Here is a 53,239-nt window from a genome sequence, read left to right as displayed (position 1 = left end):
CGAGTCGCGCTGAACAACGCCTTCTATCAGCCGAGGTTGCCGGCCCATACCGCCGACGGCCCGGTCCGTGACGCGTCCTATTCCGCATCGAAGGGGGCGCTTCGAATGCTCTCTCGCGAGCTTGCCGTGGCCGGTGCCCCGATGGGTGTGCGCGTGAACACGGTGTCGCCGGGCATGATCAACGTGGGAAAGGTCCCGTTGGCGTCGGACGCCATGAAGGCTCTCGCTGACGCGACCCCGATGGGCCGGATGGGGCAGCCGGAGGAAGTGGCTGCCGCCATCGCGTTCCTGGTGTCGGCCGAGGCAAGCTTCGTCACCGGCACGGAGATCGTCGTCGACGGAGGTTGGACGGCCTGGTGAGCCAAGCGACACGACCTCGCTCGTGTTGTGCCGGCGGTCAGAGCTCGGAGAGCTTGGGTTCGAGGAGTTCCGGTGGGATGTCGCGACGGGGGAAATGTCGCTGGGCCTGGCCCTGGACCGGCGTGCGGACGACGAAGACGTCGCCGGCGAGGGCGGCGGCGCGGCCCGTTTGGGGCGCGGCGAGTGCCGCAGTGGTGATGAAGAGCTGGTCTCGTCGCGGTCCGCCGAACGCACAGCTCGTCACGTTCGGGGTGGCGACGCTGATCGCGCCGAGCGGCCGGGCGTCGGGAGCGTAGCGGCGGATCTCCCCGGCGCCCCAGACCGCCAGCCACAGGCAGCCCTCGGCGTCGACCGTGAGGCCGTCGGGCAACCCGTCGCTCGATGGCACCTCGATGAACGCCACCGGATCGCGTGGCACGCCCGCGTCCGCGTCCCACTTGTACCTCTGCACGGTCTGCGACAGCGTGTCGACGTGGTAGAAGTACTCGCCATCGGGGCTCCAGTCCAGACCGTTGGACATGCCGATGCCGTCGATCAGCTGCTCGGTCGTGCCGTCGTGGTCGACGCGGTACAGGGCGCCGGTGAACCTCGGATCGGTCGCGGCCGTACCGGCCACGAAGCGGCCTTGAGGATCACACTTGCCGTCGTTGAACTGGGTCGCGAGGTCGGGCTCGATCGGTAGCCAGAGACGGGGAAGGTCGGCCCAGCTCGGTTGGATCAGCACACCACGGCGGGTGGCCAGGAGAAAGCCGCCGCCGTCGATAAGAGCGACGCTCCCAAGGGCCTCTCCGATGGACTGGTATGCCATGCTGCGGTCAGACCGGCTCCACCGCCACAGATGGCCCGCAGGGATGTCCACCCAGTACAGCGAGTCGTTCGCCTCGTCGTAGACCGGGCCTTCGCCGACTTCGGCGCGACAATGGATCGCCTGCGTGGCCTGCTGTCCGGCCATCGGTTCACGCCCCCTGCCGTTGTGACGGTCTAGTCGCGTCTCATCGGCTGCAGCCGTGCCGCGATCTCGATGAGTGAGCTGGCGACACCGGCGACGTCCTCGGGCAGGAACCTGCTGGCAGGGCCGCTCACGCTCAGTGCTGCGGGAAGGCGGCTGCCGAGGATCGCGACGGCGACGCACCGGCCGTCGACCTCGTTCTCGCCGTCGTCGACCGCGTAGCCGCGCAGTCGCACCGTGGTGAGCTGCGCGAGGTAGTCGTCGACCGACGTGATGGTGCTCTGCGTGCGCGGCGTCATCTCCTCCTGATCGAGGAGTTCGCGCACGAGATCCTCGGGAAGCTGAGCGGTGATCGCCTTGCCGAGCGCGGTGCAATACAGCGGGTCACGGCTGCCTGGTGCGCTTGCCATGCGCACCGTACGGTGGCTCTCGGCCACCTCGACGTATCGGACCGCGCTGCCGTCGAGCACGCCGAGGTTCGTGGTCTCGCCCGTATCGTCGCGCAGCCGTTCGAGCCACGGTCGTGCGCGCTCCTTCAGGACGTCGAGGTCGCGGGATTGCATGCCGACGAAGCCGAGCCCGAGGCGGTAGCGGCCGTCGGTGTCGCGCTCCACGTACCGGTGCTTCTCGAGCGTCCACAGGTAGCGGAAGGCGGTGGCTTTCGCCATTCGGATGGAGCGGTGGATCTCAACCAGCGACATCGGCTCCGGCGCCTCCTGCAGAGCATTCAGCATCGAGACGACTCGCTCGACAGACCGGTTGTTGTACTTCCTGGCCTGCTCCGGGGTGGCCGTGGCCGGGTCTGGGGCTGCATGGATATCGATGGTCTCGTCGTCGTGCGCGTGCGCGTGCGCGTGCTCGAGGTCGTCGTGGTCGCGGTCTGCGGCCCGCTTGCGTGGCATGGCGCCGCCTCCAAGGGTTTTTTGTTCCGAACCTGTCGTTTCAGAAGCATACTGAACGCAAGATCGTTTACCAGGGGCCAGTTCGGGCCGACCGCGGAAATCCGACTGCCGGGCGGTCGATCGCCGCGCGCAGCTCATGGCTGCCGGCGAACTGGCCCCCTTGACGCGCGGTTTCCACAATCGTAGCGTGATTTGCCAAGTGGAGCGCCTGTTTCGATAAATAAAACGCCCTGGTACCGGTGTCACGGTTCAGCCCGCCCCGGCAGGAGAGACCCTCATGACCGCAGATGCTCGATCTCGTCCCCGTTCCCGGGAGCTCCACCGGCGCGCCAGCCGGCGGACCCCCGGGGGTGTCCATTCCAACATCCGGCTGGCCGGTCCGCGGATCTTCTTCGAGAGCGGCAGCGGACCCTGGCTGCGCAGCGTCGACGGTGACGAATACGTCGACTACCTGCTGGGTCAGGGCCCGAACTTCCTCGGCCACGCGCCGGAACCCGTGGTGCGGGCGGTCAGCGAGGCCAGCCGCACCGGCGTCATCTTCGGTGGCCAGCACGAGCTCGAGATCGAGGCGGCGGAACTGGTCTGTGAGACGCTCGGCTGGCCCGACATGGTGCGCTTCGGCGTGTCCGGGACGGAGGCCGTGCAGGCGGCGTTCCGGCTGGCCCGGGCCGCCACCGGGCGCACGAAGATCGTCCGCTTCGAGGGTCATTACCACGGCTGGCTCGACAACGTGCTGACGGCGCCCGACGGCGACGGCTGGGGGCCGGCGAGTGCTGGACAGCTCGCCAGCCACCTCGACGACTTCGTCGTGCTGCCGTGGAACGACGCGGACCGGCTGGCGGCGTTGCTCGCCGCCGAGGGTGATCTGATCGCCGCCGTCATCATGGAGCCGGTCATGATCAACGCGGGCGTCATCGAGCCGCGGCCCGGTTACCTCGAGCGGGTCCGCGAACTGTGCACCGCGTACGGCATCGTGCTGATCTTCGACGAGGTGCTGTCCGGGTTCCGGCTCGGCCTCGACGGCGCCGCCGGCCGGTACGGCGTCACGCCCGACCTCGCCACTTACGCGAAGGCACTGGCCGCAGGGTGGCCCGTGGCGGCGCTGGCAGGCCGGGCAGATCTGATGGAGCACTTCGGCACCGGCGAGGTCAACCACTCCGGCACGTTCAACGGCTCCGTGGTCGCGACCGCCGCGGTCAAGGCCAGCCTGGAGCTGTTGCGTGACGAGCCGCCGTACGCCGCCATCGATCAGCACGGCACCGCGCTGATGGCCGGCATCCGCGAGTTGGGCCAGACCTACGGCATACCGCTGCGTGCCGCCGGCCTGCCCGCCGCGTTCCACGTCTCCTTCGGCGATGCCGACGTCGTCGACTACCGCACGCTGCAGGAGCTGGACCTGGCCCGGTATGAGGAGCTGGCCGAGGAGCTGGTCGGCCACGGCGTCTGGGTGGCGCCGCGCGGCGTCTGGTACGTCTCAGCCGCCCACGGGCCGGGCGAGCTCGACGCCGCGCTGACCCGGTTCGCCAAGACGCTCACGGAGTGGCTGTGACGGCGGGCTCGGAGGCCGCCGCCGGGCCGGACGAACAGGAGGCGCCGGCCGCGCCGTTCCGGCCGTTCGTGCGTGCGGGCGATTTCGTCTTCGTGTCCGGGCAGGCGGCGGTCGACGAAGCGGGGCGGCTGGTGCCGGGCACGTTCGAGGAGCAGTTCCACGGATCGGTCGACAATGTCCGCCGGGTCCTCGCGCAAGCCGGCCTCGGCCTGCGGCACGTTGTCCGGACCGGCTGCTACGTGCACGAGATCGCCGACGTCCCGGAGTTCAACCGGCTCTACCGCGAGTACTTCCGGTCGCCGCTGCCGGCCCGGACCACGCTCACCGGCTGTCTCACCGACGAGGTCCGGTTCGAGATCGACGTCGTCGCATATGCCGGCGACGGGGAGGGCTGACCGGTGCGGCTCGCGCTGCTGGGACTGTTCCACGAGGCCAACACGTTCTCGCCACTGCAGGCCGACCGCGCCCTGTTCGCGTCGGGCGGGCTCTTCCGCGGTGCCGGTGTCATCGACGAGTACGAGGGCTCGTCGACGACGATCGGCGGCTATCTCGCCGCGGGCGAGCGGCTCGGCGTCGAGATCGTTCCGCTGACCTTCGCGTTCGTCAACCCGGTCGGCGCCGTCACCCAGGACGCGTTCGAGTGGCTGGCCGGCGAGATGCTCGGTGAGTTGGCCCGCGGCGGTCCGTGGGACGGCGTCCTGCTGAACCTGCACGGCGCCGCCGTAGCCGAGCACCTTCCGGACGCCGATGCCGAGCTGGCCCGGCGGGTACGTGCCGTCATCGGGCCCGGCGTGCCGGTCGGTGCCGTCCTCGACCTGCACGGCAACGCGTCGCCGTCGCTGGTCGACGCGCTCACCGTCACACTCGCGTACCAGACCAACCCGCACGTCGACGCCGCCGTGCAGGGTGCGCGGTGCACGGAGCTGGTGGTCCGGGCCGCGCGTGGCGAGATCACGCCGGTGCAGGTGTTGGTGCCGCTGCCGCTGGTGGTGAACATCGCCCGGCAGGACACCGGCGAGGAGCCGATGGCGTCGCTGATCGCGGCCGCCGGGCGGGTCGCGGAGCGCCCGGGCATGCTGTGGGCCGGCGTGCTGGAGGGTTTCCCGTACGCCGACGTGCCGCACGTCGGCATGTCCTGTCTCACCGTGCACGACGGCGACCTGCTCGCCGCCGAGTGGGCGGCATGGGAGCTGGCCGAGGCGGTCTGGTCGTGCCGCGACGATTTGCAGGCCCGCGGGCACACCGTCGAGGAGGCGCTGGACCTCGCCGAACAGGAGCCCGGGCCGGTCGTGCTGCTCGACGTCGGCGACAACATCGGGGCCGGCGCGCCCGGCGACTCCACCGTGATCCTCACTGCTGCGCTGCGCCGCGGGCTGCGTTCCCTGGTCCAGACGCTGTGGGACCCCGAGGCCGCTGCGGCGTGCGTCGCCGCCGGAGTGGGGGCCGAGGTGAGCCTGTCTGTCGGCGCCCGGCATGACCACTCGGCCGGCGCGCCGGTGCCGGTGAAGGGCCGCGTCCGGGTGATCTCCGACGGCCGATTCGAGGAGCCGGCGCCGACGCACGGTGGATTCCGCTGGTTCGACATGGGCCCGACCGCCGTCCTCGAGACCACCGATGGCCCGACGATCGTGCTGATGTCGCGGCAGACGATGAACACCAGCCGCCGCCAGCTGACGGCCCTCGGCCTCGACCCCGCGACGTTCCAGGTGATCGTCGCGAAGGGCGTCAACGGGCCTCGTGCGGCGTACGCGCCGATCGCGTCGCGGCTGGTGGTCGTCGACACCGACGGCGTCACCGCGATGGGCCTGGAGCGCTTCGACTACCGGCGCCGGCGCCGCCCGCTGTATCCGTTCGAGCCCGCCACGTTCCCGTCGGCGGCTGCCCGATGACGTTCTGGACGCCTGTATGAGCCACAGCTGAGGAGTTTCACAGATCGAAAACAAGGTCGGGGTTGACGGGCGGAGGCGCGTGGATGTCTCAGTCCGCCATCCTGTGTTGGTCGTGATCAGCTGGCGAGAGTAAAACACCTGTTCATCGACTGCGGAGCCGGCCAAGCCTCTGCGGCGGTACCTGCCGCCGCCTTCCCAGCTGATACCGAATCGTTTCAAAAACACGGCCAGCAGGGCTTGGGTGTAATTCAAAACTCAAGTATTATCTACCGAAACGCGATCCGCTCGCACGACAGGAGGGCCGACTGATGTCTGTGGGATTCCGGTCATTCCTGGAGGTCGAGGCGGGGCCCTGCGTGGCTACGGTGATCGAGCACATGGAGCGGTGGTCGAAGACGAAGGAGATAGGCATCCATGCCGGTGCACCAGGTCGGTATGTTCTCGATCCCGACGACGTCATCACGATCGCCCGCCACGAGAACGACGGCAGAGCCGTCTATCGGTGGCGGCGCCTGCACCCATTCGCGCAGGGGCGGACCGAGATCTGGCGAACCACGATCACCGCGGTCGAGGATGCTGGTCGCCCGGGCTGGCTCCGGACGGAGATTGAGGTCGCCGACGACGACGGCGACCCACCTGCACGTGTCCCCTTCATGTCCGTGCCGGCCGTGCTGCGATCGATCCTGGCCGACCTCTCGTGCCTCGATGGCGTAGTACCGAGCGCGACGGCTCCGACCTGGGTCGATTCCGCCGACTTGCCGGATCTCATGGACTACCTGGCGGACAGTTCCAGGCTCGGTCCGGTCTATGTGGCGCGGCAGGGCAAGCGTGACACGGAGGCGTTCTACTCCTGGGCGGCCGACGTCATGTGGGAGGTCGTGGGGCTGGGGAACGCATTCCTGCTGGCCGGCGAGGTCGAGCACGAGTTCAACGAGATGGTCGGTGAACTCCACGCCATCCCGGACGGCGCGATCCGCACCTACCTTCCGGGCGTGCAGCTCGACGACCCGCGTGACCCACGTCGGCACCAGATTCTCGGATCGGTGCGCATCGACCGGAGTGGGCCGCGGCGGCTGGCTCACATCTTCGGGCTCTCGCAGCGAGACCGTGGCAGTCTCATCACTCTCCCGCGCGAAGCCGCCGAGGTTGAGCAGATGCTCGAGGCGGGCGAGGCGGCGGACTACTACGGCACCGTCGGGGCCGAGCTTCGCGTGGTCGGGGTCGAGGTGGACGCACGCGACGATGCTGCGGCCGCCGGCTCGCCAGGCTCCACCCTGTCGCGGCGTGCGCAACACCGCCGGCTGGTCGAGCTGCTCGAGGAGAACGAGCGGCTGCGCGGCGAAGTCGAGCGCCTGCAGCGGGCAGCGGGCGCGACGCAGCGTGCTGACCTGACCGTCAAGGCGGCGCTCGAGACGCTCGAGGATGGCGTCAGGGCATTGCGCGGGCGGCTGGCAGGTGCTGACGTCGACGCTACTCACGGGGTGCATCAGCAGCTCAGCGCATCCTGACCCGTCCCCAGATCCGCAACCGGCAGGTCTGCTCCTGGCAGTCGGCTGGACGGCTCACGTCCTCGGCGCCAGGAAAGCTGGAAATCCCCTAGCGACACGCCGATGCGTTGATATGGCGCACTCTGCCTGCGCGGCGGGCGCCGTTGTCCGACGCGCGAATCGCTGTCTTGTGTTGTCCGACTTGCATCTCTGGCTCGCTGGGGGAAAATCTCCGGTACCACCGTCGAGTTGACCGGCCCGCCACAGACGGAGGCAGGCGAGCGATGTTCCATCCGCGACACGACGTCACGGATCTGAGTTCTTGTCGGCATGGCCCTTCGAGGGTGCGAGGTGGCTGGGATGGCTGATCTGCCCGCGAACCCGATGTCCGTCGAACTGACTGTCCGCCACCGCATGCTCTGGTGGCAGACCATGGCCGATGACGATCTGCCGGAGCACTGGGAGGTGTCGGCCGATGTCTGGGACCTCGACGTCTGCGACCCACGCTACCGGCACGTGTCGGACATCAAGCTGGCCGTCGCAGACCTCGACGGCGAGCGGAACCTGCTCGACTCCATCGAGCTGGGAGAGTGGGCCCTCGAGTTCATCGCCGAGACCATCATCGACCTCGCTGACGGTACGTTGGTGCCCGAGCTCGACGCGAGGGTCGGCGAAGGCCCGTCACGCATGGTCATCGTCGGCTGGTTCGAAGTGGCGGAGGCATGGCGCGGTCATGGCCTTGCTGCGCCGCTCATCGCCGCCGCGCTGGAACGTTTCTCCAACAACGCCCGGCTCGCGGTGTGCCGCCTCTCGCCCGCCGACTTCAGAAGCCGCGGCCAGGACCGGGTGGCGGCGGAGTTGACCTGCCTCCGGCTCGGGGCGTTGCTCGAGCGGATCGGATTCTTCCTGTGGAATGGCGTTTACGTCGTCGATCTCAAGAACCAGGACCTGATCGACGCGAGTCTCGGACCCCTCGAGCGTTGGGGCCCGTACAGCGACGGCACCTCGGGGCAAGCGGCGCGACAGGGCGAGTGATCCACCGCCGACGAGACCAGCGCAGCGCGAGGTATGGGAGGCACCGCCGCCGTCACATCGCTGGACGTCGGCCCGACCGATCTCCGCCCTGGCCGGGGCGGGGTCGTCGGTGCGCGTCCTGCTCGGGTCGAACCGCATGAGGTCGCCTTCATCCGCCGGGGCCTCGCGAGCGGGTCACTGAGCGGCTGCAGGGCTGGCTGACACCGATCCTTGAGACGCAAGGGTGTCAGGAAGTCGCCCGAGCGCATCCAGCCGCGATGCGAACGTCAGGTTCGCCGCCAGGGTGCGGAAGCGCGCTCGACGTCAGGGAGCGGGCGGCGGCTGCTGCTGGCTGCCCTTCAGCAGGTCGCGCGGGTCGGCCTCGAGGGCCGCCGCCAGCAGGTAGAGGTTGTCCAGCGTCAGGTTCCGGGTGCCGCGTTCGACGCCGCCGGAGAACTTGCCGCGGTAGCCCATGAGGGCGTCCAGCTGTCGCTGCGTCAGTCCGAGCGCCGCGCGGCGGGCGCGCGCCGACTCGCCGAAGGCCATGAGGAACTCGGCCTTGCGGGACTTGACGTCGTCGTGTGCGGGCATCCCCTCACCGTCGAGGCATGATGATCGTTTCGTCGACAGACTATGGCGAGCACCCGTCGGCGTCAGAGCAGATCGCGGGCGGTGACTCCCAGCGCATGGGCGAGCCGATGGATGTTCAGCAGCGCCACGTTGCGTTCGCCGCGCTCGATCGAGCCGACGTAGGTGCGGTGGAGGTTGGCGCGTTCGGCAAGATCCTCCTGACTGAGGCCCAGCTCACGGCGGAGTTCCCGGATGCGGGTGCCGAACGCGCTGAGGGCGCGGCGCTCGTCGTCGGGAGGCTGGGGCACCCGTCTACGCTGCGGGTCGCCCCCTCCAAGATCTACAGACTATGAGTAGCATGCGCAGGTTGGGTCACTCTGGGTGAGGGTGCTATTCGGGCACAGTGGGCAGAACGGGTGGTGGGTGAGCGGGCAGCAGATCGCTGGCCGACCGTCCCAACGCCCCTGCTAGGAGGTGCACGACGAAGATCGACGGGGTCCGCTCGGCGCGCTCGAGCATCCCGACGTACGAGCGATCCAACCCGGCGGCGATGGCCAGGGCCTCCTGGCTCAGCTCGGGTTTGGCGGCGTCGCGCAGCTCTTGCAGCCGGGCGCCGAACGCCTCGCGCAGGCCGCGGGCGTACTCCTCGGTCGTGGACACTCGTCCACGGTCGGGGGCGTGGGAACTATGGGTCGACAGACTATGGATGGCATTCTGAGGCTGTCGGTGCCGGGTGGCAGGGTGGGCTCATGATCACGCGTGCGCAGGTGCTCGCCTATCGAGCCGCGGCCGGCGGGCTGTCGGGCTCGGGATCGGTGCTGCTCACGGGCGTGCAGGATCATCCAGTGGGTGCCACGGCGCGGCTCGCGCTGGCGCTGCGCGGGGCGTCTGCGGCCGCCTCGGATCGGGGCGTACTGGTGCATTCGGTGCGAGCCGCCATGCATGTGCATCGATCGGACGACCTCGGCCTGCTGGCCGCCGCTCTGCGCGTCGACGATGGGGCGGAGTTGGCGAAGCAGGCGATCGGCCCGTTCGGCGCCGACCTCGGGACCGGCTTCGGCGCTGCCGTCGACGACGTCGCCGCCGTCGTGCGCGACATCATGGCCGACGGGGTGGCGCGCACCAAGGGCGAGCTGTCCGGCGCCGTCTCGCCGCGGGTCGATCGGCGGCTGGCGCCGTGGTGTCAGGGGTGCGGGGTGCACCACGTGCAGGACGCGCTGTTCCGCTACGCCACGCTGCAGGCCGCGCTCGTCATCGAGGTCGAGTCGTCGAAGGTGTTCCGGTTCCGTCTCCTCTCTGCCGAGGTGGACGGCGCGACGGCTGGGGCGTCGGGCCCTGGTGCCGCGGCGTCGGCAGTCTGGGCTGCTCCGGGTGGCGGGACAGACGCGGCCCGAGCCGAGCTCGTCCGCCGGTTCGTCCACGCGGCCGGGCCCGTGCGGCCGGCTCAGCTCGCCGCCTGGCTGTCGCTCACGCCGGCGGCGGCGAAGCGGTGGTGGTCACTGGCCGAGCCCGACCTCACCGACGTCGAGGTCGACGGGCGGCGTGGTTGGGTGCTCGCCGCGGACCTGCCGCTGCTCCAGGCTCCGCCGAAGCCTGGCGAGCTGCGGCTGCTCGGTCCCTACGATCCGCTCACCGAACTGGCCGATCGCGACTTCCTCCTGCCCGACGCCGCCGCGCGCCGGCAGGTCTGGGCAGCGGCGGCCAACCCCGGCATCGTCCTGTGCGACGGCGAGATCGCCGGCACCTGGCGGCGCCGCACCAGTCGCGGCCGACTCACCCTCACGGTGTCGCCGTTCGGCGCGCTGCCGCCCGCCTGGGCCGGCCACCCCGCCGTCGTCGCCGACGCCGAAGTCATCGGGCGGTTCTTCGACGCAGAGGAGGTGCGCATCAACACTGCCAACTGAATATCGAGCCGGCGCAGCGTTCGACGGCGGACGTGTGCCCGGCGGGTGAACACCTGAAGGTGCGGAGCCCCGACGAGCACGGTGTGCTGTTCGGCCAGAGCGGGCGGGGTGCTGAGGCCGCCTCGGGCCGGGATGCACTGGACGGTGCGCGGTCGCGGCAGGGCTGAGGTAGCGGGCCGGGCGGGTCAGGCGGCGCGGGGCCGACGCAGCGGGCCGGGCGGCGCGGGGCCGACGCAGCGGGCCGGGCGGGTCAGGCGGCGCGGGGCCGACGCAGCGGGCCGGGCGGCGCGGGGCCGACGCAGCGGGCCGGGCGGCGCGGGGCCGCATGGTGTTGGGTCGGGCGCCGTGTCGGGTTGGCGCTTCGCGCGGGCGGGTGTCCGCTCGTCGCGCTGGGCTGTGCGAGATCCGCGGGGACACGCCGGGGCGGGTGCGGCGGGGAACGTGGCGGCGGGAGGGTTCGTCGTGCACAATGGAGCCGTCGCAGGTTCACCTGGGCGGGAACGAGGTCGCAGGGGAAGGCGTCCCTCGAACCGCAGGAGGATCCGGTGACGACTCGTGGCGTTCTGTACGTTCACGCTGCTACGTCGGCCTTGTGCCCACACATCGAGTGGGCAGTGGCCGGCGCTCTTGGCGTGCGCGTGAAGCTGGACTGGAGCGCGCAGCCGGCCGCACCCGGTATGTACCGTGCCGAGCTGTCGTGGCAGGGTGCGTCGGGCACCGGCGCCAAGATCGCGTCGGCGCTGCGTGGCTGGATGCATCTGCGCTTCGAGGTGACCGAGGAGCCCAGCCTGGGCTGTGAGGGCGCCCGCTACTCCTACACGCCGGAGCTGGGCGTCTTCCACGCGGTGACCGGCGTCCACGGCGACATCATGATCCCCGAGGACCGCATCAAGGCTGCCGTCGTGAAGGCGTCCCTGGGCGAGGTCGACCTCGAGGAGGAGTTGCGCCGGCTGCTCGGCGCGCCCTGGGACGAGGAGCTCGAGCCGTTCCGGTACGCGGGCGACGGGGCGCCGGTGCGGTGGCTGCACCAGGTCGTCTGAGCAGGCCGGCGGACGGGACGAAATTGATCCCCGGCAGGGCCTTCACAAGACGCCGAGTCCTCGGTATGGTCACGGACTAGTAACACACCTCAAGACGTGGCCGCTCCGGCATCGGTGGTTGTCCCCGGCCCGGTGACCGGGAAATACAGCGGCCTCACCACGTAGCAGCGCCCCGGACCGAACGCGGTCCGGGGCGCTCCGTTTGTGGGGCCGAAAGCGAGCTCCCGTTGCGGGACGAAAGCGAACTCCCGCCCCGCCAGACGGCCCTGGCGAGGCGGGAGTCCGGGCCGGGAAAGCTGGGGTGTGTCTCCCAAGTCCGTGGCCTACTGCGCGACGCCCAGGCGGCGCCTCGCTGCGTTCTCGTCAGTCGTCATAGAACCCCGCTATGACTCCCTCCTCGGCCTTGCGAGGCATCCACCTGGACTCCGCTCGCTACGGCCGAGACTTGGGAGACACACCCTAGAGCGGGATGTTGCCGTGCGCGCCCCGCCGCTCGGGAGCCTCGGCAATGGCGCGGGCCAGCGCGGAGCGGGTCCGGTCCGGCGTGATGATCTCGTCGACGACGCCGAGTTCCTGGGCGCGGTCGAGGCCGCCGGCGATGCGGGCGTGCTCCTCGGCCAGTTCCGCCTCGACCTGGGGGCGCAGCTCGGGCGCCACCTCGGCCAGCTTGCGCCGGTGCAGGACGCGGACGGCGGCGACGGCGCCCATGACGGCGACCTCGGCGGTCGGCCAGGCGAACACGCGCGTGGCGCCGAGGGCGCGCGAGTTCATCGCGATGTACGCGCCGCCGTAGACCTTGCGGGTCACCAGCGTCACCCGCGGCACGGTCGCCTCGGCGAACGCGTGCAGCAGCTTCGCGCCCCGCCGGACGACGCCGTCCCATTCCTGGCCGACGCCGGGCAGGTAGCCGGGAACGTCGACGATGACGAGGAGGGGCACGCCGAGGGCGTCGCACATGCGGACGAACCGGGCGGCCTTCTCCGCGGACGTGGAGTCGAGGCAGCCGCCGAGGCGCAGCGGGTTGTTCGCGATGACGCCGACGGTGCGGCCGCCGAACCGGCCCAGGGTGGTCGTGATGTTCGGCGCCCACCGCGGGTGCAGCTCGACGCCGGTGTCGTCGTCGAGAAGGTCCGTGACGATGGGGTGGACGTCGTACGCGCGCTTCGCCGACTCCGGGAAGTGCACGCCGAGGTCGCGATCGGCAACGGCCGAGACGGACAGGGTGCCCGGCGAGCCGAGCAGCGCCGCCAGCGATCGCGCCCGGTCCAGCGCCTCCCGCTCGGTGCTCGCGACGACGTGGACGACGCCGGAGCGGCGGCCGTGCGGCTCGGGGCCGCCGAGGCGCAGCATGTCGACGTCCTCGCCGGTGACCGAGCGGACCACCTCGGGGCCGGTCACGAAGACCCGGCCCTCGGGGCCCATGATGACGATGTCGGTGAGCGCCGGGCCGTACGCGCCGCCGCCGGCGGCCGGGCCGAGCACGACGGACAGCTGCGGGATCTTGCCCGACGCGCGGGTCATGACGGCGAAGATCCGGCCGACGGCGTGCAGCGAGAGCACGCCCTCGGGCAGCCGGGCGCCGCCGGAGTGCCACAGTCCGATGATCGGGACGCCGTCGGCCAGCGCCCGCTCGTAGGCGTCGACGACGACCTGGCAGCCGTCCGCGCCCATCGCGCCGCCCATGACCGTGGCGTCGGAGCAGAACGCGACGATCGGAGTGCCGTGCACCGTGCCCACGGCGGCGAGCATGCCGCTGAGGTCGTCGGCGCTGATCAGCTCGAGCGAGCCGTCGTCGAAGAGGGCGTCGAGCCGGTGCTTCGGGTGCCGCGGGTCCTGCTCCCGCGGCGGCTTGGCCGTCGGGGTGGCGGTGCTGGACGATGCCGAACGATCCGCCAGAGCCGTCATCAGGTCCTCCTGAAGGCCAGGACGACGTTGTGCCCGCCGAACCCGAACGAGTCGTTCAGCGCGGCCAGCGGACCGTCGTCGAGCTTTCGCGGGGTGCCGCGGACGATGTCGAGGTTGATGTCGTCGTCGACGTCGTCGACGTTCGCCGTGGGTGGCACCAGGCCGTGGTGCAGCGTGAGCACCGTGGCCAGCGACTCGACGGCGCCGGCGCCGCCGAGCAGGTGCCCGATCATCGACTTCGGCGCGGTGACCGGGATCGACGGCGTGCGGTCGCCGAAGACGGCGTTCAGCGCCACGGACTCGGCGGCGTCGCCGGTCGGGGTGGACGTGGCGTGGCAGTTCACGTGCGCGATGTCGTCGGGGGACAGACCGGCGTCGGTCAGGGCCTTGCGGATCGCCGTGATGACGCCGCGGCCGGTCGGCTCGGGCTGGGCGATGTGGTGGGCGTCGGCGCTCATGCCGGAGCCGGCGATCTCGGCGTAGACGCGGGCGCCGCGGGCCGCGGCGTGCTCGGCCGACTCCAGCACCATCAGCGCGCCGCCCTCGCCGAGGACGAAGCCGTCGCGGTTCTTGTCGAACGGGCGGCTGACGGCCGTGGGGTCGTCGGAGCGCTTGGACAGCGCCATCATGTTCGCGAACGCGGCGATCGGCAGCGGAGAGATGACCGCCTCGGTGCCGCCGGCGACGACGACGTCGGCCCGGCCCAGCCGGATCATGTCGACGGCGTAGGCGAGCGCCTCGGCGCCGGACGAGCACGCGCTGACGGGCGTGTGCGCACCGGCCTGTGCCTGCAGTTCGATGCTGACGTTCGCGGACGGGCTGTTCGGCATCAGCATGGGGATGGCCAGCGGCGACACCCGGCGCGGGCCGGACGCGAGCATCTGGTCGTAGTTGGACAGCAGCGTCGTGAGCCCGCCGATGCCGGAGGCGCAGACGACGCCGACGCGGTCGGGGTCGAGTCCCGCCTCGCTGGCCTTGCCGGAGAATCCGGCGTCGGCCCACGCCTGGCGGGCGCAGATGATGGCGAACTGGGCCGAGCGGTCCAGCCGCCGGGCCTCGACGCGGGGGAGGACCTCGGAGGGGTCGACGGCGACCGGCGCACCGATCTGCACCGGCAGGTCCGCGACCCACTCCTGGGTCAGCTTGCGTACGCCGGATCGACCGGCGAGCAGGGACTCCCAGGTCGACGCTACGTCGCCCCCGACGGGCGTGGTGGCGCCGAGCCCGGTGACGACGACTCGTGCCTGGGAATGCGACATCTGTTTAGGACCCTGCCTTCTCGATGAACGTGACGGCGTCGCCGACGGTGGCCAGGTTCTTGACCTCCTCGTCGGGGATCTTCACGTTGAACTTCTCCTCGGCCGCGACGACCACCTCGACCATCGACAGCGAGTCGATGTCGAGGTCGTCGGTGAAGGACTTGTCGATCTGCACGTCCTCGGCGGGAACGCCGGTGATCTCATTGACGATCTCGGCAAGACCCTCGCGGATCTCCTCGGTGCTGGCCATGTCTGTGGTTCTCCTCGTTGGTGTGGGTGATGCCTCGTGACCGATTCGTGGTCGGTGACGATCGTAGGTGCCCGCACGGCGTCGGGCGGGCACGTGGCCTGACGTCAGGGGATGCGGATCACCTGGCCGGCGTAAACCAGCCCTGCGCCGAAGCCGATGATGAGGGCGAGATCGCCGCTCTGGGCTTCGCCGGTCTCGAGCATGCGCTCGATGGCCAGCGGGATCGAGGCCGCCGAGGTGTTGCCCTGGGTGGCGATGTCGCGGGCGATGGCGACCCGCTCGGGCAGTTTGAGCTGGCGCGCCATCGCGTCGGTGATGCGCATGTTGGCCTGATGCGGCACGAACATGTCGAGGTCGTCGACGGTGACGCCGGCGGCGTCGAGCGCTTCCTGGGCCACCTTCGCCATCTCGTACGACGCCCAGCGGAAGACCGGGTTGCCCTGCATGACCAGGTGCGGCATCGCCGGCCCGGTCTCGTTGAACAGGGCGTCGCGCCAGTTCTCCTTCTGCGTGATGTGCTCGAGGTGCTGGCCGTCGGAGCCCCACACGACGGGGCCGATGCCGGCGTCGGCGGCGCCGGCGGCCGGTCCGACGACCGCGGCTCCGGCGCCGTCGGCGAACAGGAACGCCGTCGACCGGTCGGTGCGGTCGGTGAGGTCGGACAGCCGCTCGACGCCGATGACGACGACGTGGCCGGCGGTGCCGACGCGCACCATGTCCGACGCCAGCGACAGGCCGTAGCAGAACCCGGCGCACGCGGCGGAGACGTCGAACGCGGCGGCCCGGTTGGTGCCCAGCTCGTAGGCGATCTGGGCGGCGGCGGACGGGGTCTGGTAGAGGTGCGTGACGGTGGAGACGATGACGCAGTCGACCTGCTCGGGCTGGATGCCGGCGTCGGCCAGCGCCTTGCGGGCGGCGGCGAGGCTCATCGAGATGACGGTCTCGTCGTCGCCGGCCCAGCGGCGGCTCTCGATGCCGGAGCGGGTGCGGATCCACTCGTCGGAGGAGTCGATCTGCTCGACGATCTCGGCGTTGGTGACGACCCGGCTGGGCCGGTAGCCGCCGATGCCGAGGATGCGCGACGCGCGCGGCTGCCGCTCGGACTGGATCGTGAGTGCGCTCATGTTCACGCCACCGCCTCGGGGTGCAGCCGGACCAGTGGCTGGCCGGGGGCGACCGAGTCGCCGTCCTCGACCAGCCATTCGATGATGGTGCCGCCGTGCCCGGCCGTGACCTGGACGGTGTCGCGCAGCGACCCGACGGTGCCGACGGTGTCGCCGGCGGCCAGGAGGTCGCCGGTCTTGGCGCCGCCGGCCGCGAACGTGCCCTTGACCGGCGCGACGACGAGGCGCCACGTCGGGTTGGTGGCCAGCGGGCTGGGCTGGCCGCCGTGCTGCTCGACGAACGCGCGGGCGGCGTCGAGCTGGTCGGGCGTCTTCAGCGCGAACGTCTCGACGCCGGGCAGCGCGCGCTTGGCCAGGCCGGTCAGCGTGCCGGCCGGCGGCACCTCCAGCACGCCGGTGACGCCGAGGTCGGCCATGGCCTGCATGCACAGGTCCCAGCGGACCGGGTTGGACACCTGGTCGACCAGCCGGTCGAGCACCTGGCGGCCGTCGTGGACGACCTGGCCGTCGCGGTTGGACAGCAGCAGCGTGCGGGGGTCGTGGGTACTGATGGACTGAGCGTAGTGCCGCAGCCGCTTCACCGCCGACGCCATGTGCGTGGTGTGGAATGCCCCGGCGACGGGGAGCGCGCGCAGCCGGGCGCCCTGCGGCGGGTCGCCGGCCAGCGCCTCCAGCTGGGCGACGGTGCCGGCGGCGACGACCTGGCCGGCGCCGTTGACGTTGGCGGGGGTGAGGCCGTGCCGTTCCAGCGTCGCGAGGACGTCGTCGGGGTCGCCGCCGAGGACGGCGGTCATGCCGGTGGACTCCTTCGCGGCCGCCGCGGCCATGCCCCGTCCGCGCTCGCGGACGAACACCATGGCCTGCTCTGCGGTGATGACGCGGACGGCGGCGGCCGCGGTGATCTCGCCGACGCTGTGCCCGGCCGCCGCGCCCACCGTCGCGAACCCGTCGGCAGGGTGCGGGAACAGCGCGAGCGCCGTGACCAGACCAGACGCCACCAGCAGCGGCTGGGCGATGGCGGTGTCGCGGATGGTGTCGGCGTCGGCCTCGGTTCCATAGTGGGCGAGGTCCAGCCCGGCGACGGCGGACAGCCAGTCGATGCGGGCCGCGAACGACGGGTCCTCCAGCCACGGCGTGAGGAAACCGGGCGTCTGGGATCCCTGACCGGGAGCGACGATCACAAGCACCCCTCAAGCCTCGCGGCTACCCGGGCGTAGAAGGGGTCGGCCGCGGTCACAAGGTCGTCCCACTAAGTTTGGGGGTTTCCCACAACGACGCCCGCGGCGGTCACTCGATGGCCGGCGGGTTCATCCGTCCGAGTGACAGCGCGAGCCGCAGGGTGTAGGAGTCGCGGGGGTCGGTCGGGGTCAGCCCGACGACGTCGGTGACCCGCCGCAGCCGGTACCGCACGGTGTTCGGGTGGACGAACAGCAGCCGGGCCGCGGCCTCGACGGACGCGCCGGTCTCGAGGTACGCGGCCAGCGTCTCGAGCACGACCGGGCCGGCCTCGGCGATCGGCACGTAGAGCTCGGCGACGAGGTCGTTCAGCGCCTCCAGGTCGCCGGCCAGCGCCCGCTCGGGCAGCAGCGACCCGGCCGAGACGGGACGGGGCGCGTCGGGCCAGCCGGCCGCCGCCAGCAGCCCCGTCACGGCGGGCCGGGCCGACGTCGCCGCCGACACGAGGTCCGGGACCAGCGGGCCGACGACCACCGGACCGGGGCCGAAGTGGGTGACGATCGCGGTCGCCGCCTGCAACGGGTCCTCGACCCGGCCGAGCACCGCCACCAGCCGGTCGCCCTGCCCGCCGGTGAGCACGTCGTACCCGGCGTGCCGGGCCGAGCGGCGGATCTCGTCGGCCGACGTGCCGTCGTCGGGCCGCGGCCGGCCGATGATGACGACGACGCCGCTGGCCGCCGTCCATCCCAGCGCGGACGCCCGCGACCGCACGTCCTCGTCGACCTCGCCGCGCAGCAGGGAGTCGACGACGGTCGCCTCCAGCCGGGCGTCCCACGACCCGCGCGCCTCGGCGTAGCGGGCGTAGACGTGCGCGGCGGAGAACGCGACCTCGCGGGAGTACCGCAGCACCCCCTCGCGGACGTCGCGGACGTCGTCGGGCCCGACGACGTCCTCGACGTTGTCCTCGACCACCTCGATCGCGACCCGGACGACCTCGACGGTCTGCTGCAGGCTGATCGAGCGGATGAGGTCGCGCGGCGCGGTGCCGAACACGTCGGCCGTCGGCGTGGGGCGGGACTCGTCGGCGTTGCGGTACCAGTCGACGAACGCGGCGATGCCGGCCTGGATCACCAGGCCCACCCAGGACCGCTGCTCCGCGGGCATCGCGCGGTACCAGCTGAGGGTGTCTTCCATGCGGGCGATCGCCGCCGTGGCGAGCCGTCCGGTCGCGCGCTCCAGGAGGTGCACGGAGCGCTCGTGCCGGCTGGTGCCGTGGGCGCCGGGGCGCTCGGCGTCGGAGGTGGACCGCATGCTCGGCAGCGTACGCGGCTGGGGCCCCTCGGCGGTGGACCAGGGGCGTGGTCGTTGTGGTGACCGGACAATCGGGGCGGTCCGGCGTCGGGCCCCGCTCGCGCCGGGCATTAGGCTGCGGGCCATGTCGACCCCCACATCGCCCGGTGAGGGCGCACCCACCGACGTCCTGGGCCGCGCGCTGCGGTTGGTGAGTCTCGCCATGCTCGGCGGTGTCGTGGCCATCGCGTTGGTGGCGATCTTCACCGTCGGCGACGAGCCGGGCACGGGCACCGACGCGTTCGGCCAGATCGTGGTGAGCGTGGTGTTCCTGGCCGCGGCGTTCCTCGTCCCGCGCCGCGTCGTCCGGCCATGGCCCGTCGGCGCCGCGCCCGACGCGGTGAAGGCGTCCGGCCAGCTGCGCAGCGCGGCCTTCATCAGCCTGGTCTTCGCCGAGCTGCCGACGCTGATCGGGCTGGTCAACTCGTTCGCCCGCGGGGTGTGGCTGCCGGTGGCGATCGGCGCGCTGTTCAGCGTCGGCGGGCTGCTGCTGACGGCGCCGACGGCCGGCCGCATGGGGGAGTGGCTGGCCCGCATGGAGTCGGCGGGCGCGCGCACCGGGCTGTGAGCGTCGACGTCCGGCGGGCGGGCGACCGGTTCGTCACGCCCGGCGACGGCGTGGTGTCGCGGCACTCGTTCTCGTTCGGGCCGCACTACGACCCGGGCAACGTCGGCTTCGGGCTGCTGGTGGTGGCCAACGACGACGTCGCGCGGCCGCACGGCGGGTACCCGGTGCACCCGCACCGCGACGTCGAGATCGTCACGTGGGTGCTGTCCGGCGCGCTGGCGCACGAGGACACCGCGGGACACGGCGGCTCACTGGCGCCGGGTGTGGTGCAGCGGATGAGCGCCGGTCGCGGCGTCCGCCACTCCGAGCTGGCCACCGGCGCGGGCGCGCGGTTCGTGCAGATGTGGGTGCCGCCGGGCGCGCCGGGCGCCGACCCGTCGTACGGGCAGGCCGACGTGACGGCGGACCTCGCCGGCGGCGGGCTGGTCCCGGTGGTCAGCGGGCTGCGACGGCACGCAGGCGACGTCGCCGTCGGGCTCGGGCAGCCGGCCGCCGCCCTGCACGTCGCGCGGCCCCGACCCGGCGACGTCCTGACGCTGCCGTCGGCGCCGTTCGTGCACGTCTACGTCACGCGCGGCGTCGTCGACGTCGAGACCGCCGGGCACCTGGACGAGGGCGACGCCGTCCGGTTCACCGACGAGGGCGGCCGGACGGTGACCGCCCGCGGCGCCGCCGAGTTCCTCGTCTGGGAGATGCACGCCACCGCGGGCTGAGCGTCAGGACTCGCCGCCCGCCTCCTCGGCGGTGGTGGCCTTGACGTCGTCGAGGTTGTAGCGGTCGTGCGCCTGCTTGACGGTCTCCCACGGGAGTTCGCCGCGCCGGGCCAGCAGCGTCAGCACGCTGACCACGATGGACTGGGCGTCGACCTTGAAGTGGCGGCGCAGCGCCGCCCGGGTGTCGGACAGGCCGAAGCCGTCGGTGCCCAGCGACGAGTAGTCGGTGGGCACGTACGGCGCGATCTGGTCCTGTACCGCGCGCAGGTAGTCGCTGACGCCGACGACCGGGCCGCGGGTCTCGCGCAGACGCGCCGTCACGTACGGGACGCGGGCCTCCTCGCCCGGGTGCATCAGGTTCCACTCGTCGGCGTCGAGGGCCTCGCGGCGCAGTTCGTTCCATGACGTCACCGACCAGACGTCGGCCGCGACCTGCCACTCCTCGGCCAGCCGCTGCTGCGCCTCGAGCGCCCAGTTCATGCCGACGCCGGAGGCGAGGATCTGCGCATACGGGACGTCGTCGCCCGGCGCCGTGCGCATGGGGTGGTAGAGGTACATGCCCTTGAGCAGGCCCTCGACGTCGAGGTTCTCGGGCTCGGCCGGCTGCACGTAGGGCTCGTTGTAGATGGTCAGGTAGTAGTAGATGTTCTCGGACTGCTCGCCGTACATGCGGCGCAGGCCGTCCTTGATGATGTGGCCGATCTCGAACGCGAACGCCGGGTCGTAGTGCACGACCGCCGGGTTCGTCGACGCGAGCAGCACCGAGTGGCCGTCCTCGTGCTGCAGGCCCTCGCCGTTGAGCGTGGTGCGCCCGGCGGTGGCGCCGAGGACGAAGCCGCGGGCCAGCTGGTCGGCCGCGGCCCAGAAGCCGTCGCCGGTGCGCTGGAAACCGAACATCGAGTAGAAGATGTACAGCGGGATCATCGGCTCGCCGTGGGTGGCGTACGACGTGGCCGCCGCCGTCCACGACGCCACCGAGCCGGCCTCGTTGATGCCCTCGTGCAGGATCTGCCCGTCCTTGGCCTCCTTGTAGGACAGGAACAGCTCGCGGTCGACGGGCGTGTAGTTCTGCCCGTGCGGCGAGTAGATCTTCAGCGTCGGGAACAGGGAGTCCATGCCGAACGTGCGGGCCTCGTCGGGGATGACGGGCACCAGCCGCTTGCCGATCTCGGGGTCCTTCAGCAGGTCCTTCAGCAGCCGGACCAGCGCCATCGTGGTGGCCACCGCCTGCTTGCCGGAGCCCCGCCTGGCTACCTCGTAGACCTTGTCGCCGGGCAGCACCAGCGGCTTCGCCGTCGTCCGGCGGTCGGGCAGGAAGCCGCCCAGCTTCTGCCGCCGCTCCATCATGTAGGCGTGCTCGTCGGAGTCCTGGCCCGGGTGGAAGTACGGCGGGTGGTAGACGTCCTCGAGCGCGGAGTCGGGGATCTCCATGAAGAGGCGGTCGCGGAACAGCTTGAGGTCGTCGCCGGTCAGCTTCTTCATCTGGTGGGTGGCGTTGCGGGCCTCGAAGTGCGAGCCCAGCGTCCAGCCCTTGATCGTCTTGGCGAGGATGACGGTCGGCTGGCCGGTGTGCTCGGTGGCCGCCTTGTACGCCGCGTACAGCTTGCGGTAGTCGTGCCCGCCGCGCTTGAGCCCCCAGATCTCGTCGTCGGACATGTCCTCGACCATCTTGCGGGTGCGCGGGTCGCGGCCGAAGAAGTGCTCGCGGACGTACGCGCCGGACTCGGCCTTGTACGTCTGGTAGTCGCCGTCGGGCGTGACGTTCATGAGGTTGACCAGCGCGCCGTCGGTGTCGGCGGCCAGCAGCGGGTCCCACTCGCGGCCCCAGATGACCTTGATGACGTTCCAGCCGGCGCCGCGGAACAGCGCCTCCATCTCCTGGATGATCTTGCCGTTGCCGCGCACCGGGCCGTCGAGGCGCTGCAGGTTGCAGTTGACGACAAACGTGAGGTTGTCGAGCTCTTCGCGGGCGGCGAGGCCGATGGCGCCGACGGTCTCGGGCTCGTCCATCTCGCCGTCGCCGAGGAACGCCCACACGTGCTGCTGGCTGGTGTCCTTGACGCCGCGGTGGTTCAGGTAGCGGTTGAACCGGGCCTGGTAGATGGCGTTCAACGGGCCCAGGCCCATGGACACCGTCGGGAACTCCCAGAACTGCGGCATCAGCCGCGGGTGCGGGTACGACGGCAGCCCGCCGCCCAGGCCCGCGTGCGACAGTTCCTGCCGGAAGCCGTCGAGCTGGCTCTCCGACAGCCTGCCCTCGAGGTAGGCGCGGGCGTACATGCCGGGGGAGGCGTGCCCCTGGAAGTAGATCTGGTCGCCGCCGCCGGCGTGGTCCTTGCCGCGGAAGAAGTGGTTGAACCCGACCTCGTACAGCGCCGCCGACGACGCGTACGTCGAGATGTGCCCGCCGACGCCCACTCCCGGCCGCTGGGCGCGTTGCACCATCATGGCCGCGTTCCACCGGATATAGGCCCGGATGCGGCGTTCGACGAATTCGTCGCCCGGGAACCAGGGCTCCGCCTCGGGTGGGATGGTGTTGATGTAGTCGGTGTTGCGCAGGCTCGGGACGCCGACCTGCCGCTCCTGCGCGCGCTGCAGCAGCGCCAGCATCAGGTACCGCGCGCGGTTGCGTCCGCGCTGGTCGATGGCGGCGTCGAACGACTCCAGCCACTCCCTGGTCTCGTCGGCGTCGATGTCAGGGAGCTGGCTCGGAAGGCCGTTGATGATGATCGGCGAGCGGTCGGCAGCCACGACTGTCCCTTCATGATGGTCACTGGTTCCTATCCTGCTCGCTCGGCGGCCGTACGTCACATTCGGACCCGCGGACGTCTTTCCAAGCGCGCTGAGCAGGGGCACCATAGGCCCGTTCGGGCAAGCGTGTCAGGCTTGGTCTGGCGGGTTCACTTGCGCGACGGCGCGTCCTTGGGTGGACTACAGCAAACGCGGAACGCAGGGGGCGGGCCGCGACGACTGCGAGGAGGACGATCGGTGGGCCAGATCGCGGGCCACTCGGACCAGAACGACGGACCGGCGGCCAAGCTCGGCTTCCGTCCCAACCAGGTGGTCCTGGAGCTCGGCTGGGACGACGACAGCGATGACGATCTGCGTATCGACATCGAGGAAGTCACCGGCACCGAGCTGCTCGACGGCGAGTCCGGTGAGGTCGCCGACGTGGTGCTGCAGTGGTGGCGCGACGACGACGGCGATCTCACCGACGCCCTCATCGGCGCGACCACCGACCTCGCGCCTGGCGGCGTCGTGTGGCTGCTGACCCCGAAAGTGGGCCGCGACGGCTCGGTCGAGGCCAGCGACATCGCCGACGCCGCGCTGACCGCCGGCCTGTCCACCACGTCCACCGTGTCGGCGGCCGACGACTGGTCCGGCACCAAACTGGTCGCACCCAAGGGGTCGGCCCGGAAGTGAGCCTGGTCGGTGCTCCGGCACCGGACTTCGAACTGCCGGACCAGCACGGTTCGGCAGTCCGGCTCTCCTCGCTACGCGGCCGGCCGGTCGTGCTGGCGTTCTTCCCGTTCGCGTTCACCGACGTGTGCACGGGCGAGCTGGCCGCGATCCGCGACTCCCTGATCCCGGCCGTCGGCGCCACCGCGCACGTCGTCGCCGTCTCGTGCGACTCGATGTTCGCGCTGCGGGTCTTCGCCGACGGCGCCGGGCTGGATTTCCCGCTGCTGTCCGACTTCTGGCCACATGGGGCGGTTGCCGCGGCGTACGGTGTCTTCGATCACGACCGCGGCTGCGCGGTTCGGGGTACCTTCGTAGTGGACGCTGGGGGGACCGTCCGCTGGGACGTCGTCAACGCGCTTCCCGATGCCCGGGACGTTGACGACTACCGGCGCGTGCTGCGCTCGCTCGGTGCGGCCTGACGGTCCGGGCGCCTCCGACGTCCGCGATCCAGAACGACAGCAGGAAGGGAGTTCGCTCGTGCCGTGCTACCGCTGTGGCGCCCGTCAGTCGGACCCTGCCCGGGGGACGAACCTGTGGGTGCGCGGCGTCCGGGCCGATGAGCAGGTGCTGATCTGCCCAGACTGCCAGCAGAACAAGGGCTGGTCGACCGACCTCGACCACTGCTCGGTCTGCGGCGCCACCACGCTCGTGCGCCGGCTCGGCCACACCGTGTGCCGCTCCTGCGAGGCGTCGGCCACGGCCGAGTTCCTCGCCGTCGAGACCACCATGGACCGCGGCTTCGCCATCCGCATGCCCGGCCCCGGGCGGCATCGCCGCACCGACAGCCGCGACCTCTCCGCCGACGTCGCCAGCGCCATCGACCGCGTCCTCGGCCGACCCTCGGCCAGACCCACACAGTCGGCCATCGCCGACGCCCTCGCCGCGTCCGAACCACAGAAGGCGCCACCCGAGGGCACCGCCTGACACCGATTCGGCGTCCCGGCGTCGTCCCGATACCCTGACCCTTCCTTCGCACGGCGACGGGGCGCATAGCTCAGCGGTAGAGCACTGGTCTTACAAACCAGGGGTCGTAGGTTCGAACCCTACTGCGCCCACTACACATCGTTGCAGGTGGACGCCACTTTCGACCTGATCTTCCAGGTGGCGCGTCACTATCTCGTCACTCAGGCGGAGTGCCAAGGGCGCCGGACGATCTCGAATTTCCTCGGCAAGACGCATGCGTGCGCGTGTGTTGCGGGCGAGGCACCGTCCGAGGGGAACTCCTCATGGCCCGGACGTCGGCTACGGCCTAACGTCTCCGGGCTTGACCTCGTGAAGCAAAGCTTCCAGGTCCACCCTGGCGATGCGAATCATGCCGCGTTTGCGGATCCGATAGGCACGGAGCTCGCCAGAGTTGATCATGCGGTGAACCGTACGCTCACTGACCTCCAGGTACTCCGCAGCCGTTGCCACGCTGAGCAGCTCTCGGGCAGGCGTTCGATGAGGTGACCGGCGCTTTGCGTTGCGCTCATCCATGGGTCACCTCGAGCCAGCTGGGGTCCTCGTTTCGACAGGTGCGTTCCGCCAACCGTTTCGGGCGCGGACGACCCCGGAGTATGGGCTGCAGGGGTGTAGATCACGTTGCTATCAGCATGCTTAGCCGGGTGGGGCCGCCGAGTGAGTGGGGAGAAAGTTGGTGGCTGCTGGCGAGATCAGGAACTGAGCGGCACGGTCACCGATCGCCCAGTGCTTCACGACGTCAACTGCGGCGAGACGGCCGACCTGTATGACGAGCTGGATCTGAGTCTCGCCTACGACTCCTGCCAGACCCTGCTCCCCGTGGAGCAAGATGCGGCTGGCAAGGCCGAGTAGGCGTGTCCGAGGGGGGACTTGCCCACCTGGACTCACCCTTCAAACCACTCTCGACCTGGAAAGATGAGATCCGCCGCTAGGCGCGGCGACGAGATCGCCCAACGGTATGGCGGTCGCGGCAGGAGGGATCCGAGTTCGTCGGCGTGGGCGACGGCACGCTGTGCCAGGTCGAATATCGGGAGATCCGTGTCGTGCGATGGCGAAGCCGGGTCCATTGGCTGTAACGAGGTACGCGGTGAACGTGGTTCGCGTCTGTCGTGGCGCGCTGGGTCACCTGCGTTGGTCGTGCGCCGGTCGGCGTCGGCGGAGAAGGCTGCGGACGCCAGCTCGGTACCGGACACGCGAGCCATTGGCGATCGTCGATGTGGTCGACTCTCGGCAGACTCACGGCTGTCCCTCTATTCGGGAAGGGGCTGGTGAGCGACGGTAATGCCGACAGGGCAGTGTCATGGGAATCCTTGACCTACGCGGGATGCCCAGCCATCGCCAAGGCAGTACGCGTCTGGATGCTGTACGTCGGCACCCGAGTGTGCGCGGCAACCGTGCGGTCGGCAGAGAGCCCGGTCCGGCGCGCCGCCGCCCCCGCCCGGCGCGTCGTCCCCGCCGCTGTGGGGGAGCGAGGCCCACCTGGACGAGCTCCTCGGCGACCGGGTGACCTTCGCCAGGCGTGAACGGGCGATGTTGGAGATCACGGCGTTCACCCGCGCCCACGACTACGGCGAGCACTTCAAGGCGTTCTACGGACCCACGATCGCGGCGCGCGCCAACGCGGAGAAGAACGACCTGGCGGAGAAGTTCGACGTGGCACTCGAGGCGTTCTGCGACCGGTGGAACCGCGGCACCGACGAGCAGGCGCGGTTCGAGGCGGAGTACCTGCTGGCGGTCGGGACCAAGGGCTAGGGCGACGCGATGGACACCTTGACCGTGGCCGCCGTGCAGGCCGGCTATGTCCTGATGGACCGTGAGGCGACCCTCGACCGCGTCGAGGCGCTCACCGCGGACGCTGCGCGTCAGGGTGCCCAGCTGGTGGTCTTTCCGGAAGCGTTCGTGCCCGGCACCCCGATCTGGATCGACACCCGGCCGATCTGGGACGGCGACGAGGAGTGGTTCCGTCTCCTGGTGGCCAACGCCGTCGTGGTCGGCTCGCCGGGCTGCGACCGCCTGGCGCGGATCGCGGCGACCCACGGCGTCTGGCTCGTCATCGGGGTCCAGGAGCGGGAGCCGGCTGGGGCCACGATCTACAACACGGTGCTGTACTTCTCGCCTGATGGCCAGCTGTCCGGGCGGCACCGCAAGCTGGTGCCCACGGGGTCGGAACGGACGGTCTGGGGACCGGGGGACGGCTCGACCCTTCCGGTCGTCGACACCGGCGTGGCACGCATCGGCGGGCTGATCTGCTGGGAGAACTACATGCCGCTGGCCCGCTTTCACCTGTACGCGCAAGGGATCGACGTCTGGCTGGCGCCGACGCTGGCCGTCGGTGACGCGTGGATCGCCACACTGCGACACCTTGCGCGGGAGAACCGGATGTACGTCGTCGGCGTCAACCCGGTGTTGCACGAGGCCATGGTGCCGGCCGGCTTCCCGCACCGGGACCGGCTCCTGCCGGCGAGCTTCCTCGCCTCGCGCGGGCCCTGGGTCGAGGAGGGCAACAGCGCCATCGTGGGACCCGACGGCAGCATCCTCGCCGGCCCGATCCGGGAACGAGAACAGACCCTCGTCGCCGACCTGGACCTTGGCCGGGTCGCGTCGGCCCGCCGCCTGATGGACCCGACCGGGCACTACAACCGGCCCGACGTCTTCCGGCTCCTCGTGGACACCTCACCCCGACCCCCGTCCAGGCGGCGACCCTGGGCGGAACCGTCCCGGACCCGAGCGGCCGCTCCCCGGGCAGGCCGTGACACGCCCCGACCGGACGATCTGCCCAGCCGTATCCGCCCGCGACGAGGTTCTGGCTGGCCACCGAGCGGGCCGCGGAAGGCCCCGGGGTCGCGTGGACCACTTCCGCCCGTCGCCCGGTGATGGATCTACCTTCGACGCCACCTATCCGGCCAGGAGGGCTCTCGCGGGCCGCATCGTGGTTGGCCCGACAGCGGCATCGACGTGACGCCGTACGCCCTCGAGGAGTGCGCAGGTGTACTTCCGCGGCCACGGCTGGGCGGTGCGCCCGCTCGGCGGGTGCAGGAACTGGCCTCGGCGGTATGTCCGCGGCGACCCAGGAGAGGTCGCAGGTCAACGGCGCCGCCTCCGACGCGGCCGGTCTCGCCGATCGCGTCGGGGCCGGGGTTGGAGGACGTCCTGGAGGCCAGCGCCGCGTTTGAGTGCTTCACGACCACCTCGTTGGGCTACCGCGAGGACGACGGGAACGAGACCTCGCTCGCGGAGACCCTCGGCGCGGACGAGGTCGGCTATTCCCGGGCCGAGGCGCTGGCCCTGGTCTGCCGCGCAGTGAAGGCGCACGACCGGCGGGTCCCACGTGCGCTTCTTCAAAGGATCTGAACCGGCAGGAAATCGGCACCGAGCTCGGCGCCACCCGAATCCTCGGAAGTCCCGCAAGCAGATCGCCGCGCCGTAATCCACGCCCTGGCGCGTGGGGACGTTCGGATCTGGACAACGCCCGCTCGCAGTACTAGGGAGATAGGCGGGTCATCTCGGGACCCGGCCAAGAGATGACCAAGTCCCCGCGTCCGCTGCGCCCCCGTCGCCCGGGCGCGGGGGCGGCGCTCGGGTGCCTCGCGGCGGCCAGGGGTGGCGCTCGTTGCCGAGGCTGCTCGCCTGGCTCAGCTCTTGCGGGCCGTCGCCTTGCCGCCCTTGCGGCCGGCCTCCTTCTTCTGCGCGGTGGTGCCGCCCTGCGAGCTGTCGCCGCCGGAGCCGCTCTGTTTCCCGCCGCGCTTCGACGCGCCCGGGGAGTTGGCGATGCGCGCGGCCCGCTCCTTCGACATGCCCTTGTCCTTGAGGGCTTCGTACTGCTTCTCGTTCTTCACGTTCGCCGACTTGCTGGGCATGGTGACCTCCCCCTTGTTTTCGGCGTGCCGATCCCTTACCCGGTACATGCACATCGATACCTGCGCCGGGTCGCAGCACACACGCTGCGGCAGCTGCTGCGTTCGATGGCGCTGGTCCGTACGGGCGGCAGATCGGGCTGCGCCGCTCGTGAATCGGGCGTGTGACGGTGCTGGCTGCCGCGTCGACGCAGGTCGGCGCGGTTTGATGGCGGGTTCGGGGTCGGGTGGTGCGGGCGCCGAGGGCGCCGCCGTCAGGGGGTAGACAGACCTTTCTGTCCAGAAATGCTTGATAAACGAATTGGTGTCGTGGTTCGGTGGGTGGGCGTGGTCAAGACCTTGCCACGTCCGCTCCTCATCTGGAGAGGGTGCATGTCATGCGCCAGGTACATGCGACGCACGGTAGTGAGCACCAGAACCAGAACCAGAATGATCACGAGCGACTGACGTTGGACCTGTTGCAGCGCTCGGCCGACGCCCGGGGTCGTGAGCGGTTGCGGCTGCTCGACGAGGTCGTGCTGTTGAACCTCGGGTTGGCGGAGTCGATCGCCCGGCGCTACTACTGGCGCGGCATCGAGCGGGACGATCTGCTGCAGGTGGCCAATCTCGGGCTGGTCAACGCGGTGCGGCGGTTCGATCCCCGCCGAGGCGGGGATTTCGTCTCGTTCGCGGTCCCGACGATCAGCGGCGAGGTGAAGCGCTACTTCCGTGACCACGGGTGGACGGTGCGACCGCCGCGGCGGGTGCAGGAGCTGGCGGCCGAGTTGACGGCCGCCAGAGCGGAGCTCACGCAGGACCGGGGCCGGGCGCCCACCGCGCCGGACCTGGCCGAGTACCTCGGCGTCGGGGTCGACGAGATCCGCGAGGCCGACGCTTCGCACGTGTGCTTCACGGCCGCGTCCATCGACCACCGCATGAGTGACGATGACACCCCGCTCGCGGATGCGCTCGGCGAGGACGACGACGGCTTCGCCCGCGCGGATGCGGTGACGGTGCTGGGCCCGGCCTGCCGGGAGCTGCAGCCACGCGACCGGCACATTCTCTACCTGCGCTTCTTCCGGGGCCTGACGCAGCAGGAGATCGGACAGGAGCTGGGCGTGACGCAGATGCAGGTGTCGCGGCTGCTGGCACGCATCCTCGGCCAGCTCCGCGCCCGGATCGATCGCGAGGCCCGACCGGTCTGACGAGCGGCGCGCGCCGACGCCTCCACCAGGTCGAGGCGCTCGTCCAGGCACTGATGCGCCTGGACACCGCGATGGCCGAGCAGCGAGGCCTGTCCATCGTGATCTCGGTCCCGGCCCTTTGGGCACGCTCTTGGGCAACTGAGCGGCGCGGGTCAGGACGACCGGCGGTGCAGGACGCAGAACTCGTTGCCTTCCGGGTCGGCCAGGACGGTGAATCCCTCGCGGCCGGTCTGGCCGACGTCGGCGCGGGTGGCGCCGAGCGTGCGCAACCGCTCGACCTCAGCCTCCGCCGTCCTGGCCGCGGCGACGAGGTCCGGGTGGTTGCGGTTCTTCTCCTGCTTCGGCCCGGCACTGGGCTGCAGCCAGACCGAGAGCGCGCCGGCCGGGGCGCCGGCGGGTGGCCGCAAGTGGGCGCCGTCGCCGTCGTCGGCTCGATCCGGTAGCCCAGCGCCGCGGAGCAGAACCGCGCCACCAGGTCCACCTCCCGGACGTCGAGCGTCCACTGCGCGAACGTGCTCGTCATCGATGCTCCCGGCGTCGTGTCTACGGCGGTCGTACCCAGCTGCGCGGGTGGCGCACGTCCCGGCGCATGCGGCTGCCGGCGCCGGGTACATCCAGGCCAGTCCGGACCGGCGTGACCGAAGGGTGGCAACGATGACCGACAGCCGTGACGTGGTCGACCTGATCGAGAAGGACCACCGGGAGATCGAGCGGCTCTTCGAGCTCCTGCGCACCGACGCCGGTCGGCGCGACCTGGCGGTGACGGAGGTGACGGCGCTGCTGGTCGCGCACAGCCGGGCCGAGGAGGCCGAGGTGTACCCCGTCGCGCGGGACGAGGCCGGCGAGACCGACGAAGTGGCGCACAGCCAGGAGGAGCACGCCGAGGCCGAGGCGATCCTCGAGCGGCTCGCCGGGATGGACGCGCACGACCCGCGGTACGAGGCGGTCCTGCGCGAGCTGGTCGACTCCGTCGGACACCACGTCGAGGAGGAGGAGAACACCGTCCTGCCGGGCATGCGGCAGCGGCTCAGCGACGAGCGCCGGGCCGAGCTGGGCGAGGCGTTCCTCGCGGCCCGGGCCGAGCACCTCGGTGACCGGCCGGGGGAGGCCACCCGGGCGGAGCTGGCCCAGCAGGCGCGCAACCTCGGAGTCGACGGCACGGCCGGCATGTCCAAGGACGAGCTGCGCGACGAGGTCACGCCCGACTGAAGGGGTCATCATGCGGAATCTGCGCCGTTGGGGGCGCGCTGGCCGCGAAGCACCTGCTGTTCCAGGCCGACGCCGAGGACCTGGAGCGGATCGAGCGGAAGATCGACGACATCCACGAGAAGGTGGGCGCCGGGCCGGCCGCCACGGAGAAGGGGGATGAGGCGGCGATCGACCCCGAACCGCGCACGTGACCGGGTGCTCGTGCGCGGGACGTCGGCGGTCAGTCTGGCGGATCGGCGGGCGAGAGTGGGCGGACCGCCGGGCCGGCGAGGACGCGTCCGTCCGTGTCGAAGCGTGAGGCGTGGCACGGGCAGTCCCAGGTGCGTTCGGCGTCGTTGAACACGACCAGGCAGCCGAGGTGGGTGCAGCGGGCGGAGACGCAGTGCAGGGCTCCGTCGTCGTCGCGGTAGGCGGCGATCGCTCGCGGGCCGTCGGTGACGATGCGGCCGCGGCCCGCCGGCACGGATTCTGCGCCGCGACGGGCGGCCAGAGCGTCCACGCGGTCCCCGACGAAACGGGTCGCGACGTAGGCGTTGGCCTTGACGAACTCCGTCGCGGATTGCCGGACGGTGAGCCGCTGCGGGTCGAGCACACCGGCCAGCGGGTTCTCGACCCCGGTGATGAGGTCGCGGAGCAGGGTCCCGGCCAGCGTGCCGTTGGTCATGCCCCAGTGCCCGAACCCGGTGGCGACCCACACGTTCCGGGTCCGACGGTGGAACCCGCCGACGTAGGGGAGCGCGTCGACCGTGGTGAGGTCGTGTGCGAGCCACCGGTACGCCGGCTCATCGAGTGACAACCGCTCGCGAGCCCAGGTGCGCAGCGCGTCGTAGTGGCGGGCGACGCTGGTGCGTGCGCCGACGCGGTGCGGTTCACCGCCGGCGAGGAGCAGGGAGCGGCCGTCGCCCGCAGGGGCGGTGCGGACGGAGTGCCGGTCCTCGGTGCTGATGTACATGCCGTCCGGGCCGGCCGCGGCAGGGTATCCGGCGACGACGAGATCGCGGCGTGGTTCGAGCCGGGCGAAGTAGAGGCCGCGGTCGAAGATCGGGTAGTGGGTCGCGACGACGACGTGGCGGGCACGGACCGGGCCGGCGGTGGTCACGACGACGCATGGGTCGCCCTCAGTGAGCCCGAGCGCGCGGATCCCGGTCACGATGGTGCCGCCGTCGCCGGGAATGCGGGTCGCCAGCTCCAGCAGCCACTTTCGCGGGTGGAACTGTGCCTGATTGGTGAACCGCACCGCACCGGCCACGTCGAACGGCAGGCCGGTCTCCGTGGTGAAGCTCGCCGGCAGGCCGGCGTCGGCGGCGGCGCCGGCCTCGCGGCGCAGCCCTTCCACCGACGACGGCCGCTCGGCATAGGCGTACGAGTCACGCCGCGACCAGTCCGCGTCGGCGCCGATCGCGGCCGCCTCGGTCTCGATCCAGTCGATCGCCAGCTGCTGCCCGGCACCGTACGCGCGGGCCGTGTCCTGGCCGAACCTGCTGGTCAGCGACGAGTAGATGGCGCCGTGCTGGCTGGTGACCTTCGCCGTCGTGTGCCCGGTGACTCCGGCCGCCAGCCGGTCGCCGGCCTCGATCACGGTCACCGTCAGCCCGGCTTGCTTCAGCAGGTACGCCGTCGTGATGCCCGCGATCCCGGCGCCCAGCACCACCACGTCCGCGTTCACCGGCGGCGACGGCGCCAGCGGCGGATCACCGGTGCTGTTCAGCCAGTACGACACGCCGGTCATGACGTCCCCTTCGTCGACTCCTCGCGCCGTACCCGGCGACCGCCCGGCCATGCCGGTATCGGACCACGAGCATTCGGGTACCGAATCCACAACTGCCGAGCAAGGAGGGATCATGGCGGAGACAGTGGCGGCCCGGCTGCTGGAGCGGTTGCGCGAGTGGGGGGTCGGGCAGGTCTTCGGATATCCGGGCGACGGCATCAACGGGATCGTCGCGGCGTTCGAGGCGGCGGATGACGAGCCGAGGTTCGTGCAGTCGCGGCACGAGGAGATGGCGGCGTTCGAGGCCGTCGGATACGCGAAGTTCAGCGGGCGGCCCGGCGTCTGCGTCGCGACGTCCGGACCCGGGGCGATCCACCTGCTCAACGGCCTTTACGACGCCAAGCTGGACCACGTGCCGGTGGTCGCGATCGTCGGGCAGACGGCGCGCGCCGCGATGGGCGGGCACTACCAGCAGGAGGTCGACCTGCAGACGTTGTTCAAGGACGTCGCGAGCGAATACCTGACCGAGGTGAACGTGCCGGAGCAGCTGCCGAACGCCATCGACCGGGCGTTTCGCACGGCCGCGACGCGGCGGGCGCCGACGGCGATCATCATCCCGGCGGACGTACAGGAGCTGGCGTACATCGCGCCCGAGCACGTGTTCCGGCAGGTGCCGTCCGGACCGCCCGACGCGCCGTCGTCGGTCGTGGTGCCGGCGCGGGAGCAGCTCGAGGCCGCGGCCGCCGTGGTGAACGCGGGGGAGCGGGTCGCGGTCCTGGTCGGGCAGGGCGCGCGGGGCGCGGCCGGCGAGGTGATGCAGCTGGCCGAGGCGACCGGCGCCGGGGTGGCGAAGGCGCTGCTCGGCAAGGACGTGCTCTCCGACGACCTGCCGTACGTGACGGGGTCGATCGGGCTGCTCGGCACCCGGGCCAGCTATGAGTTGATGCGCGACTGCGACACGTTGTTGATCGTCGGGTCCAGCTTCCCGTACAGCCAGTTCCTGCCCGCGTTCGGTCAGGCCCGCGCGGTGCAGATCGACCTGGACGGTTCCGTGCTCGGGATGCGGTACCCGACGGAGGTCAACCTCGTCGGCGACTCGGGCGCGACGCTGCGGGCGCTGCTGCCGTTGCTGCGTCCGGCGCCGGATCGGTCGTGGCGTTCACGGGTCGAGGCGAGCGTGGCGGACTGGTGGGAGACGGCCGAGCGGCAGGCGATGGTCGACGCTCGCCCCGTCAATCCGATGCGGGTCGTGCACGAGCTGTCGCTGCGCATCCCCGACGACGCCATCGTCACCGCCGATTCCGGGTCGTCGACATTCTGGTACGCGCGGCTGCTGCGGATGCGCGGGGCGATGCGCGGCTCGTTGTCGGGCACGCTGGCGACGATGGGCGCGGGCGTGCCGTACGCGATCGGCGCGAAGTTCGCCCACCCGGACCGCCCGGTCGTCGCGCTCGTCGGCGACGGCGCGATGCAGATGAACGGGCTGGCCGAGTTGATCACCGTCGCCCGGTACCAGGACCGCTGGTACGACCGGCGGCTCGTGGTGTGCGTGTTCCACAACAACGACCTCAACCAGGTGACGTGGGAGTTGCGGGCGCTGGGCGGCGCGCCGAAGTTCGAGGAGTCGCAGACCCTGCCCGACGTCGACTACGCGGCGCTGGCCCGCGGTCTCGGCCTCGACGCCATCGCCGTCGACGACCCGGACCAGCTGGGCGACGCATGGGACCGCGCGCTGACGGCGGACGGGCCGGTCCTGCTGGACGTCCGCTGCGATCCGGAGGTGCCGCCGATCCCGCCGCACGTGACGTTCGAGCAGCTGAAGGAGACCACGGAGGCCCTGCTCAAGGGCGACCCCAACGCCTGGCGCGTCCTCGTACAAGGGGTGAAGACCAAGGCACAGGAGTTCGTCCCCCGTCGCGGCTAACCGACCTCGTCGAGGAGGTCGAGGACGGCGCGCTCGACCCGTTCCCGGGTGTCCTCGCCGGCCAGGGGCTCGTCGATGCCGAGCCGCCGCAGGGCGGGCCGGATGGTGACCCCCTGCTCGAACGCCTCGATCACCGCGGGGTCGACGTAGGCGGAGCGGGCGACCGCCGGGGTGTTGCCGAGGTACTCCGAGACCTCCCGGATCGCGTGCGCCTCGGCGCGGCGGCGGGCGGTCCGGCTCAGCGCCGCGGGGTCGTCGGACGCCGTCGCCAGCGCCACCGCGGCGAGCACGGTGCCGTGCCAGGTGCGGAAGTCCTTGGCGCTGGTGTCGTCGCCGCAGATCTCGTGCAGGTAGTCGTTGACGTCGGACGAGCGGACCTCGTGCCAGGTCCGGTCCTCGTAGTACGCGAGCAGGGTCTGGTCCGCTGCGCGGCGCCGCATCAGCGCCCGCACCACCGTGACGACCGCGTCGTCGGCGACCGCCTGGACCCGCTCCTGCCCGGACTTCGCCGGGTACTCGAACACGACCGACCCGCCGCGGGCCACGCTGACGTGCGAGCGGAGCACCGTGGCCAGGCCGTGCGAGCCGTTCTCCTGCGCATAGGCCTCGCCGCCGATGCGGAAGAACCCGATGTCGAGCAGCCGCGCAGCGGCGGCGAGGACGCGGGGACGGTTCAGGCCGCGGGTGGCGAGGTCGCCGGCGATGCGGGCACGCGCCTTGGGCAGCGTCCGCCCGAACTCGCGGACGCGGGCGAACTTCTCCCGGTCGCGCTGCTGGCGCCAGGCCTCGTGGTACAGGTACTGCCGCCGCCCGGCGTCGTCGGTGCCGACGGCCTGCAGGTGACCGCGCGGCCACGGGCAGATGCGGACGTCCGCCCAGGCCGGCGGGATCACCAGACCCCTGATGCGCGCCAAGGCCTCCTCGTCGCGCAGCGGCTCGCCGTCGACGTCCACATAGCCGAAGCCGCGGCCCCGGCGGCGGCGCAGGATCGCGGGCCCGGCTGGATCCCATCGTCGCAGTCGCACCGCCACCCCTTTCCGCGCGGATCGTCCGTACCCGGTTCGGGCCGTCCGCACGCGCCGTTACCGGACGGTGGGCCCGGGTACGGGCCGAGGGACCGACCAACGACGACACGAGAGGAGCACCGATGACCACGGCCACGAAGACGGTCGACGTGCACTGCCCGATCACGACCGCCTACAACCAGTGGACCCAATTCGAGGAGTTCCCGAAGTTCATGGACGGCGTCGAGACGGTCCGGCAGCTCGACGACCGGCACCTGCACTGGACGGTGCGGATCGCCGGCGTGCAGCGCGAGTTCGACGCCGAGATCACCGAGCAGCACCCCGACGAGCGGATCGCGTGGCGCTCCACCGGCGGCGTCGACCAGGCCGGCGTCGTGACGTTCCACAAGTTGGACGCCGAGAACACGCGGGTGACGCTGCAGCTGGAGATGGAGCCCGAGGGCATGGCCGAGAAGGCCGGCGAGAAGACCGGGCTGGTCGCGATGGCCGCCGAGCGTGACATGGCGAACTTCAAGGAGTTCATCGAAGCGCGTGGCCTCGCCTCCGGCGCCTGGCGCGGCGACGTCCCCCGCGAGGGATAGCCGCCAGCGCCTTGGCCGTCGCGATCAGGGTGGCCGCCATCGTGCGGTGCCCACCTGCGGCCACCATCTCGTCGCGACGGCGGGGACGGCGGAAGCGGAGGTCGAGCGCCTGCTCGCCCTGAGCGCCACCAGCGTCGACGTGGGTCAGACCGGCCGCGAGGGGTTCGCCATCCTGGCCGATCCGGAGGGCCACGAGTTCTGCGTCCTGCACCGCCCACCGTCCGGTTGACGGATCAGTCGCCCCCGAGGAGGGTGCCGAGGGGGCCGAGGTCGAGGTTCAGGTCACGGAGGGTCAGGCCGTAGCGGCCGCGCAGGTCCGCCATGGCCGTGTCGAGCCGCAGCAGCGCCTGCCCGAGTGCCTCGACTTGCTCGTCGCTGAGGTCGCCCTCGTCGACCCGACGCAGCGCCTGCCGCTCCATCAGCTGCCGGATCAGCTCGACGACGGTGAGGACGAGCTTGAGCAGGTCGCGCTCGACGGAGTCCGCGTCGGTCTCGATCCGGTTCGGCAGGACGTGCATCGGCTCGGTCATCGCTGTTCCTCCGCCCGGATGGAGCGGATCAGCGCGTGCAGCCTGATCTCGACGAGATCGACGCCGGCCAGCGACACGACGATGTCGCCCGACAGCACCACACCCGCGCCGAGCAGCCGGTCGAGCAGGTCGACCAGCGCGATCTGCCCACCCGCGGGCCGCGCCCCTGCCACCGTCACGACTCGTCCACGGTGACGAAGGAGTAGGCCGGCCACGGCCCGGCCAGCTCGATCCGACTGTCCGCGTACCGGTGGCGCAGCGCTCGGACGGTGGCGACGAACGCGTCGGCGCGGTCGCTCGGGACCAGGTAGGCGCCGTTGAGGCTCATCGGGGTGTCGCCGCCTTCCGGCCGGTGGTCGTGCACGGCGAGCCGTCGGGTGTCGACGGCGTGCCGGGCCAGTTCCGCGTGCACGTCGTCGGCGGTCTGCGCGGCCCTGGCGAGCGCGTCGTCGCGGGCGGTCGCGGCGGCCCGGCGGCGGATCAGGTAGGCCGCGCCCGCGCCCGGCGCTCCGGCCGGAGGCACCGGCTCTGCGTCCGGGCCTGACGACGGCGCGTAGACCTTGACGCTCCATTCGGCGCGTCCGGCGAGTTCGTCGAGAGCGCGCCGGAAGCCGTCGTGCCAGCGCTCCAGCCGGTCGCGGACGCCGTCGTCGTCGGCGACGATGGTGGCCAGCCGCAGCGGCGCCGCCGGGACCGCGCGGGCGACGCTGTCGACGACGGCGTGATGGGCGCGTGCCGCCGCCTCCAGCCAGCCGAGGTCGTTGAGGTTGCGGGCCAGCGCCTCCTCGCCGAAGGAGCCGGTTGCGCTGGTATCGACGGTTCCGACCACGGCGACCAGGTCGCGGTGGCGGACGGCGCGCACCGGCTCCTTCGCAACGCCGCGCAGGCGGCCGAGGACGCCGTCGTCGACCGGTTCGGCGATGGCGTACAGGTAGCTGCCGGTCTCACCCATCGCCTGAGTCGTTCCCGGACAGCATCGGGTCGCGACGCCACCAGTCGATGCCCATCTCCTGGGCCTTGTCGACCGACGCCACCAGCAGCCGGATCTTGATGGTCAGCAGCTCGATGTCGAGCAGGTTGATCCGGATGTCGCCGGCGATGACGATGCCCTTGTCGAGCACCCGCTCCAGGATGTCGGCGAGGTTCGCCGGTTGCGGCGGCGCGGCGAGTGCTGACCCGTACGGCCGGGTGAGCGGGGCGCGCTCTCTGCCCTCCGTCATGTGCTCAGTCCTCCTCCCTCGACGAGCCGCGCGTGGACCTGCGCACTCGCTGGTAGCTGGTCAGGTCGCCGTCACCGTCGAGGTCGACGGCGTACTCGGCCAGCACGTCGGTGGAGGGCGGGATCCGCTCCAGCTCGAGCACCTCGACGCGCACGCGCCAGCCGTCCTCGGTGCGCTCGAGACCGGTGACTGCCTCCGCGGCTCGCCCGCTGAGTGTGGCCAGTTGCTCGACCGCGCGCGCGGCCGCGTCCGACGCCTTCACAGCAGCCGTCCGATCAGCTCGTTCTCCATGGCCGCGGCCTCCTCCTCCGACAACAGGCCCGCCTCACGGTCGCGGTCGACCTGCTCCACGGCTCGGCGGACGGCGACAGGGTCGTGGTGCTGCCGCTCGGCCTCGTCGCCGATCAGCCGAGCGAGCGCGACCACACCGCGGGCGGGCGCCAGAGGCAACGTGACCAGCCCGGTCAGGAGACCCATGTGTCGTCTCCCGGTACGAAGTCGTACGGCGCCGTCGGGCCGACCAGCCGGACCCGGCCGCGCCCCGCCAGGCTGTTCGCCGCCTCCTCGGCGGCCCGCTCGAACTCCTCGACCCGCTCGTCGGGCACCAGAAACGCGACGTCGACCAGATGGTCGACCTCGCCGGCGACGCGGATGTTCCAGTCCTCGGCGTGCGGGGTGAGCAGGTCGAGCAGGTCCGCGCTGTCGACGTCGCGCTTGACCTCCAGCGCGCGGGCGACCAGTTCGCCGAGCCTGATCCGCTCGTTCCAGCTCGCCTCGACGGAGCGGTCGCGGGTGCGGTGACGCAGGACGGCGATGTCCGGGTTCTCCTCGACGATCTCGGCCAGCACGGCCTCCTCGTCGTAGCGCGCCCGGACGACGTACTGGCGGAGACCGGCCAGCTCGGCGAGGACCGAGGCGAACAGCTCCGCGTTCGGCGCGAGCAACTCGGCCACGACGTCGCCGGCGTCGGCCAGGACCGCGCCGAAGCGCACCGGGATCACGGCGCAGTCCTGGGCCAGCGTGTCGGTGACCCGGCTGTGCGCGAGCAGATCCTCGCGCCGGCCGAACGGGCGGTCCGTGGCCACCGCGCCGACGACCGCGGCGATGGCGCCGTGCCCGACCAGCTCGACACCGCCGTCGTCGACACCCGTGAGATCGTTCGGCACGACGGTGCCGGCCGGCACGATGGCATACACGTACTGTGCCGTCAGCACAGCCGATCCGGCCGCCGGTTCGTCCATCGTCGCCCCCGGTTTCGTGAGCGTCATTCGCCTTCTCTCCTCCGCCGGCGAACCGTCGCCTTCTTGACTGGCCGGCGCCGTTCCTCGTGCTCGTCCTCGTCGTCGCCGGTGACGGCATCCTTGATGCCCTCGATGGCGCCGGAGGTCTTGCCCTTCGCGGCCTGGTGCACGCCGTCGCCCATCAGCTCGGTGAGGTCCCTGCCGCCGTGCTCGTACAGGTCCAGCCGGTTGGTCGCCTCGGCGAAGCGCAGATAGGTGTCGACGCTGGCGATGACGATGCGGGCGTCAATGGTCAGCAGCTCGATGCCGACCAGCGAGACGCGCACGTAGGCGTCGATCACCAGGCCCTTGTCCAGGATGATGTCGATGACGTCGGCGAGCCCGCTGGACGACGGGCGCTGGAGCTGGCCGCCGCCTCCGGTACGTCGCTGGTTCACCACAGTCATGTGCTCACCTTTCGCTCTACTCGGGTGCCCAAGGCCCTCATCGGGTCCGGGTGCGGCGGCGCCGAGGCGCGGGCTCCTCGTCCTCGTCGGCGGCCGCCTCGTCCTCCTCGGCCGGCTCTTCCTCGTACTCGTCTGCCTCGTCCTCGAGCGGCTCCTCGTCCTCTTCGTCCTCGGCGGGTTCCTCGTCGTACTCGTCTGCCTCGTCCTCGAGTGGCTCCTCGTCTCCGGCATCGGCGGCCTCGCGCTCGCGCGCCTCGTCGTCGGTCTCCTCGACCTCGCTGTCGTGGATCTCGCCGCGCCAGCCCTCGACCTGGTCGGAGTCCTGGAGGAGGTTCATCATCACGTGCCTTCTGAAGTGTTTGAGCTCCAGCCGGGCCCGGCGGCCCGGGGCCCGCCAGATGTTGCCGGTGCGCTCGACCAGCCCTTTCGGGTAGTACTCGAGCACCACGACGACCCTGGTCAGCCGGGGCGCCAGCTCGTGGAACGTCACGGCGCCATCGACGTGGCCCTTCTCCCCAGTGGAGCGCCAGACGATCAACTCGTCCGGAACTTGCTCGATGATCGTCGCCGACCACGTGCGGTGCGACCAGAACACCTGCGCCTTGAAGTCCAGCTTCTCGTCGGCCTTCTGCTCCACACCCTCGACCTTCTTCATGAAGTTCGAGAAGTCCTGGAACTGGGTCCACTGGTTGTAGACCACGTCGATCGGGGCGCCGATGTCGATCTCTTCGATGATGTTCGTCGAGCGGGTCGCCTTGTCGCCGCCCTTCGAGCCGCCGCCCGTGAAGGCGCCGACGACCTTGTCCTTGACACCGCTGATCGCGCCCTTGACCGCGCCGGGCGCGCCGTCCTTGGCGGCTCCGACCAGCGCGCCACCGCCGATGGGCCCGCCGGCCGCGACGTCCTCGAGTTTGCCGGTCGTCTTGCCGATGCGGTCACCGGCGGACTTGACCGCCCACTCGCCGAGCGAGGTCAGGCCGTTCTTCGCCTCGTCCTTGAGCCGGTCCAGCGGCAGCTCGCCGAGCAGGCCGCGGAAGCCCTGGTCCGGACGGGTGTCGATGTCGCCACGCGTCGCCATGTCGGTCACCCCCTCGACCCGGAACGGGACCGGCCGGACGAGGCGGACTTCTTCGCCGTCCGTTTGCGGGCGGGCGCGTCACCGCGCTCCGACACAGCGCGCTTGGCCGGCGTCTTCTTCGCGGCTCGCTTACGCGGCCGAGACCGCTCGCCGGGCTCCTCCGTGCCGCCCCCCTCCGGGCCGGAGTCGTCGCCGTCGTCGCCACGCCGGGGGCGCCGCGAGCCGCGGCTCTCGTCCTGGTCCTCGTCGCGGTCGTCCTGGTCCTCGTCGCTGCGCGAGTCCGAGCGCTCCTCGTCCTCATCGCCACTCCCGCGGTCGAGCGGGACCTTGTCGGTGACCGCGCCAGTCAGCCGGTCGGAGCGGTCGCGGATGGAGTCGCTCAGCCGGTCGATACGCTGGCCCACAACGCCGACCGCTGCGCCACGCGCAGCCATGAACAGCGTCGTGCGCACCTGATCGGACAGCTTCGCCAGCTCCGGGCGACTCTCGACCAACTCGCCGGCCTGCCGCATCATGCCGCGCGGATCGGTGGCCAGCCGCTTGCCGGCCAGCATGCTGCCGACGGCGATCGCCAGCTTCAGTCTCTTCGTGCGGCCAAGGATGTAGCCGCTGGCCGCCGCTGCGGCGACCCGGGTGGCCGTTTCCATCATTCACTCCCTTGTGGTGCTTCCCGATGTGTGGTGTTGGTGCGGCGCACCCGATCGGGTGCGCCGCAGGGCGACGCTGTCATCCGCGCATTGCGGGTCTCAGGTCGTGAGCCGGAGCACCCGCTGGATCATCGGAATGCTCGGATAAAGGTCACCGTCGATGCGATCGACGAGCATCGCGGCGTACTCGGCGATGTCGTCCTCGGTGAGGAGCGACTCGATCTGGTCGAGCATCGTCGACGACGGGTAGAGATCGGCCTCCGCCTTGCGCATCAGCGTGTCGAGAAGGACCCTGCGGACGATCTCGTTGTGGTTCCTCGACATGGATCCTCCAGAACCGCGTCGGGGCCTCGACTCGGGTCGGGTACCACGAGCTGAGGAGGTCGAACAGGATATTGCGGACTTTCCGGATAAATGTCCGGCGGTGATGACTCCGATCAGGGCTGTCCTCGGCAGCGTTCTTGATCTTGTCTTCTGCACCCATGGGACTCCCTTCCTCGGTGCTGCGCGGTCACGGTTACCTATAGCGATGTCGCTGTCCGGCGGGATTGACCGGGCGGGCGAGGGTCTCAACGGACTCTGGTCCCGGCGCGGCGCCGGGCGCCAACAAGGACGACGCGAAGGTGTGCGTCACTGTCATCCCCCAGGTGAGATCGCGCCGCGGTCGCCGCACGATCGGCGGCAGCGGCTGCCTCGGCGAGATCCGTGCTGGGAGCGGCGGATGCTCTCAGATCCACAGTGAGCTCGCCCCGGTCGCGCCAGAGCCGTCCGCCGCGGAACGCCACTCCGGGTGCGGTCTCGAAGGCCGCGCCGGCGGCGTCGACGACGGCGGAGGCATCGGCGGCGAGTCGTCCTTGCCGGCTGGAACCGGCGAGTCGCAACCTGCTGATGGTGTGACGGCGCCCGTGCGCGACCAGCCAGCAGACGCCGATGACGATCAGGACGATGCCCGCGCCGCCAATGGCCCACGGCCACCATGGTTCTCCGGTGTGTTCGGTCAGGGCTGAGGCGTCGATTCGATCGACGGCGTCCGGGATCCAGCCTTGCTGCCACGCGACGGCACTCGCGCCGACGGCCACCAGCAGCAGGCCGACGAGGAGAACCACCGTCCGCTCCAGGCCCGCCGCGAAACCGCTCATCTCCTGCCTCCCGCGCGTCTGGCCGACACTCGGATCCTCGGTGCGCCTTCGAGCCGATCGAGCCGGTCGATGAGAGCGCCGCGGACCTCGCCCGTGGTCGCGGCCTCACCGTCGGTGTGGATGCGGACGGTGACCGTGCGGCGCCGGGCCCGGGCGTGTGCATCGACGACGCCGGGATGTTGGGTCGCGGTGTCCACGGCGATGTGCTCGATGGTTCGGCGCGATGCATACGCGCCGCTCTCGGCCCGCAGCGCCAGCGCCCGGCGCGGGCGCGGCCGGAGCGCCGACAGGACGAGCCACAGCCCGGCCAGCGCCACGATGATGCCCACGGGGACCATCCAGTCCTGCGGTTGCAGTCCGTCGATCCGGTCCAGGGCGCGCTCGACAGGCAGCGGGCCGTCGATCGCGTCCAGGCCGGTCAGCATGTCGTAGACGGCGAGTGCGCCGACGGCGATCAGCAGCAGGGCAAGGACGACACCGGCCCGCCGGGCCGGGCCGGCGGCCGCAGGCGGAGCGGCGGCCGGCAACGCCGGCGTGCCCGGCGGGGGAGAGCCGGTGAGACGCGTCACCCGGACATCTACCTCGTCGACATCGAGGCCCGTGAGCTCGTTCACGTGGATGCCGACCGCCGTCCGTACCGCCCCGGCGATGGCCGGCAGGGTCCGGTCGCTGCCCGCTCCGACCGTCACCGCGACACGGACGTGCCGGCCAACGATCGTGGCCTCCGCGTGTGGCAGTGCCGTGCCGCTGATTCGATGCCAGCCGGACGGCCGGTGCGCCCACCCGGTGGTCTCAGCGGCTATGCGTTCGGCGGTCCGCTCAACGACACGTTCGTGGATCGTCAAGTCACCGCGGCCGCCGGCATCCGGGAGCGTCGCCGGGGGTGTGGCCGGAGGAAGAGTGGTCGTCATTCTCGCTCCCGGCTGCGCCACAGAGCGGCGAGGTCCAGCTCACCCGCCAACTGGCCGGCGACGGCCAGCCCCGCGGCACCGAGAACGACGGCCAGCAAGAAGCCGCCGACGCCGCCCGTCGTAGCCGCGACGGCGAGCAGAATCCCGGCCAGCAGGCCGGTGGTCATCGCGTTCACAGTTCCCTCCCCGTTGTGCCGCCGGCCGGTGCGCCGACCGAGACGTCCTCGACGGTCACCTGGACCTCGCCCTCCGTCACGGTGGCGACGGCACGTCTCACCGCGTCCACGATGCGTGGGATGGGGACACCCCAGCGCGCCACGAGGTGGATCTCGACCCCGTCGCCGGGGCCGAGCCGGATCCCTGGCACCCGCCGGCCGGGCAGGTACGTTCCCACCTCACCGAACAGGCCGCCGTGCAGCTCGATGACACCGTCGACGGACAAGACCGCCTCGGCGATCCGGTCGGCCAGCAGTTGCTCCCTGCGTCCTCCAGCATCGCTGTCGTCCGCGGGGCTCATTCGACCCGGCTCTCCGTGGATGCATCGTCGTCCTCACCCTCGACGTGGACGTCGTTGACGTTGATGTTCACCTCGGTGACGTCGAGGCCGGTCATGCGCTCGACCGCGGCGACGACGTTCCGGCGGATGCCGGTGGACAGGTCGACGATGGAGAGGCCGTACTCGGCCATGATGTCGATGTCGATGGCGGCCTGGCGTTCGCCGACCTCGACCGCGACTCCTTGCTGCAGATTCACTCTCGAGCCGGGGATGCGCTCGCGCAGCGCTCCCACGGCACGCGCCGTGCCTCCGCCGAGGTCGTAGACGCCGGCTACCTCGCGAGCTGCGATGCCGGCGATCTTCGAGACGACACCTTCCGCGATGGTGGTGCGGCCCTGGTCGGTGACCAGCGGACCGGCGGTGCGTGGATCCGCGACGCCGGTCGTGCCCCCCGTAGTCCTCGTGTTCTCCGTATCCCCCATGGACGTGCCCCCCTTTCGACACCTGCCAGGTGCCTGTTTCGCGCCGGGCTGACGATCGTTGGACACTCTCCGTTCGCCAACCGTCACACCGTCTTTGATGTGATGTACGTCACAGTAGATGCCTCGGCTGGTTCCGGACTCTCGTCCGGATTTGGACAGTTAAATTCTGATTGTCGGGTACGTCCGGCAGATGGCAGAGGGTCAGCACTCGCTCGTCGTCGGCGACGACGATCTCGTGCTCGCTCGGCGCGCGGGCCTGGGTGATCGGCAGGCATTCACTGTGATCGCCCATCGGCATGGTCCGGCGATGTTCAGGCTCGCCAGGCGAATTCTGCTCGACGACGGCGATGCGGAGGAAGCCGTCCAGGACGCACTGGTCGCGGCGTGGCAGAGCCTCGATGAGTTCCGCGGCGACGCGGCCTTGCGCACGTGGCTGTTCAGGTTGACCCTGAACAAGGCGCACAATCTTAGGCGTCGTCGTCGTCCGGAACCACGAGAGCCCGAGGACGACCGGCCGGCGACGGTTCACGACGATCCCGCTCGGGGGGCCATCGAGAACGCCCTCGTCGCCGCACTCGACGACGCGCTTGCGACACTGCCTGACAACCAGCGGATCGCCTGGATCCTTCGAGAGGTCGACGAACTGAGCTACGAGGAGATCGCCGGGATCATGCACACCTCGCGAGGTGTTGTCCGTGGTCGGCTGTACCGAGCACGACAGAGTCTGGCCGAGAGGCTGGCGTCATGGCGATGACCCCAGGGCCGGGCTCCGAGCGCGGGACCGACGGCGAGCTCGCCGATCCGGACATCGCTGTCGTGGACCGTGCCGCGGCCGCGCTGCGGTCCTACACGGACCACGCCTGGGCTGGCGCGTCGCAGCGCATCCTCCAGCACGTCCTCGCCGCCACCCGCAGATCGCGCCCGGTTCGTGGTGTGGCATCCAGTGGGCCGTTCCACGTCAGCGACCAGGTGATCACGACCCATCTGCAGGAGGCCGTCGACTCCGTGCCCGGCGTCGACCTGACGCACGTCCGCCTCGACCTCGACGGCGACGTTCTGGTCGCGGTCGTCGCGGGTGTCGCGGTCGACTACCCGGAGCGCATCCACCCCGCGGCCGCAACTGTCCGCCGACTGATCCTGGCCCAGGTTGCCGCCATCCTCGGACCGGTTGTCCCGATGATCGACGCGGCCGCCGTCACCATCGAGGTCCGTGACGTGAATCCGCCGCCATCAGGCTGACGTGGCGGGAGCCCAGAGGCGACGGCGGCCCGCCCTGGGGTCATCAGTGCCGGCTCCCCTCACCGAGGTCGACCCGGGCGCCCGGTGGTTCGACGGCTCCGTCAACGTGGGCGCACCTCGGATCGGTGCGGGTGGGCGTTGTTGTCTCGCGGCCGCTGAAATAGCAGGCAGGTCGCTCCTCGGAAACTCACCACTTCATGAACCCCAGACCGTGAGCTTCCCTCCTGGCGTGGAGACATCGCCCTTGAGGAGGTTGGGCGATGGGTAGGAGTCGCTCGATGACGGTGGCTGCGCCGACACCTGGAGTTCGCGCTCGTGCTCGAGCTGCCAGCTCGGCTTGTGATTGGCGAAACAGCAGCGGTCCGAGCGGTGTCACCACCTCGACGACGGCGCACTGCCCGATCGTGCATCCGACCCCGTCGGTAGTGCGCCGCCCTCTCTGAAATGATGGCGTGCTCCGGACCGAACAGCTCGGCAACCTGGTCCTACGTGTCGGTGAGCACAGTCTCCTGCAGCGTCACCCGGTCGGGAGTGAACCGGGCGAACTCGCCTCGTAACAGGCCCCGGCGTGCGGCCCAGTCGCCGTGGCGTGCCCAGATATTCAGGGTCGCGACGCGGATCCGTGGCCGAGTGCTGGGGGAGACTTCCATCGGCCCGTACCCAGTGCGTCCGGCACCGGTTTGCCCTGGCCAGCACGGGGAACGGGACTGTCGTGAGCGAACCGACGCACAAGGCCGCGGCCGGCCCGGACGTGCACGAAGACCATGCCGGGCAGATCCTGGTGACCCGCAATCACCAGGTGATCCGTTCCTGGGCGTCGACTCGTGGCGCCACACCGGCGACCACCCGACCTGCCGAAGGCGGTCGCCTTCCCGCCGATGCCCTGCGGCTGGCGTGGCCCGGCGGGGACGACGGCAGCGAGTCCGTCACGTGGGACCAGTGGCTGGAGGCGTTCGATACCTACGACCTGCGCTTCTGGTACCGCGAACACGAGCCGGACGGCGCCACGAGCACGTTCTGGAGATTCGACCCCTCCGACCACGACGAGGGCTGAGCGCACCAGTGATGATTGACGAATCTCTTGGCCTGCTCCGCGGCGGCTACCGATGGGCGAGCGCGCTACGGCGGGGTCGACCCGCGGTGGCGGCGCGATTCCTGGGCCGGCCGGCCGCGGTCGTGGGCGGGGCGGAGGGCGTGCGGCGGTTCTACGATCCACGGTTGCGCCGCGACGCGATTCCCCAACCGGTGAGCCGCGTCCTGTTCGGCCAAGAGTCGGTGCATGGCCTCGACGACGCTGAACACCACCGACACAAGTTGCTGTACTTGGACGTTTTGACAGCGGCGGCTACCGCAGACTTGCGAGAACGGGCGCACGACCGATGGGCGGCCGCGGCCCGCACGTGGGAACCGGCCGCCCGGTGATCCTGTTCGACCAGGCCGTCCAGGTCCTGACGGCGACGGCACTACCGTGGGCGGGCATCATGGCGGACCCGCCGGAGACCGTCCGACGGGCCGGTCAGCTGGCGGCCGTTTCTCGATGGGTTCGCCAGCCCTGGTCCGTCCTATCTACGGGCCCTGAGCGCCCGCCGGCAGTTGGACCGCTGGGCGACCGGGCTGGTACGTGAGGTGCGGGCCGACCTGATCCGTCCCAGTCACGACACGGCGCTGGACGCGGTCGCCCGAACAGCAGATCTCCCCGGCCGGGCCGCCGGCGTCGCGCTGCTCAACCTGGTGCGGCCGACGGTCGCGGTCGCCTGGTTCGTCGCGTTCGCCGGCGTCGCCCTGCACCACCAGCCGCATTGGCGAGACCGCATCGCCGCAGGCGACGCCGCCGCGCGTCTTGCGTTCGCGCATGAGGTCCGCCGCCGGTGCCAGTTCGTGCCGATCCACGCCGCCCGCGCCCGAACCGAGCAGGATGTGCTCGGTTTTCGGTTGCCGGCCGGTGGCTACGTGATCCTCGACGTCGACGGAACCGATCACGATCCCGCACATTGGCGCGATCCCTATCGATTCGATCCCGGCCGCTTCCTGGGGCCGGCCAGCAGATCCGGACATCCTCGTCCCACAGGGCGGCGGCGACCTGCGGCATGGGCACCGTTGTCCGGGCGAGGACGCCACCCTCGTTCTGCTGGAGGAGGCGGTGCGGCGGCTGGCACGAACCCCTCTAGACCTCCCGCCGCAGGACCTCACTGTCGACCTCGCCCGGATCCCCACCCGGCCGCGTAGCGGAGTCCTGATCACCCTGCGCGATTGAGCGTTGACAAGACGGATAGAGGGCGGACGATCCGACGGCGCAACGGGCAGCCGCACTCGAGAGCAGACGCAAGAGCCGGGCGACCCCGGGACGAGAAACAGAGGACGCCCAGCTCCGAGGATGCCTACTTGAAAGCGTCCTTGGCCTTCTCGCCCGCTTGCTTGAGGTCTGCCTTGGCCTGTTCGGCCTTTCCTTCCGCCTGGGTGGGCTTGTCGTCCGTCGCGTCCGACCGGCTCGCCCGCCACGGTCAGTCGGCAGAGTCGCGGCCCTTGTCGAATGCACGGCGGTAGTGGTCGAGCGCCTTAGCGAGGGCGTCTGTAGATAGCCAGGCGAGGGGCTCGACGGCGTCGAGTAGCGGCTCGTGATCTGGTCCTTGTCCGATCACCTGCCCGGTGAGGATCCATGGCCGTCGGGACGGATCCTTCTGTGCGAGCTCGGCGTACTTGCAGACGCGGCGAGCCACCCAGTCGAGGGTTGTTCGGGTCCACCACGGCTCCGGGTTCAACGGGGTCACGGACAGGCCGGGCAGTTCGACGTCGGCTTCGTAGTCGAGGCTCGGCGATCCTAGGTCGGCTTCGGGTCCGTGGGAGAAACGCACGAAGAGGCCGGGGCGATCGTCCACCAGGGCGACGAGATCGTCCAAGGTCGCGATGGTCCTCACCGTGGCAGCCTACGGGCGGCATCCGCTGCGGTCATGTTCGAGGGCCGGCGGGGTAGGGACCCCACAGAGCAGGGCGAGCGAGGGGAGAAGGACGATGACGCGGTTCGGGTACTTCCTGGCCAGCGAGGACTGGGGGCCGCGCGGGAACTGGTCCGGCAGGCGGTGCGGGCACAGGATGCGGGGTTCGAGGCGCTGTGGATCTCCGACCATTTTCACCCGTGGACCGATCAGCAGGGTCACAGCCCGTTCGTGTGGTCGGTGATCGATCCGCACCTGCGCGACGGCCGCAGGTCGATTGTGGACGACGGGTGGCCCGCCGCGATGTCGCCAGGCCTCGGCACCGCTGCTGGAACGCGGCCACGCTCTCGGCCCGCACCGACCGCCGCCCGAGCCCGCATCCGCGGAGCGTGAAGGCCACGCCGTGCATGCCGTCCTGTGGGCGGTATGCACCGCCTCATGCGAAGCGGGGCGCGTTCCGACGGTGTGGGCGCCGGTGGCGCTGGCGGATCTGCCGATGGGCTGCGACGATGCCAGCCTACGTTCAGGGGGTGGACATGCCGACGTGGTCGTGGCCGCTGGTTGGCGCGCTCGGTGCCTGACCTGCGTGGGCGTCGGGTGTGGGGCCCGATTCTCGCCCACGCTCTGGCCGAGGGCGTGGAGCCGACGACGAGGCATGCCCTGGCTGCGTGCGTCCAGGCCACGGGGGCGATCGGCGCGGGTCTCTCGGTGAGCCGGGGGCGAGGTCTGCGCGAACCGGTCCTGACCGTCGGCGAGTGGAGCGAGGAATTGGACGAGTTGCAGTTCACCCTCGGCGAAGGGCCGGCCGTGGACGCCGCTGGCGGCGATCGCCCGGTGCTCGCGGCGGATCTGGCCGAGCCCCAGGCGCGTCGACGCTGGCCGGCCTTCGCGGCCGGGGCGGTGGCCCGCGAGGTCCGGGCGGTGTTCGCGTTCCCGGTGGGTGCCGGCGCCGCGCGGCTCGGTGTGCTGAACGTGTATCGACGCGCCGCGGGCCAGTTGAGTCCGGCCGAGCTCGCCGACGTGCTGGCCTACGCCGACGCCGTACTGGTGCTGGCGCTCGACCAGCGCAGCGGCCTCGGCTTCGATGCGGAGAAGGTGACCGGCCGCGATCTTCCGGAACGGCGGGCCGAGGTCCACCAGGCGGCGGGCATGGCGAGTGTCCAGCTCGGCATCGGCGTGGCGGAGGCGCTGTCCCGGCTGCGCGCGTACGCCTACCTCCACGATCTGCGGCTGGCCGATGCCGCAGCCGATCTGGTGGCCCGCCGATTCCGGTTCCTCCCCGACGTAGACACCGGCATGACGACCGACGGCGATGGGAACAAGACCATGGGTACGCCTCCGAGCAGGGACGATCAGGAAACGGAGGGCGAACGATGACCACCACCGACCGACAGGTGCGAGAGGCCTTCGTCGAGCTGGCCGACACACTGGTGGACGACTACGACGTCATCGACTTCCTCGACGTCCTCGCCCAGCGCGTCGTGAAACTGCTGAACGTGACGGCGTGCGGGATCGTCCTGGTCGACCACCACGCGACACTGAACCTCGTCGCCGCCTCCGCCGAGCAGACACGGCTGCTGGAGCTGTTCCAGTTGCAGAACTCCGAGGGTCCGTGTCTGGAGTGCTATCAGACCGGTGTCGCGGTGCACAGCGCTGACCTGCGGGCCGATGACGAGCGGTGGCCGAGGTTCGCTCCGGCCGCTCGCGCGAGCGGCTATGCCGCCGTCCATGCGCTGCCGATGCGCTTGCGAGACAAGGTGGTCGGGGCCATGAACCTGTTCGACGAGACGGGTGGTGCCCTCGATGAGGAGGTTCTGGCGCTGGCGCAGGCCTTGGCCGACGTGGCCACGATCGGGATCCTGCACGAACGCACCGTCCGCCGGCATGAGGCCGTCACCGAGCAGCTCCAGGCGGCGCTGAACAGTCGCATCATGATCGAGCAGGCGAAGGGTGTGCTTGCCGAGCGGCTGGCCGTGTCGATGGACGATGCGTTCGCGATCATGCGTGATCACGCCCGGTCGACCAACCGCAAGCTCCGCGACGTGGCCGCAGCGGTCGTCGACGGGCGTCCCGACCCTGCGTGGAACCATCCCAGCCAGTCAGTTTGACGACTACACCCCGACGGCACCGCAGCGACGACCGTACCCTTGACGGGGTGTGATGGCGGGCGTAACGTCACGGCAACATCACATCGTGACGTGTCGCTCCGGACCTCGGCGGCTGATCAGCCGCGGCGAGGGTGTCGAGCGGGCCACACAAGTGTCGTCTGCACCTCCCTCGTTCGTGGCCGCCGGGCCTCGCGGCCGCGGCGGCGGAGGTCTTGGCCGGCCGTTGAGTCACCGGGGCGGGCGCGGGCATGGCAGGCCCAGGTGGGGGCGCGCTTGGACGGTGGGCGACCGGCCAGGACCTCCGATTTCGTCGGGCGGGGCCGCGCTAGCTCGATTCCGTGCGGGCGGCGGCGTGCGCGGTGATGCCGTCGAACAGGCGGTGCAAGCCCCAGAGATATTGCTCGGTGGAGATGTACTCGGCCATGGTGGTGGTCACCGTGGCAGCCCTCGGGTAGCGGCCGGCAGGCATCCGGGCGAAGGCGTGGTGCCTGATGGCTATCCGTTCTGGTTCTGGTGGCGCCGGGCCGGGTTCGGATACGTCCGCGAGCTGCAGGGCGATCGACCCGAAGGCATAGACGATGAGCAGGTAGGACGCGCGGGCGGCGTCGACCGGGTCGAGGCCGGCGTCGGCGAGGAGTTCGAGGAGCCGTTCGTTCAGGCTCAGCGCGTGCGGCCCGTTCATCGGACCGCCGATCATCAACGGCACGGCTCCGGGGTGTTCGCAGAGTCGTCGCCTGAGTTCCAGGGCGAGGGCTTCCAGCCGTAGCCGCCAGGGTTGGGCGCGGTCGGCGAAGACGTCGTGGTTCACCTCTCCGAGCAGCCGCTCGATGAGCGCTTCGACCACGGCGGCCTTGTCGGGGAAGTAGGTGTAGACGGCGTTCGGGGCGACCCCGACCGCGGCGGCGATCCCACGGATGGAGGCCGCTTTGGGTCCGCCCTCGTCCAGCAGCGCCATCGCCGCGTCGAGGATCTCGTCCTCGCTCAGCGTCCGTCGACGACCACGCCTGGATCCTGTCGACGCCGTAGGTCCGCCCGAGGTCTGCATCCATGACTCCCTTGACTTCTTCTGTACGTCGTACAATATTTGTACCACGTACAGAAATGGCGGGATCCGGAAGTCAACCAAGGCCATGCCTCCCGCTGGCCGAGGAGCTGACCCCATGACCCGACCAGATGCCTCCTCAACATCCGCGCTGCGAACCTCGCTCATCTGGACCGCGGGGTTCTTGGTCTTTCCCGTCGCCGGCCTGGCAGGCACTGCGGTCAGCGGTCGCGTCGACGATGCCGCTGCGGCGATGCTGGGCGGTGGAGTCGCTGGGCTGGTTCTCGGCGCCGGCCAGGTGTTGGTGAGCCGCCGGCGACTCGATCCACTCAGATGGATCCCGGCCACCGCCGTCGGCATGAGCGTGGGGCTGCTCCTCGGCGCCTCGGTCGTCGGCTACGGCACCTCGCTGGCCGACCTCGCTCTGATGGGCGTCCTCACAGGCGCCGTCCTAGGCCCGGCACAGGCCTTCGCGTTACCCCGCCACGTCCACCCGCGTTGGGTGTGGGCCGCCGCGATGCCCGTCATGTGGGCTCTGGGGTGGACCGTCACCACTCTTGGCGGGATCAGTGTGGACGAGCAGTTCACCATCTTCGGCGCCTACGGTGCGCTCGCCTTCTCCGCGCTGTCTGGATTGCTACTTCAGCGTCTCCTGCCCTACGGCGCGGACGGCCCTGTCGTGCCGGCGGGGGCTGAGGAGACGGTGTGACCACCGCCGGGCACGTGATCTTCGGAACGGGCGCGATCGGCATTGCCACGCTCGAGGCCTTACGTCGCCGCGGCGAGACCGTCCGGCTGGTCAACCGGTCCGGCCACGCACGCGTGCCCGACGATGTCGAGGTCGTCGGCGGCGACGCCCGCGACCCCGACTTCACCGTGACCGTCGCCGAAGGCGCTCGGGTCGTCTATCAGACGCTCAACCCTCCCTACCCGGAATGGACCGCCCAGTTCCCCGCTCTGCAGGCCGGCGTGCTCGTCGCTGCCGGAGCCACCGGCGCCCGCCTCGTCAGCATGGAGAACGTCTACATGTACGGACGCCCCGCGGGCCGTGCGCTCACCGAAGACCGCGCCTACGACGCCCACACCAAGAAGGGACAGCTCCGGGGCCGGATGGCTCGCGAACTTCTCGCGGCACACGACGCCGGCCGGGTGCAGGTGGCGATCGGCCGCGCCTCGGACTACTTCGGCCCCCTGGGTGGTGCCCAGTCCAATCTCGGCGACCGCGTCTTTCCCGCCGCGCTGGCCGGAAAGACTGCCACGGTGCTCGGCGACCCCGATCAGCCGCACACCTACACCTACATCCCCGACATCGGCGAGGCCCTCGCCGTCCTCGGCGAACACCCGGACGCACCGGGCGAGGTGTGGCACCTACCCAACGACGCCGAGACTCGCACCACTCGCCAACTCGTCGATGTCGTCTACCAGCAGGCCGGCCAGACTCGCACCAGGCTGCGCGCGATTCCGCCACTCATACTGCGCGCCATGGGCGTGGTGAACCCGACGGTGCGCGAGCTCCTGGAGATGCAGTACCAGTTCGCGGAGCCCTTCATCGTCGACAGCGACAAGATCGCGGCCGAGCTCGGCGTCCATGCCACTTCCATCGACGAAGCCCTCGCCGAGACACTCCACAGCTACCGGCACCAGCAGGCGGCGTTTTCCTAGCTGTTGACTACGCCCGTTTCACCGCATCTTGCGGCCGGCGAGGGCTTGCCTCGTGGCCGCCGGCCGCCACTACGTCAGGAGTTCACCATGACCACAGACGGCACCACGACCAGGAGCCGGGCGGTCGTGCAGGACGCCTATGGCTCGGC

The 53,239-nt window shown here is 70.9% G+C and carries 64 protein-coding genes, 1 tRNA gene and 3 pseudogenes (1 of these 68 cut by a window edge); 31 read left to right on the top strand and 37 right to left on the bottom strand.

Annotated elements, in window-relative coordinates; translation table 11 throughout:
• Positions 1-360, top strand: the 3' portion of a protein-coding gene (locus ACW62_RS18430; RefSeq protein WP_083459900.1) for an SDR family NAD(P)-dependent oxidoreductase. 423 nt of this gene lie to the left of the window's left edge; the window shows 360 of its 783 coding nt (coding positions 424-783); its start codon lies off the left edge, out of view; the stop codon is at positions 358-360.
• A gap of 37 nt (positions 361-397) precedes the next feature.
• On the opposite strand, the gene ACW62_RS18425 is transcribed toward ACW62_RS18430, so the two are convergent.
• Both ACW62_RS18425 and ACW62_RS18420 read right to left on the bottom strand, forming a co-directional pair.
• Positions 398-1,312, bottom strand: coding sequence for an SMP-30/gluconolactonase/LRE family protein (locus ACW62_RS18425; protein WP_083459899.1), 915 nt, complete (start codon positions 1,310-1,312; stop codon positions 398-400).
• A 29-nt stretch (positions 1,313-1,341) separates the two neighbouring features.
• Positions 1,342-2,349, bottom strand: a complete 1,008-nt coding sequence (locus ACW62_RS18420; protein WP_205629449.1) for an IclR family transcriptional regulator — start codon at positions 2,347-2,349, stop codon at positions 1,342-1,344.
• Positions 2,350-2,488: 139 nt separating this feature from the next.
• Between ACW62_RS18420 and ACW62_RS18415 the strand changes: the two genes are divergently transcribed.
• The 5 genes from ACW62_RS18415 to ACW62_RS18395 all read left to right on the top strand — a co-directional run bounded on the left by ACW62_RS18415 (position 2,489) and on the right by ACW62_RS18395 (position 8,171).
• Complete coding sequence (locus ACW62_RS18415) at positions 2,489-3,760, top strand: aspartate aminotransferase family protein (RefSeq protein ID WP_053205580.1); 1,272 nt, start codon at positions 2,489-2,491, stop codon at positions 3,758-3,760.
• Positions 3,757-4,155 carry a RidA family protein gene (locus ACW62_RS18410; RefSeq protein WP_053205579.1) on the top strand — a complete coding sequence of 133 codons (399 nt, stop codon included), beginning with the start codon at positions 3,757-3,759 and terminating at the stop codon, positions 4,153-4,155. Before ACW62_RS18415 ends, ACW62_RS18410 begins: the two co-directional genes overlap by 4 nt.
• A gap of 3 nt (positions 4,156-4,158) precedes the next feature.
• Positions 4,159-5,649 (top strand): M81 family metallopeptidase, encoded by a 1,491-nt coding sequence (locus tag ACW62_RS18405; protein WP_053205578.1) that lies wholly within the window; start codon positions 4,159-4,161, stop codon positions 5,647-5,649.
• A gap of 308 nt (positions 5,650-5,957) precedes the next feature.
• On the top strand, positions 5,958-7,157 hold the full coding sequence (locus tag ACW62_RS18400) for a hypothetical protein (RefSeq protein WP_053205577.1): 1,200 nt from the start codon (positions 5,958-5,960) through the stop codon (positions 7,155-7,157).
• 339 nt (positions 7,158-7,496) lie between these two features.
• Positions 7,497-8,171: a hypothetical protein gene (locus ACW62_RS18395; RefSeq protein WP_157574837.1), complete on the top strand. Its 675-nt coding sequence runs from the start codon at positions 7,497-7,499 to the stop codon at positions 8,169-8,171.
• 303 nt (positions 8,172-8,474) lie between these two features.
• Here ACW62_RS18395 and ACW62_RS18390 read toward each other — a convergent pair whose 3' ends face one another.
• The 3 genes from ACW62_RS18390 to ACW62_RS18380 all read right to left on the bottom strand — a co-directional run bounded on the left by ACW62_RS18390 (position 8,475) and on the right by ACW62_RS18380 (position 9,380).
• Entirely contained in the window at positions 8,475-8,741 is a 267-nt protein-coding gene (locus ACW62_RS18390; RefSeq protein WP_205629448.1) for a helix-turn-helix domain-containing protein, read from the bottom strand.
• Positions 8,742-8,803: 62 nt separating this feature from the next.
• Complete coding sequence (locus tag ACW62_RS33280) at positions 8,804-9,028, bottom strand: helix-turn-helix domain-containing protein (RefSeq protein WP_083459897.1); 225 nt, start codon at positions 9,026-9,028, stop codon at positions 8,804-8,806.
• An 82-nt stretch (positions 9,029-9,110) separates the two neighbouring features.
• The gene (locus ACW62_RS18380) at positions 9,111-9,380 is read right to left on the bottom strand and encodes a helix-turn-helix domain-containing protein (protein ID WP_053205574.1); all 270 of its coding nucleotides are present in this window, start codon (positions 9,378-9,380) and stop codon (positions 9,111-9,113) included.
• Between the two features lie 89 nt (positions 9,381-9,469).
• On the opposite strand from ACW62_RS18380, the gene ACW62_RS18375 reads away from it, so the two are divergent.
• Together ACW62_RS18375 and ACW62_RS18370 are read left to right on the top strand one after the other, a co-directional pair.
• Positions 9,470-10,624, top strand: a complete 1,155-nt coding sequence (locus tag ACW62_RS18375; RefSeq protein WP_053205573.1) for a DNA glycosylase AlkZ-like family protein — start codon at positions 9,470-9,472, stop codon at positions 10,622-10,624.
• Between the two features lie 545 nt (positions 10,625-11,169).
• Positions 11,170-11,664: a DUF3145 domain-containing protein gene (locus tag ACW62_RS18370; protein ID WP_046768129.1), complete on the top strand. Its 495-nt coding sequence runs from the start codon at positions 11,170-11,172 to the stop codon at positions 11,662-11,664.
• Between the two features lie 459 nt (positions 11,665-12,123).
• Here ACW62_RS18370 and ACW62_RS18365 read toward each other — a convergent pair whose 3' ends face one another.
• The 6 genes from ACW62_RS18365 to ACW62_RS18340 all read right to left on the bottom strand — a co-directional run bounded on the left by ACW62_RS18365 (position 12,124) and on the right by ACW62_RS18340 (position 18,689).
• Positions 12,124-13,569, bottom strand: coding sequence for an acyl-CoA carboxylase subunit beta (locus tag ACW62_RS18365; RefSeq protein ID WP_053205572.1), 1,446 nt, complete (start codon positions 13,567-13,569; stop codon positions 12,124-12,126).
• A complete protein-coding gene (fabF, locus tag ACW62_RS18360) occupies positions 13,569-14,828 on the bottom strand; it encodes a beta-ketoacyl-ACP synthase II (protein WP_053205571.1) in 1,260 nt (419 codons plus the stop codon). Before fabF ends, ACW62_RS18365 begins: the two co-directional genes overlap by 1 nt.
• 4 nt (positions 14,829-14,832) lie before the next feature.
• Positions 14,833-15,078: an acyl carrier protein gene (locus ACW62_RS18355; RefSeq protein WP_053205570.1), complete on the bottom strand. Its 246-nt coding sequence runs from the start codon at positions 15,076-15,078 to the stop codon at positions 14,833-14,835.
• A gap of 104 nt (positions 15,079-15,182) precedes the next feature.
• Positions 15,183-16,202, bottom strand: a complete 1,020-nt coding sequence (locus tag ACW62_RS18350) for a beta-ketoacyl-ACP synthase III (protein ID WP_053205569.1) — start codon at positions 16,200-16,202, stop codon at positions 15,183-15,185.
• A gap of 2 nt (positions 16,203-16,204) precedes the next feature.
• Complete coding sequence (locus ACW62_RS18345; protein WP_053205568.1) at positions 16,205-17,389, bottom strand: acyltransferase domain-containing protein; 1,185 nt, start codon at positions 17,387-17,389, stop codon at positions 16,205-16,207.
• A gap of 100 nt (positions 17,390-17,489) precedes the next feature.
• On the bottom strand, positions 17,490-18,689 hold the full coding sequence (locus ACW62_RS18340) for a PucR family transcriptional regulator (RefSeq protein WP_053205567.1): 1,200 nt from the start codon (positions 18,687-18,689) through the stop codon (positions 17,490-17,492).
• A gap of 124 nt (positions 18,690-18,813) precedes the next feature.
• Between ACW62_RS18340 and ACW62_RS35895 the strand changes: the two genes are divergently transcribed.
• Both ACW62_RS35895 and ACW62_RS18330 read left to right on the top strand, forming a co-directional pair.
• On the top strand, positions 18,814-19,296 hold the full coding sequence (locus tag ACW62_RS35895) for a hypothetical protein (RefSeq protein WP_240477340.1): 483 nt from the start codon (positions 18,814-18,816) through the stop codon (positions 19,294-19,296).
• Positions 19,293-20,009, top strand: coding sequence for a pirin family protein (locus ACW62_RS18330; RefSeq protein ID WP_053205565.1), 717 nt, complete (start codon positions 19,293-19,295; stop codon positions 20,007-20,009). The genes ACW62_RS35895 and ACW62_RS18330 overlap by 4 nt, the downstream gene beginning before the upstream one ends.
• Positions 20,010-20,012: 3 nt before the next feature.
• Here ACW62_RS18330 and aceE read toward each other — a convergent pair whose 3' ends face one another.
• A complete protein-coding gene (aceE, locus tag ACW62_RS18325; RefSeq protein WP_053205564.1) occupies positions 20,013-22,760 on the bottom strand; it encodes a pyruvate dehydrogenase (acetyl-transferring), homodimeric type in 2,748 nt (915 codons plus the stop codon).
• Between the two features lie 237 nt (positions 22,761-22,997).
• Between aceE and ACW62_RS18320 the strand changes: the two genes are divergently transcribed.
• The 4 genes from ACW62_RS18320 to ACW62_RS18305 all read left to right on the top strand — a co-directional run bounded on the left by ACW62_RS18320 (position 22,998) and on the right by ACW62_RS18305 (position 24,526).
• A complete protein-coding gene (locus tag ACW62_RS18320) occupies positions 22,998-23,432 on the top strand; it encodes a DUF3052 domain-containing protein (protein WP_053205563.1) in 435 nt (144 codons plus the stop codon).
• On the top strand, positions 23,429-23,890 hold the full coding sequence (locus tag ACW62_RS18315; RefSeq protein WP_053205562.1) for a peroxiredoxin: 462 nt from the start codon (positions 23,429-23,431) through the stop codon (positions 23,888-23,890). Before ACW62_RS18320 ends, ACW62_RS18315 begins: the two co-directional genes overlap by 4 nt.
• A 58-nt stretch (positions 23,891-23,948) precedes the next feature.
• Positions 23,949-24,395: a hypothetical protein gene (locus tag ACW62_RS18310; RefSeq protein WP_205629446.1), complete on the top strand. Its 447-nt coding sequence runs from the start codon at positions 23,949-23,951 to the stop codon at positions 24,393-24,395.
• Positions 24,396-24,454: 59 nt separating this feature from the next.
• Positions 24,455-24,526 (top strand) — tRNA-Val (locus ACW62_RS18305).
• Between the two features lie 187 nt (positions 24,527-24,713).
• Here the strand turns inward: ACW62_RS18305 and ACW62_RS36575 are convergent.
• Positions 24,714-24,947 (bottom strand): helix-turn-helix domain-containing protein, encoded by a 234-nt coding sequence (locus tag ACW62_RS36575; protein WP_083459895.1) that lies wholly within the window; start codon positions 24,945-24,947, stop codon positions 24,714-24,716.
• 1,014 nt (positions 24,948-25,961) lie between these two features.
• On the opposite strand from ACW62_RS36575, the gene ACW62_RS18300 reads away from it, so the two are divergent.
• The 3 genes from ACW62_RS18300 (at position 25,962) to ACW62_RS18290 (ending at position 27,782) form a co-directional block, all read left to right on the top strand.
• A complete protein-coding gene (locus ACW62_RS18300; RefSeq protein ID WP_157574836.1) occupies positions 25,962-26,183 on the top strand; it encodes a hypothetical protein in 222 nt (73 codons plus the stop codon).
• 9 nt (positions 26,184-26,192) lie between these two features.
• Entirely contained in the window at positions 26,193-27,305 is a 1,113-nt protein-coding gene (locus tag ACW62_RS18295) for a carbon-nitrogen hydrolase family protein (protein WP_157574835.1), read from the top strand.
• Between the two features lie 264 nt (positions 27,306-27,569).
• A complete protein-coding gene (locus ACW62_RS18290) occupies positions 27,570-27,782 on the top strand; it encodes a hypothetical protein (RefSeq protein WP_053205559.1) in 213 nt (70 codons plus the stop codon).
• A 281-nt stretch (positions 27,783-28,063) separates the two neighbouring features.
• On the opposite strand, the gene ACW62_RS18285 is transcribed toward ACW62_RS18290, so the two are convergent.
• A complete protein-coding gene (locus ACW62_RS18285) occupies positions 28,064-28,288 on the bottom strand; it encodes a DUF7218 family protein (RefSeq protein ID WP_053205558.1) in 225 nt (74 codons plus the stop codon).
• A gap of 374 nt (positions 28,289-28,662) precedes the next feature.
• Here ACW62_RS18285 and ACW62_RS18280 point away from each other — a divergent pair, with 374 nt between their 5' ends.
• A complete protein-coding gene (locus ACW62_RS18280; RefSeq protein WP_083459894.1) occupies positions 28,663-29,469 on the top strand; it encodes a SigB/SigF/SigG family RNA polymerase sigma factor in 807 nt (268 codons plus the stop codon).
• A 152-nt stretch (positions 29,470-29,621) separates the two neighbouring features.
• On the opposite strand, the gene ACW62_RS35335 is transcribed toward ACW62_RS18280, so the two are convergent.
• Positions 29,622-29,876: a VOC family protein gene (locus tag ACW62_RS35335; protein WP_205629444.1), complete on the bottom strand. Its 255-nt coding sequence runs from the start codon at positions 29,874-29,876 to the stop codon at positions 29,622-29,624.
• Positions 29,877-30,123: 247 nt separating this feature from the next.
• Between ACW62_RS35335 and ACW62_RS18270 the strand changes: the two genes are divergently transcribed.
• Complete coding sequence (locus tag ACW62_RS18270; RefSeq protein WP_053205557.1) at positions 30,124-30,678, top strand: hemerythrin domain-containing protein; 555 nt, start codon at positions 30,124-30,126, stop codon at positions 30,676-30,678.
• Positions 30,679-30,898: 220 nt separating this feature from the next.
• Here the strand turns inward: ACW62_RS18270 and ACW62_RS18265 are convergent, their stop codons facing one another.
• On the bottom strand, positions 30,899-32,407 hold the full coding sequence (locus ACW62_RS18265) for an FAD-dependent oxidoreductase (RefSeq protein ID WP_053205556.1): 1,509 nt from the start codon (positions 32,405-32,407) through the stop codon (positions 30,899-30,901).
• A 112-nt stretch (positions 32,408-32,519) separates the two neighbouring features.
• Here ACW62_RS18265 and ACW62_RS18260 point away from each other — a divergent pair, with 112 nt between their 5' ends.
• Complete coding sequence (locus tag ACW62_RS18260; protein ID WP_053205555.1) at positions 32,520-34,310, top strand: thiamine pyrophosphate-requiring protein; 1,791 nt, start codon at positions 32,520-32,522, stop codon at positions 34,308-34,310.
• Here the strand turns inward: ACW62_RS18260 and ACW62_RS18255 are convergent.
• Positions 34,307-35,335, bottom strand: a complete 1,029-nt coding sequence (locus tag ACW62_RS18255; RefSeq protein ID WP_053205890.1) for a DNA topoisomerase IB — start codon at positions 35,333-35,335, stop codon at positions 34,307-34,309. The two genes, ACW62_RS18260 and ACW62_RS18255, sit on opposite strands and share 4 nt — an antisense overlap.
• Positions 35,336-35,457: 122 nt before the next feature.
• Between ACW62_RS18255 and ACW62_RS18250 the strand changes: the two genes are divergently transcribed.
• Together ACW62_RS18250 and ACW62_RS36375 are read left to right on the top strand one after the other, a co-directional pair.
• Positions 35,458-35,916 (top strand): SRPBCC family protein, encoded by a 459-nt coding sequence (locus tag ACW62_RS18250; RefSeq protein ID WP_053205554.1) that lies wholly within the window; start codon positions 35,458-35,460, stop codon positions 35,914-35,916.
• Entirely contained in the window at positions 35,831-36,145 is a 315-nt protein-coding gene (locus tag ACW62_RS36375) for a VOC family protein (RefSeq protein WP_169792083.1), read from the top strand. The genes ACW62_RS18250 and ACW62_RS36375 overlap by 86 nt, the downstream gene beginning before the upstream one ends.
• A gap of 4 nt (positions 36,146-36,149) precedes the next feature.
• Here ACW62_RS36375 and ACW62_RS18240 read toward each other — a convergent pair whose 3' ends face one another.
• From ACW62_RS18240 to ACW62_RS18165, 16 genes and pseudogenes are all read right to left on the bottom strand, one after another.
• Positions 36,150-36,446, bottom strand: a complete 297-nt coding sequence (locus tag ACW62_RS18240; protein ID WP_083459893.1) for a gas vesicle protein K — start codon at positions 36,444-36,446, stop codon at positions 36,150-36,152.
• Positions 36,443-36,625, bottom strand: coding sequence for a gas vesicle protein (locus ACW62_RS34135; protein WP_053205552.1), 183 nt, complete (start codon positions 36,623-36,625; stop codon positions 36,443-36,445). The genes ACW62_RS18240 and ACW62_RS34135 overlap by 4 nt, the downstream gene beginning before the upstream one ends.
• Complete coding sequence (locus tag ACW62_RS34130; protein ID WP_053205551.1) at positions 36,622-37,398, bottom strand: GvpL/GvpF family gas vesicle protein; 777 nt, start codon at positions 37,396-37,398, stop codon at positions 36,622-36,624. The genes ACW62_RS34135 and ACW62_RS34130 overlap by 4 nt, the downstream gene beginning before the upstream one ends.
• 7 nt (positions 37,399-37,405) lie before the next feature.
• Positions 37,406-37,666 (bottom strand): annotated as a pseudogene (gene gvpJ, locus ACW62_RS36370) (gas vesicle protein GvpJ); the annotation flags it as partial.
• Positions 37,667-37,670: 4 nt separating this feature from the next.
• Positions 37,671-37,928, bottom strand: a complete 258-nt coding sequence (locus ACW62_RS18220) for a gas vesicle protein GvpO (RefSeq protein ID WP_053205550.1) — start codon at positions 37,926-37,928, stop codon at positions 37,671-37,673.
• Entirely contained in the window at positions 37,925-38,143 is a 219-nt protein-coding gene (locus tag ACW62_RS18215; RefSeq protein ID WP_053205549.1) for a gas vesicle protein GvpG, read from the bottom strand. The genes ACW62_RS18220 and ACW62_RS18215 overlap by 4 nt, the downstream gene beginning before the upstream one ends.
• Entirely contained in the window at positions 38,131-38,934 is an 804-nt protein-coding gene (locus ACW62_RS18210; RefSeq protein WP_083459892.1) for a GvpL/GvpF family gas vesicle protein, read from the bottom strand. Before ACW62_RS18210 ends, ACW62_RS18215 begins: the two co-directional genes overlap by 13 nt.
• Complete coding sequence (gvpJ, locus tag ACW62_RS18205; protein WP_053205547.1) at positions 38,931-39,353, bottom strand: gas vesicle protein GvpJ; 423 nt, start codon at positions 39,351-39,353, stop codon at positions 38,931-38,933. The genes ACW62_RS18210 and gvpJ (ACW62_RS18205) overlap by 4 nt, the downstream gene beginning before the upstream one ends.
• 37 nt (positions 39,354-39,390) lie before the next feature.
• Positions 39,391-40,431: an SRPBCC family protein gene (locus ACW62_RS18200; RefSeq protein ID WP_083459961.1), complete on the bottom strand. Its 1,041-nt coding sequence runs from the start codon at positions 40,429-40,431 to the stop codon at positions 39,391-39,393.
• Between the two features lie 5 nt (positions 40,432-40,436).
• The gene (locus ACW62_RS18195; RefSeq protein ID WP_053205545.1) at positions 40,437-41,078 is read right to left on the bottom strand and encodes a hypothetical protein; all 642 of its coding nucleotides are present in this window, start codon (positions 41,076-41,078) and stop codon (positions 40,437-40,439) included.
• Positions 41,079-41,177: 99 nt separating this feature from the next.
• The gene (locus ACW62_RS18190; protein WP_053205544.1) at positions 41,178-41,402 is read right to left on the bottom strand and encodes a hypothetical protein; all 225 of its coding nucleotides are present in this window, start codon (positions 41,400-41,402) and stop codon (positions 41,178-41,180) included.
• Between the two features lie 245 nt (positions 41,403-41,647).
• Positions 41,648-42,217, bottom strand: coding sequence for a hypothetical protein (locus ACW62_RS18185; RefSeq protein ID WP_053205543.1), 570 nt, complete (start codon positions 42,215-42,217; stop codon positions 41,648-41,650).
• The gene (locus tag ACW62_RS18180) at positions 42,214-42,906 is read right to left on the bottom strand and encodes a DUF6286 domain-containing protein (protein WP_053205542.1); all 693 of its coding nucleotides are present in this window, start codon (positions 42,904-42,906) and stop codon (positions 42,214-42,216) included. Before ACW62_RS18180 ends, ACW62_RS18185 begins: the two co-directional genes overlap by 4 nt.
• Positions 42,907-43,124: 218 nt before the next feature.
• Positions 43,125-43,295, bottom strand: coding sequence for a DUF2273 domain-containing protein (locus ACW62_RS18175; protein WP_083459960.1), 171 nt, complete (start codon positions 43,293-43,295; stop codon positions 43,125-43,127).
• A gap of 5 nt (positions 43,296-43,300) precedes the next feature.
• Positions 43,301-43,645 (bottom strand): Asp23/Gls24 family envelope stress response protein, encoded by a 345-nt coding sequence (locus ACW62_RS18170; protein ID WP_053205540.1) that lies wholly within the window; start codon positions 43,643-43,645, stop codon positions 43,301-43,303.
• Positions 43,642-44,106 (bottom strand): Asp23/Gls24 family envelope stress response protein, encoded by a 465-nt coding sequence (locus tag ACW62_RS18165; RefSeq protein WP_053205539.1) that lies wholly within the window; start codon positions 44,104-44,106, stop codon positions 43,642-43,644. The genes ACW62_RS18170 and ACW62_RS18165 overlap by 4 nt, the downstream gene beginning before the upstream one ends.
• A gap of 190 nt (positions 44,107-44,296) precedes the next feature.
• On the opposite strand from ACW62_RS18165, the gene ACW62_RS18160 reads away from it, so the two are divergent.
• The 3 genes from ACW62_RS18160 (at position 44,297) to ACW62_RS18150 (ending at position 46,399) form a co-directional block, all read left to right on the top strand.
• Positions 44,297-44,860 (top strand): RNA polymerase sigma factor, encoded by a 564-nt coding sequence (locus ACW62_RS18160; RefSeq protein ID WP_053205538.1) that lies wholly within the window; start codon positions 44,297-44,299, stop codon positions 44,858-44,860.
• On the top strand, positions 44,851-45,345 hold the full coding sequence (locus tag ACW62_RS18155; protein WP_053205537.1) for a hypothetical protein: 495 nt from the start codon (positions 44,851-44,853) through the stop codon (positions 45,343-45,345). Before ACW62_RS18160 ends, ACW62_RS18155 begins: the two co-directional genes overlap by 10 nt.
• 712 nt (positions 45,346-46,057) lie before the next feature.
• Positions 46,058-46,399, top strand: a complete 342-nt coding sequence (locus ACW62_RS18150; protein ID WP_053205536.1) for a hypothetical protein — start codon at positions 46,058-46,060, stop codon at positions 46,397-46,399.
• 512 nt (positions 46,400-46,911) lie between these two features.
• Here the strand turns inward: ACW62_RS18150 and ACW62_RS35885 are convergent.
• Entirely contained in the window at positions 46,912-47,325 is a 414-nt protein-coding gene (locus ACW62_RS35885; RefSeq protein WP_240477338.1) for a hypothetical protein, read from the bottom strand.
• Here ACW62_RS35885 and ACW62_RS36570 point away from each other — a divergent pair.
• A complete protein-coding gene (locus ACW62_RS36570; protein ID WP_420843605.1) occupies positions 47,224-47,571 on the top strand; it encodes a cytochrome P450 in 348 nt (115 codons plus the stop codon). The genes ACW62_RS35885 and ACW62_RS36570 overlap by 102 nt on opposite strands.
• A gap of 152 nt (positions 47,572-47,723) precedes the next feature.
• Here the strand turns inward: ACW62_RS36570 and ACW62_RS36565 are convergent.
• Together ACW62_RS36565 and ACW62_RS18135 are read right to left on the bottom strand one after the other, a co-directional pair.
• A pseudogene (locus ACW62_RS36565) lies at positions 47,724-47,822 on the bottom strand (CsbD family protein); the annotation flags it as partial.
• Positions 47,823-47,846: 24 nt separating this feature from the next.
• Positions 47,847-48,260 (bottom strand): DUF6098 family protein, encoded by a 414-nt coding sequence (locus ACW62_RS18135; RefSeq protein WP_053205533.1) that lies wholly within the window; start codon positions 48,258-48,260, stop codon positions 47,847-47,849.
• 94 nt (positions 48,261-48,354) lie between these two features.
• Between ACW62_RS18135 and ACW62_RS36560 the strand changes: the two are divergent.
• The 3 genes and pseudogenes from ACW62_RS36560 to ACW62_RS18125 form a co-directional block, all read left to right on the top strand.
• Positions 48,355-48,524: pseudogene (locus ACW62_RS36560) on the top strand (LLM class flavin-dependent oxidoreductase); the annotation flags it as partial.
• Positions 48,525-49,046: 522 nt separating this feature from the next.
• The gene (locus tag ACW62_RS18130; RefSeq protein ID WP_157574833.1) at positions 49,047-49,655 is read left to right on the top strand and encodes a GAF domain-containing protein; all 609 of its coding nucleotides are present in this window, start codon (positions 49,047-49,049) and stop codon (positions 49,653-49,655) included.
• A complete protein-coding gene (locus tag ACW62_RS18125; RefSeq protein WP_053205531.1) occupies positions 49,652-50,386 on the top strand; it encodes a GAF and ANTAR domain-containing protein in 735 nt (244 codons plus the stop codon). Before ACW62_RS18130 ends, ACW62_RS18125 begins: the two co-directional genes overlap by 4 nt.
• Before the next feature lie 325 nt (positions 50,387-50,711).
• Here the strand turns inward: ACW62_RS18125 and ACW62_RS18120 are convergent, their stop codons facing one another.
• On the bottom strand, positions 50,712-51,431 hold the full coding sequence (locus ACW62_RS18120) for a TetR/AcrR family transcriptional regulator (protein ID WP_053205888.1): 720 nt from the start codon (positions 51,429-51,431) through the stop codon (positions 50,712-50,714).
• A 115-nt stretch (positions 51,432-51,546) separates the two neighbouring features.
• Between ACW62_RS18120 and ACW62_RS18115 the strand changes: the two genes are divergently transcribed.
• Positions 51,547-52,137 (top strand): hypothetical protein, encoded by a 591-nt coding sequence (locus tag ACW62_RS18115; protein WP_157574832.1) that lies wholly within the window; start codon positions 51,547-51,549, stop codon positions 52,135-52,137.
• On the top strand, positions 52,134-53,090 hold the full coding sequence (locus tag ACW62_RS18110) for an NAD-dependent epimerase/dehydratase family protein (protein ID WP_083459891.1): 957 nt from the start codon (positions 52,134-52,136) through the stop codon (positions 53,088-53,090). The genes ACW62_RS18115 and ACW62_RS18110 overlap by 4 nt, the downstream gene beginning before the upstream one ends.
• Positions 53,091-53,239: the final 149 nt, after the last annotated feature.

It is taken from the genome of Jiangella muralis (genome assembly GCF_001270745.1).
GTDB lineage: Bacteria > Actinomycetota > Actinomycetes > Jiangellales > Jiangellaceae > Jiangella > Jiangella muralis.
The sequence above is the reverse complement of the archived record's forward strand: the minus strand, read 5'-3'. Positions and strand labels throughout refer to the sequence as shown.

Coding starts and splice junctions, on each gene's coding strand:
- ACW62_RS34130 (WP_053205551.1), bottom strand. CDS start 37,398: ATGGGTGAGACCGGCAGCTACCTGTACGCCATCGCCGAACCGGTCGAC.
- ACW62_RS18260 (WP_053205555.1), top strand. CDS start 32,520: ATGGCGGAGACAGTGGCGGCCCGGCTGCTGGAGCGGTTGCGCGAGTGG.
- ACW62_RS18115 (WP_157574832.1), top strand. CDS start 51,547: ATGACCCGACCAGATGCCTCCTCAACATCCGCGCTGCGAACCTCGCTC.
- ACW62_RS18280 (WP_083459894.1), top strand. CDS start 28,663: ATGCGCCAGGTACATGCGACGCACGGTAGTGAGCACCAGAACCAGAAC.
- ACW62_RS36575 (WP_083459895.1), bottom strand. CDS start 24,947: ATGGATGAGCGCAACGCAAAGCGCCGGTCACCTCATCGAACGCCTGCC.
- ACW62_RS18175 (WP_083459960.1), bottom strand. CDS start 43,295: ATGACCACCGGCCTGCTGGCCGGGATTCTGCTCGCCGTCGCGGCTACG.
- ACW62_RS18120 (WP_053205888.1), bottom strand. CDS start 51,431: ATGCAGACCTCGGGCGGACCTACGGCGTCGACAGGATCCAGGCGTGGT.
- ACW62_RS18215 (WP_053205549.1), bottom strand. CDS start 38,143: ATGGGTCTCCTGACCGGGCTGGTCACGTTGCCTCTGGCGCCCGCCCGC.
- ACW62_RS18390 (WP_205629448.1), bottom strand. CDS start 8,741: ATGCCCGCACACGACGACGTCAAGTCCCGCAAGGCCGAGTTCCTCATG.
- ACW62_RS18185 (WP_053205543.1), bottom strand. CDS start 42,217: ATGAGCGGTTTCGCGGCGGGCCTGGAGCGGACGGTGGTTCTCCTCGTC.
- ACW62_RS18425 (WP_083459899.1), bottom strand. CDS start 1,312: ATGGCCGGACAGCAGGCCACGCAGGCGATCCATTGTCGCGCCGAAGTC.
- ACW62_RS18420 (WP_205629449.1), bottom strand. CDS start 2,349: ATGAGCTGCGCGCGGCGATCGACCGCCCGGCAGTCGGATTTCCGCGGT.
- ACW62_RS18210 (WP_083459892.1), bottom strand. CDS start 38,934: ATGACGCTCACGAAACCGGGGGCGACGATGGACGAACCGGCGGCCGGA.
- ACW62_RS18250 (WP_053205554.1), top strand. CDS start 35,458: ATGACCACGGCCACGAAGACGGTCGACGTGCACTGCCCGATCACGACC.
- ACW62_RS18240 (WP_083459893.1), bottom strand. CDS start 36,446: ATGACCGAGCCGATGCACGTCCTGCCGAACCGGATCGAGACCGACGCG.
- ACW62_RS18155 (WP_053205537.1), top strand. CDS start 44,851: ATGGCGATGACCCCAGGGCCGGGCTCCGAGCGCGGGACCGACGGCGAG.
- gvpJ (WP_053205547.1), bottom strand. CDS start 39,353: ATGACTGTGGTGAACCAGCGACGTACCGGAGGCGGCGGCCAGCTCCAG.
- ACW62_RS18285 (WP_053205558.1), bottom strand. CDS start 28,288: ATGCCCAGCAAGTCGGCGAACGTGAAGAACGAGAAGCAGTACGAAGCC.
- ACW62_RS18160 (WP_053205538.1), top strand. CDS start 44,297: ATGGCAGAGGGTCAGCACTCGCTCGTCGTCGGCGACGACGATCTCGTG.
- ACW62_RS18365 (WP_053205572.1), bottom strand. CDS start 13,569: ATGACGGCTCTGGCGGATCGTTCGGCATCGTCCAGCACCGCCACCCCG.
- ACW62_RS35895 (WP_240477340.1), top strand. CDS start 18,814: ATGTCGACCCCCACATCGCCCGGTGAGGGCGCACCCACCGACGTCCTG.
- ACW62_RS18400 (WP_053205577.1), top strand. CDS start 5,958: ATGTCTGTGGGATTCCGGTCATTCCTGGAGGTCGAGGCGGGGCCCTGC.
- ACW62_RS18265 (WP_053205556.1), bottom strand. CDS start 32,407: ATGACCGGCGTGTCGTACTGGCTGAACAGCACCGGTGATCCGCCGCTG.
- ACW62_RS18195 (WP_053205545.1), bottom strand. CDS start 41,078: ATGGAAACGGCCACCCGGGTCGCCGCAGCGGCGGCCAGCGGCTACATC.
- ACW62_RS18415 (WP_053205580.1), top strand. CDS start 2,489: ATGACCGCAGATGCTCGATCTCGTCCCCGTTCCCGGGAGCTCCACCGG.
- ACW62_RS18375 (WP_053205573.1), top strand. CDS start 9,470: ATGATCACGCGTGCGCAGGTGCTCGCCTATCGAGCCGCGGCCGGCGGG.
- ACW62_RS18125 (WP_053205531.1), top strand. CDS start 49,652: ATGACCACCACCGACCGACAGGTGCGAGAGGCCTTCGTCGAGCTGGCC.
- ACW62_RS18350 (WP_053205569.1), bottom strand. CDS start 16,202: ATGAGCGCACTCACGATCCAGTCCGAGCGGCAGCCGCGCGCGTCGCGC.
- ACW62_RS18340 (WP_053205567.1), bottom strand. CDS start 18,689: ATGCGGTCCACCTCCGACGCCGAGCGCCCCGGCGCCCACGGCACCAGC.
- ACW62_RS18200 (WP_083459961.1), bottom strand. CDS start 40,431: ATGGCGACGCGTGGCGACATCGACACCCGTCCGGACCAGGGCTTCCGC.
- ACW62_RS18300 (WP_157574836.1), top strand. CDS start 25,962: ATGTTGGAGATCACGGCGTTCACCCGCGCCCACGACTACGGCGAGCAC.
- ACW62_RS18355 (WP_053205570.1), bottom strand. CDS start 15,078: ATGGCCAGCACCGAGGAGATCCGCGAGGGTCTTGCCGAGATCGTCAAT.
- ACW62_RS18395 (WP_157574837.1), top strand. CDS start 7,497: ATGGCTGATCTGCCCGCGAACCCGATGTCCGTCGAACTGACTGTCCGC.
- ACW62_RS18270 (WP_053205557.1), top strand. CDS start 30,124: ATGACCGACAGCCGTGACGTGGTCGACCTGATCGAGAAGGACCACCGG.
- fabF (WP_053205571.1), bottom strand. CDS start 14,828: ATGTCGCATTCCCAGGCACGAGTCGTCGTCACCGGGCTCGGCGCCACC.
- ACW62_RS18170 (WP_053205540.1), bottom strand. CDS start 43,645: ATGAGCCCCGCGGACGACAGCGATGCTGGAGGACGCAGGGAGCAACTG.
- ACW62_RS18190 (WP_053205544.1), bottom strand. CDS start 41,402: ATGTCGAGGAACCACAACGAGATCGTCCGCAGGGTCCTTCTCGACACG.
- ACW62_RS18295 (WP_157574835.1), top strand. CDS start 26,193: ATGGACACCTTGACCGTGGCCGCCGTGCAGGCCGGCTATGTCCTGATG.
- ACW62_RS18165 (WP_053205539.1), bottom strand. CDS start 44,106: ATGGGGGATACGGAGAACACGAGGACTACGGGGGGCACGACCGGCGTC.